This window comes from Halomicroarcula saliterrae, assembly GCF_031624395.1.
Lineage (GTDB): Archaea > Halobacteriota > Halobacteria > Halobacteriales > Haloarculaceae > Haloarcula > Haloarcula saliterrae.
This window is the reverse complement of sequence record NZ_JAMQON010000004.1, coordinates 1-57,671: the sequence shown is the minus strand read 5'-3', so window position 1 is coordinate 57,671 and position 57,671 is coordinate 1. Positions and strand designations below refer to the sequence as shown.

Annotated in this window: 52 protein-coding genes and 1 pseudogene (1 of these 53 running past the window's edge); 40 read left to right on the top strand and 13 right to left on the bottom strand. The window is 68.1% G+C overall.

What is annotated here, in order from left to right; all coding sequences use genetic code 11:
• Window positions 1–271 carry the 5' end (the start) of a DUF7958 family protein gene (locus NDI56_RS14085; RefSeq protein ID WP_310920222.1) on the bottom strand. It extends 773 nt beyond the left edge of the window, so 271 of the gene's 1,044 nt are visible here — the first part of the coding sequence; it begins with the start codon at window positions 269–271; the stop codon falls past the left edge of the window.
• A 142-nt stretch (window positions 272–413) separates the two neighbouring features.
• Between NDI56_RS14085 and NDI56_RS14080 the strand changes: the two genes are divergently transcribed.
• The 7 genes from NDI56_RS14080 (at window position 414) to NDI56_RS14050 (ending at window position 5,410) form a co-directional block, all read left to right on the top strand.
• Window positions 414–1,655: a kinetochore Spc7 family protein gene (locus NDI56_RS14080; protein ID WP_310920219.1), complete on the top strand. Its 1,242-nt coding sequence runs from the start codon at window positions 414–416 to the stop codon at window positions 1,653–1,655.
• A 128-nt stretch (window positions 1,656–1,783) separates the two neighbouring features.
• Window positions 1,784–3,499: a phage tail sheath family protein gene (locus tag NDI56_RS14075; RefSeq protein ID WP_310920217.1), complete on the top strand. Its 1,716-nt coding sequence runs from the start codon at window positions 1,784–1,786 to the stop codon at window positions 3,497–3,499.
• Between the two features lie 31 nt (window positions 3,500–3,530).
• Window positions 3,531–3,983, top strand: a complete 453-nt coding sequence (locus NDI56_RS14070; protein WP_310920215.1) for a phage tail protein — start codon at window positions 3,531–3,533, stop codon at window positions 3,981–3,983.
• Entirely contained in the window at window positions 3,983–4,138 is a 156-nt protein-coding gene (locus NDI56_RS14065; protein ID WP_310920213.1) for a hypothetical protein, read from the top strand. Before NDI56_RS14070 ends, NDI56_RS14065 begins: the two co-directional genes overlap by 1 nt.
• Window positions 4,135–4,665 (top strand): hypothetical protein, encoded by a 531-nt coding sequence (locus NDI56_RS14060; protein ID WP_310920211.1) that lies wholly within the window; start codon window positions 4,135–4,137, stop codon window positions 4,663–4,665. The genes NDI56_RS14065 and NDI56_RS14060 overlap by 4 nt, the downstream gene beginning before the upstream one ends.
• A complete protein-coding gene (locus NDI56_RS14055) occupies window positions 4,662–4,922 on the top strand; it encodes a DUF6760 family protein (protein WP_310920209.1) in 261 nt (86 codons plus the stop codon). The genes NDI56_RS14060 and NDI56_RS14055 overlap by 4 nt, the downstream gene beginning before the upstream one ends.
• A 23-nt stretch (window positions 4,923–4,945) precedes the next feature.
• Window positions 4,946–5,410: a phage tail protein gene (locus tag NDI56_RS14050; RefSeq protein ID WP_310920207.1), complete on the top strand. Its 465-nt coding sequence runs from the start codon at window positions 4,946–4,948 to the stop codon at window positions 5,408–5,410.
• Here the strand turns inward: NDI56_RS14050 and NDI56_RS14045 are convergent, their stop codons facing one another.
• On the bottom strand, window positions 5,411–5,998 hold the full coding sequence (locus NDI56_RS14045; RefSeq protein ID WP_310920205.1) for a Pvc16 family protein: 588 nt from the start codon (window positions 5,996–5,998) through the stop codon (window positions 5,411–5,413).
• Window positions 5,999–6,073: 75 nt separating this feature from the next.
• Window positions 6,074–8,239 carry an ATP-binding protein gene (locus tag NDI56_RS14040; protein ID WP_310920203.1) on the bottom strand — a complete coding sequence of 722 codons (2,166 nt, stop codon included), beginning with the start codon at window positions 8,237–8,239 and terminating at the stop codon, window positions 6,074–6,076.
• A 100-nt stretch (window positions 8,240–8,339) separates the two neighbouring features.
• On the opposite strand from NDI56_RS14040, the gene NDI56_RS14035 reads away from it, so the two are divergent.
• The 16 genes and pseudogenes from NDI56_RS14035 to trpB all read left to right on the top strand — a co-directional run bounded on the left by NDI56_RS14035 (window position 8,340) and on the right by trpB (window position 31,723).
• Window positions 8,340–9,620 carry an eCIS core domain-containing protein gene (locus tag NDI56_RS14035; RefSeq protein ID WP_310920201.1) on the top strand — a complete coding sequence of 427 codons (1,281 nt, stop codon included), beginning with the start codon at window positions 8,340–8,342 and terminating at the stop codon, window positions 9,618–9,620.
• On the top strand, window positions 9,620–10,570 hold the full coding sequence (locus tag NDI56_RS14030) for a DUF7958 family protein (RefSeq protein ID WP_310920199.1): 951 nt from the start codon (window positions 9,620–9,622) through the stop codon (window positions 10,568–10,570). Before NDI56_RS14035 ends, NDI56_RS14030 begins: the two co-directional genes overlap by 1 nt.
• Window positions 10,571–10,628: 58 nt before the next feature.
• Window positions 10,629–10,748, top strand: a pseudogene (locus NDI56_RS14025) (eCIS core domain-containing protein); the annotation flags it as partial.
• 261 nt (window positions 10,749–11,009) lie between these two features.
• The gene (locus tag NDI56_RS14020; protein ID WP_310920195.1) at window positions 11,010–12,170 is read left to right on the top strand and encodes a hypothetical protein; all 1,161 of its coding nucleotides are present in this window, start codon (window positions 11,010–11,012) and stop codon (window positions 12,168–12,170) included.
• 60 nt (window positions 12,171–12,230) lie between these two features.
• Entirely contained in the window at window positions 12,231–17,570 is a 5,340-nt protein-coding gene (locus NDI56_RS14015) for a hypothetical protein (RefSeq protein WP_310920193.1), read from the top strand.
• Window positions 17,571–18,239 (top strand): CIS tube protein, encoded by a 669-nt coding sequence (locus tag NDI56_RS14010; protein ID WP_310920191.1) that lies wholly within the window; start codon window positions 17,571–17,573, stop codon window positions 18,237–18,239.
• Between the two features lie 2 nt (window positions 18,240–18,241).
• On the top strand, window positions 18,242–19,270 hold the full coding sequence (locus NDI56_RS14005; RefSeq protein ID WP_310920189.1) for a phage late control D family protein: 1,029 nt from the start codon (window positions 18,242–18,244) through the stop codon (window positions 19,268–19,270).
• Window positions 19,267–20,010 (top strand): phage baseplate assembly protein V, encoded by a 744-nt coding sequence (locus tag NDI56_RS14000; RefSeq protein ID WP_310920188.1) that lies wholly within the window; start codon window positions 19,267–19,269, stop codon window positions 20,008–20,010. The genes NDI56_RS14005 and NDI56_RS14000 overlap by 4 nt, the downstream gene beginning before the upstream one ends.
• Window positions 20,011–20,013: 3 nt before the next feature.
• Window positions 20,014–20,307 (top strand): PAAR domain-containing protein, encoded by a 294-nt coding sequence (locus NDI56_RS13995; RefSeq protein ID WP_310920187.1) that lies wholly within the window; start codon window positions 20,014–20,016, stop codon window positions 20,305–20,307.
• Window positions 20,308–20,310: 3 nt separating this feature from the next.
• Window positions 20,311–20,709 (top strand): GPW/gp25 family protein, encoded by a 399-nt coding sequence (locus NDI56_RS13990; RefSeq protein ID WP_310920186.1) that lies wholly within the window; start codon window positions 20,311–20,313, stop codon window positions 20,707–20,709.
• Window positions 20,706–23,876: a putative baseplate assembly protein gene (locus NDI56_RS13985; RefSeq protein ID WP_310920185.1), complete on the top strand. Its 3,171-nt coding sequence runs from the start codon at window positions 20,706–20,708 to the stop codon at window positions 23,874–23,876. Before NDI56_RS13990 ends, NDI56_RS13985 begins: the two co-directional genes overlap by 4 nt.
• A gap of 3 nt (window positions 23,877–23,879) precedes the next feature.
• Window positions 23,880–25,805, top strand: a complete 1,926-nt coding sequence (locus NDI56_RS13980; protein WP_310920184.1) for a putative baseplate assembly protein — start codon at window positions 23,880–23,882, stop codon at window positions 25,803–25,805.
• 2 nt (window positions 25,806–25,807) lie between these two features.
• Window positions 25,808–27,934, top strand: coding sequence for a phage tail protein (locus tag NDI56_RS13975; protein WP_310920182.1), 2,127 nt, complete (start codon window positions 25,808–25,810; stop codon window positions 27,932–27,934).
• Between the two features lie 71 nt (window positions 27,935–28,005).
• Entirely contained in the window at window positions 28,006–29,508 is a 1,503-nt protein-coding gene (locus NDI56_RS13970) for an eCIS core domain-containing protein (RefSeq protein WP_310920179.1), read from the top strand.
• 2 nt (window positions 29,509–29,510) lie between these two features.
• On the top strand, window positions 29,511–30,410 hold the full coding sequence (locus NDI56_RS13965; RefSeq protein WP_470303413.1) for a DUF7958 family protein: 900 nt from the start codon (window positions 29,511–29,513) through the stop codon (window positions 30,408–30,410).
• A gap of 143 nt (window positions 30,411–30,553) precedes the next feature.
• A complete protein-coding gene (gene trpB / locus NDI56_RS13960; RefSeq protein WP_310920176.1) occupies window positions 30,554–31,723 on the top strand; it encodes a tryptophan synthase subunit beta in 1,170 nt (389 codons plus the stop codon).
• 92 nt (window positions 31,724–31,815) lie between these two features.
• On the opposite strand, the gene NDI56_RS13955 is transcribed toward trpB, so the two are convergent.
• The 6 genes from NDI56_RS13955 to NDI56_RS13930 all read right to left on the bottom strand — a co-directional run bounded on the left by NDI56_RS13955 (window position 31,816) and on the right by NDI56_RS13930 (window position 37,426).
• Entirely contained in the window at window positions 31,816–32,391 is a 576-nt protein-coding gene (locus tag NDI56_RS13955; RefSeq protein WP_310920175.1) for a phosphatase PAP2 family protein, read from the bottom strand.
• A gap of 56 nt (window positions 32,392–32,447) precedes the next feature.
• Window positions 32,448–32,924 carry a metal-dependent hydrolase gene (locus tag NDI56_RS13950; protein WP_310920172.1) on the bottom strand — a complete coding sequence of 159 codons (477 nt, stop codon included), beginning with the start codon at window positions 32,922–32,924 and terminating at the stop codon, window positions 32,448–32,450.
• A 73-nt stretch (window positions 32,925–32,997) separates the two neighbouring features.
• On the bottom strand, window positions 32,998–33,843 hold the full coding sequence (locus NDI56_RS13945) for a hypothetical protein (protein WP_310920171.1): 846 nt from the start codon (window positions 33,841–33,843) through the stop codon (window positions 32,998–33,000).
• Window positions 33,844–34,103: 260 nt separating this feature from the next.
• Window positions 34,104–34,874, bottom strand: coding sequence for a CDP-alcohol phosphatidyltransferase family protein (locus NDI56_RS13940; protein WP_310920170.1), 771 nt, complete (start codon window positions 34,872–34,874; stop codon window positions 34,104–34,106).
• Between the two features lie 149 nt (window positions 34,875–35,023).
• Window positions 35,024–35,410, bottom strand: coding sequence for a DUF7475 family protein (locus NDI56_RS13935; RefSeq protein ID WP_310920169.1), 387 nt, complete (start codon window positions 35,408–35,410; stop codon window positions 35,024–35,026).
• A 45-nt stretch (window positions 35,411–35,455) separates the two neighbouring features.
• Window positions 35,456–37,426, bottom strand: coding sequence for an aldo/keto reductase (locus tag NDI56_RS13930; RefSeq protein ID WP_310920167.1), 1,971 nt, complete (start codon window positions 37,424–37,426; stop codon window positions 35,456–35,458).
• Window positions 37,427–37,514: 88 nt separating this feature from the next.
• Here NDI56_RS13930 and NDI56_RS13925 point away from each other — a divergent pair, with 88 nt between their 5' ends.
• The 7 genes from NDI56_RS13925 (at window position 37,515) to NDI56_RS13895 (ending at window position 43,714) form a co-directional block, all read left to right on the top strand.
• Complete coding sequence (locus NDI56_RS13925) at window positions 37,515–38,384, top strand: alkaline phosphatase family protein (protein WP_417936026.1); 870 nt, start codon at window positions 37,515–37,517, stop codon at window positions 38,382–38,384.
• Between the two features lie 202 nt (window positions 38,385–38,586).
• Window positions 38,587–39,573 (top strand): zinc-dependent alcohol dehydrogenase, encoded by a 987-nt coding sequence (locus NDI56_RS13920; protein ID WP_310920165.1) that lies wholly within the window; start codon window positions 38,587–38,589, stop codon window positions 39,571–39,573.
• Between the two features lie 45 nt (window positions 39,574–39,618).
• Complete coding sequence (locus NDI56_RS13915) at window positions 39,619–39,996, top strand: 6-pyruvoyl trahydropterin synthase family protein (RefSeq protein ID WP_310920164.1); 378 nt, start codon at window positions 39,619–39,621, stop codon at window positions 39,994–39,996.
• A complete protein-coding gene (locus tag NDI56_RS13910; RefSeq protein WP_310920162.1) occupies window positions 39,993–41,057 on the top strand; it encodes a glycosyltransferase family 4 protein in 1,065 nt (354 codons plus the stop codon). Before NDI56_RS13915 ends, NDI56_RS13910 begins: the two co-directional genes overlap by 4 nt.
• Window positions 41,054–41,953: a hypothetical protein gene (locus tag NDI56_RS13905; protein WP_310920160.1), complete on the top strand. Its 900-nt coding sequence runs from the start codon at window positions 41,054–41,056 to the stop codon at window positions 41,951–41,953. The genes NDI56_RS13910 and NDI56_RS13905 overlap by 4 nt, the downstream gene beginning before the upstream one ends.
• Window positions 41,954–42,017: 64 nt before the next feature.
• Window positions 42,018–42,779, top strand: coding sequence for a GTP cyclohydrolase III (locus NDI56_RS13900; RefSeq protein ID WP_310920159.1), 762 nt, complete (start codon window positions 42,018–42,020; stop codon window positions 42,777–42,779).
• Window positions 42,780–42,835: 56 nt separating this feature from the next.
• Window positions 42,836–43,714, top strand: coding sequence for a hypothetical protein (locus NDI56_RS13895; RefSeq protein WP_310920157.1), 879 nt, complete (start codon window positions 42,836–42,838; stop codon window positions 43,712–43,714).
• Between the two features lie 24 nt (window positions 43,715–43,738).
• Here NDI56_RS13895 and NDI56_RS13890 read toward each other — a convergent pair whose 3' ends face one another.
• A complete protein-coding gene (locus NDI56_RS13890) occupies window positions 43,739–44,758 on the bottom strand; it encodes an NADP-dependent oxidoreductase (protein ID WP_310920156.1) in 1,020 nt (339 codons plus the stop codon).
• Between the two features lie 192 nt (window positions 44,759–44,950).
• Here NDI56_RS13890 and NDI56_RS13885 point away from each other — a divergent pair, with 192 nt between their 5' ends.
• Window positions 44,951–46,060, top strand: a complete 1,110-nt coding sequence (locus tag NDI56_RS13885) for an outer membrane protein assembly factor BamB family protein (protein WP_310920155.1) — start codon at window positions 44,951–44,953, stop codon at window positions 46,058–46,060.
• A gap of 71 nt (window positions 46,061–46,131) precedes the next feature.
• Here the strand turns inward: NDI56_RS13885 and NDI56_RS13880 are convergent, their stop codons facing one another.
• Window positions 46,132–46,539 (bottom strand): DUF2267 domain-containing protein, encoded by a 408-nt coding sequence (locus tag NDI56_RS13880; RefSeq protein WP_310920154.1) that lies wholly within the window; start codon window positions 46,537–46,539, stop codon window positions 46,132–46,134.
• Window positions 46,540–46,746: 207 nt separating this feature from the next.
• Between NDI56_RS13880 and NDI56_RS13875 the strand changes: the two genes are divergently transcribed.
• A complete protein-coding gene (locus tag NDI56_RS13875) occupies window positions 46,747–47,169 on the top strand; it encodes a universal stress protein (RefSeq protein ID WP_310920152.1) in 423 nt (140 codons plus the stop codon).
• Window positions 47,170–47,175: 6 nt separating this feature from the next.
• Here NDI56_RS13875 and NDI56_RS13870 read toward each other — a convergent pair whose 3' ends face one another.
• Complete coding sequence (locus NDI56_RS13870) at window positions 47,176–48,411, bottom strand: outer membrane protein assembly factor BamB family protein (RefSeq protein WP_310920151.1); 1,236 nt, start codon at window positions 48,409–48,411, stop codon at window positions 47,176–47,178.
• 184 nt (window positions 48,412–48,595) lie between these two features.
• Between NDI56_RS13870 and NDI56_RS13865 the strand changes: the two genes are divergently transcribed.
• Both NDI56_RS13865 and NDI56_RS13860 read left to right on the top strand, forming a co-directional pair.
• Window positions 48,596–49,762: an AI-2E family transporter gene (locus NDI56_RS13865; RefSeq protein ID WP_310920150.1), complete on the top strand. Its 1,167-nt coding sequence runs from the start codon at window positions 48,596–48,598 to the stop codon at window positions 49,760–49,762.
• A 58-nt stretch (window positions 49,763–49,820) separates the two neighbouring features.
• Window positions 49,821–50,369, top strand: coding sequence for a PAS domain-containing protein (locus NDI56_RS13860; protein WP_310920149.1), 549 nt, complete (start codon window positions 49,821–49,823; stop codon window positions 50,367–50,369).
• 3 nt (window positions 50,370–50,372) lie between these two features.
• Here NDI56_RS13860 and NDI56_RS13855 read toward each other — a convergent pair whose 3' ends face one another.
• The gene (locus tag NDI56_RS13855) at window positions 50,373–51,395 is read right to left on the bottom strand and encodes an AI-2E family transporter (RefSeq protein WP_310920148.1); all 1,023 of its coding nucleotides are present in this window, start codon (window positions 51,393–51,395) and stop codon (window positions 50,373–50,375) included.
• A 231-nt stretch (window positions 51,396–51,626) separates the two neighbouring features.
• On the opposite strand from NDI56_RS13855, the gene NDI56_RS13850 reads away from it, so the two are divergent.
• The 6 genes from NDI56_RS13850 to NDI56_RS13825 all read left to right on the top strand — a co-directional run bounded on the left by NDI56_RS13850 (window position 51,627) and on the right by NDI56_RS13825 (window position 57,516).
• On the top strand, window positions 51,627–51,956 hold the full coding sequence (locus NDI56_RS13850) for a hypothetical protein (RefSeq protein WP_310920147.1): 330 nt from the start codon (window positions 51,627–51,629) through the stop codon (window positions 51,954–51,956).
• A 36-nt stretch (window positions 51,957–51,992) separates the two neighbouring features.
• Window positions 51,993–52,469, top strand: coding sequence for a ribonuclease H family protein (locus NDI56_RS13845; protein ID WP_310920145.1), 477 nt, complete (start codon window positions 51,993–51,995; stop codon window positions 52,467–52,469).
• 39 nt (window positions 52,470–52,508) lie between these two features.
• Window positions 52,509–53,414, top strand: a complete 906-nt coding sequence (locus NDI56_RS13840; protein ID WP_310920144.1) for a diacylglycerol/lipid kinase family protein — start codon at window positions 52,509–52,511, stop codon at window positions 53,412–53,414.
• A gap of 212 nt (window positions 53,415–53,626) precedes the next feature.
• Complete coding sequence (locus NDI56_RS13835; RefSeq protein ID WP_310920143.1) at window positions 53,627–55,042, top strand: sulfatase family protein; 1,416 nt, start codon at window positions 53,627–53,629, stop codon at window positions 55,040–55,042.
• Between the two features lie 6 nt (window positions 55,043–55,048).
• Window positions 55,049–55,501, top strand: coding sequence for a GtrA family protein (locus tag NDI56_RS13830; RefSeq protein ID WP_310920142.1), 453 nt, complete (start codon window positions 55,049–55,051; stop codon window positions 55,499–55,501).
• Window positions 55,502–55,533: 32 nt separating this feature from the next.
• Window positions 55,534–57,516 (top strand): hydantoinase/oxoprolinase family protein, encoded by a 1,983-nt coding sequence (locus NDI56_RS13825; RefSeq protein WP_310920141.1) that lies wholly within the window; start codon window positions 55,534–55,536, stop codon window positions 57,514–57,516.
• The last annotated feature ends 155 nt before the right edge of the window (window positions 57,517–57,671 follow it).

Sequence of the window (57,671 nt, the reverse complement as noted above, 5' to 3'; positions counted from 1 at the left end):
CGGACCGCCGTTTGAGGTAGTACCTGGCGAACCGCTCAGCCCGGGCAAGCCGTTCGCGTTCGAGCGGCGTCGGGTCGTCGTCGCTGGGGTACTGATCGCACCAGTGGTCGGTTACTGTCCCCGTCCGCGTGAGTGTCAGACGGTGGTCGGCGTCGGTGTGGTCGGTGATACGCAGCGTAATTTCCCGGCCGTGTTCGGTGTGGTCGGTGACGTTCATGATGCTGAATAGCGTGTGGTTGTCCGGTGTCCCGTGCAGGTCGGTTGCTATCACAAGGCTACCGGCGAAATAAATACTGTGCGGTCTCGCCGCTACACAGTCCAGTTCGCGACGACGGGCCGGAACGGCTTTCATCCGACGACTGACCGAATATTTTATCAGTAAACGACCTTACAATCAATATACTTACATTCGTATGCCTCGCGACGATAACTACTCGGACTCGGACACACCGGAGCTCTCGCAGTTCCAGAAGAACCGATATTTCAAGGGGAAGCTGATGACGCCCCGCGACATGGAGGCCGAACAGACGTACCACGCCGAGCGCTTACACACGCTCAACCGACTATTGAACGGGAAAGGCGTCGTTCGGGGTATCGACGTCCAGTCGGTCACCGAGAGCGGGGACGGGCTCGATGTCACCCTCACGCCGGGGCTGGCACTGGACGGGCACGGGCGACCGGTGGTCGTCGAACAGGTGACGACGAAATCTGTCCCTATACCCGCCGAAGACGAGATATACCTGTACATCGAGTTCACCGAGGCGGCGATGGAGACGATTCCGGTCCCCGACACCGAGGGTGCCGTCGACGACGACACCGCTCCGAACCGCGCCGTAGAGTCGTTCGCGCTGACCTACAGGGAGACGCCGCCGGACCCGGAACGGACCGACGGGGATATCGAGATATCGGGGCTCCAGTCCGACAGTCTCGACCCGCAGGCGCTCCGCGAACGACTTTTGGAGCGATATCGTCAGTACCGGCCAGCCCGTGCGGACACCGGTGGCGCGGTCTATATCGGCGCGTTCGAGAGCACACCCGACGGGAGCTGGGTTCCCATGGAGGGGGCCCCGCCGCGGCCCGTCGTCTTCGACAGCGAGTTCCTGTTCGACGTGCTGGTCGAGCACCTCGCCGACGCGGACAACCCACATCAGACGCCGGTGACCAAAGAGCCGATGGACGTCCCCGAGGACGTCGACGAGATTCTGAACGCCATCGAGGGGCTCGAAGCGAAGGTGGAGACGCTCCAGGCGGACCGCCAGTCGCTCTCGCGGTACGTCATGCGCAAGACGGTCAAGGACCGAATCAGATTCTTCGACGGTCTGGCTGACGAGCTGGAGGCCCGGAGCGGCGAGGCGAGCCGTCTCGCGCGCGAAATCGTCGAGAAGTCGGAGGGAGAACTCGACGGCATCCGAACCGAACGGGCGGTCTACGAGCCGGAACTGGACGGCCTCCTCGACCAGCTCGTCGAACTGGGCGACCACCTCGAACCGATAACCACCGAGGAGAGTCTGGAGAACTACCTGCGGTCCGTCTCGAACCTGCAGGCGGCCGTCGAGGAGGACCGATCACTGCTCGACCAGGTCGACGCGCACGACGAGGTGTGTGAGGCCGCGGACTCCCTCGACTTCCTCCTCGAGGTCGTCCCCGACGAGTGAACAGCCGGCGGTCTCGACGGGTTGATATTTAATGCTATCCTGAGTATAGGGAGTTAAATCAATAGAATAGAGAGCAAGATTTATATCGTTCACAAAAATAAATTGACACCGTTGTAGTCCCGATAAAAATGAGCGAATACCAGTCTCCAGGCGTCTACGTCGAAGAGGTGCAGAGCGGAAGCAAAGCTGTCGAGGGAGTCAGTACGAGCACTGCTGGCTTTCTCGGTCAGACAGAACGCGGTCCCGTCGAGCCACGTCTCGTCACGAACTACGCCGACTTCGAGCGGCTGTACGGCGCGAGTCCGAAGTCGTCGAACCTCGATGCGGCCGTCGACGGCTTCTTCAAGAACGGCGGGAGCCGCTGTTTCGTCGGTCGGGTCACCGGTGCCGACGTCGAGGACGTCGCAACGGCGACGCTGACCGACGGCGAGAGCACCGAAGTCGCCGAGGTCGAGGCCACCGGTCCCGGTCAGTGGGGTGAGTCCGTCGCCGTCATCGTCGAAGAGAGCCAGTATCCCGACCAGTTCGACATCACCGTCCGATACTGGTCCGGCGATCTTGAGTCGGTCAACAAGCCCCGCAGCGACCGTCCCGATCCGGCACCGGACGTGGAAGAAGTCTACGACGGTCTGTCGGCCGACCCGGAGGCCAGCAACTTCTACGAGAAGCGCGTCGAGAGCTCCGTGCTGATCGACATCGAATACGAGGCCGACGGCACCCCTGCCACGGGGCTAACGTGGCTCCACCGCGACAGCCTCCCGACGGCGTACTCCGACGGGGGGCTCGTTCAGGAGGACGGCGACGAGACGGTCGTCCACATCCCGGAGGACCTCGAATCGATGGACGAACAGAGCCTCGAGGGTATCGCGGACCCCCTCGAACTCGATACCGACGACAAGGAGGAACTCGTCGTCGAACTCGGCGATATCCGCGAGGGCGAGACGGAGGTCGACGTCGAAGTCGTCCCCGAGAAGCCAGAGGCCGACGGCGAGGTCTCGCTGAGCGACTACGAGGGCGTCGACAAGCCCGGCTTCCGCACCGGGCTGGCCGGGTTCAAGGCCATCGACGAGATATCCCTCGTCGTCGCCCCCGACGAGAACGACGTCCAGGGGCTGACGGACTCGCTGGTCGCTCACTGTGAGAACATGGGTGACCGGTTCGCCATCCTCCAGTCTCCCCAGACCCCGGGCCCGGTCTCCGAGATGGAGACGCCCGTCGACTCCTCGTACGCGGCGTACTACTACCCGTGGATCGAAGTGCTCGACCCGGTGACCAACCGCGAGAAGCTCGTTCCGCCGGGCGGACACATCGCCGGCATCTACTCTCGGACCGACCAGGAACACGGCGTCCACAAGGCTCCGGCCAACGAGACCATCCGCGGTATCGTCGGCCTGCAGCACAACATCACCAAAGGCGAACAGGACGTCCTCAACCCGAAGGGTGTCAACTGCATCCGGAGCTTCCAGGGTCGGGGCATCCGACTGTGGGGCGCTCGAACCACCTCCTCGGACCCCGAGTGGAAGTACCTCAACGTCCGACGCCTCTTCCTGTTCATCGAGCAGTCCATCCAGGAGGGCACCCAGTGGGCCGTCTTCGAGCCCAACGAGCAGGACACGTGGGGCCGCATCCGTCAGTCGGTGAACAACTTCCTCCGGACCGTCTGGCGTAACGGCGGTCTCCAGGGCCAGAGCGAAGACGAGGCCTTCTACGTGAAATGTGGCGAGGAGACGATGAGCGAAGACGACATCGACAACGGTCGTCTCATCGTCGAAATCGGTGTCGCACCCGTCAAGCCCGCCGAGTTCGTCATCTTCCGTATCAGTCAGGACACCGAGGAAGCGTAACCGCAGACGACCGCAATAACCATACAGACAAATGTCATCATCACAATCCAAGCCGATCGCCAACACCGAATTCGACGTCGAACTCGACGGGACCAACATCCCCGGTGTCATCGAAGTCAAACTGCCCGAGAAGAACGTCGAGACCCACAACTACCGCGAGGGGACCGACATGGCCTCGGGGAGCAAACACCTCGGTGAGGTCACTTACACGAACCTCCAGTTCGCACGCGCGGCCGACTCCCAGAACTCGTCGCTGGACGACTGGCTCACCGCTGCCGAAGAGGGCCGTGAATCCGACGCGAAAAAGCAGATCGCGGTCATGCTGAAAGACCGGACGGGCAAGACCGTCGCCCGATACAACATGGAGGGCGCGATGGTCATCCAGTACAGCCCGCCCGAGCTCAACGCGACGCCCGGCGGTGACCAGATCGCCGTCGAGACGTTCGTCGTCGACTTCGACACGATGAAGATCGACCGTTCGTGATGAGCACGCCCACCGACCCGACGGACGCGTTCGCCGTCGACCGGCTCCGTGAGGAGTGCCATCTCGACAGCGAGGGGTATCTCCACACGGGGTCGACCCCGGCGAATGTCGACAGAGTAATAATCCGGACCGCCGACAGCGCCGCTAACCGATGACTGACCAGACGCTCCAGACAGAGTTCGAGTTCAGCCTCCCGCAGGGGTACGTCGACGACGAGGGGACCCTCCACAAAGAGGGCCGAATGCGGCTCGCGACGGCCGCGGACGAGATTACACCTCTGAAAGAGCCGCGGGTTCAGTCGAACTCGTCGTATCTGACTATCGTGTTGCTCGCACGGACGGTCACCGAACTGGGTTCGCTCGACACCGTCGACGAGGCGGTCATCCAGAACCTCTTCGTCTCGGACCTCGAGTACCTGCAAGCGATGTACGAACGCGTCAACAACGGTGGTCTCAACGCCGTCGATACCGCCTGTCCCGACTGTGGTGAGCCGTTCACCGTCGAGGTCGAAACGGGCGCCCACATCGACGAGTCCGCCGGACCCGGTCAGTCGGGCGAGAGCGAGCAGGTGCTCCCGATAGACGACGCCGGCGCGACTGACGCGGACACGCAGTTCCGCGACATCTCGCAGGTCTCCGACGGCGAAACGGAGCACGCCGACGCGGGAAATCCGGCGGAATGATTCCACTTCAGGACCCCGACACGCTGTTCGAGGAGGTCGCCTTCGTCGCGTATCACTTCGGGTGGTCACGGCAGGAGGTCCTGGAGATGGCCCACTGGGAGCGCCAGCGGTGGTGCGAGGAGATCAGCGACATCAACGAGCAGATGAACGAGGGAACCACCCCGACGCGACAACAGGACCAGCAGGGCGGGACGTTCCTCGACGCCGATGACGGCGGCAAGGTCCTCTCGAAGTCGATCGACGACCTCGGGGAGTGACCGCCCGATAGACGCATCCGATAATGTCAAACAGTTCAAACTCATCCGACGCCAGCCCGTACGGCCAGTACAACTTCGAGGTCGTCATCGACGGTGAATCCGTCGCCGGCTTCTCGGAAGTCTCCGGCATCGCGATGCAACTGGAGACCGTCTCCTATCAGGAGGGCGGCGTCGACGAGTACGTCCACCAGCTCCCCGACCAGTTCGCCCACGCGAATCTGGTACTCCAGCGGGGGTTGACCGACGACGTCACCTTCTGGGAGTGGATTCAGGACGTCATGAGCGGGAACGTGACGCGGAAGAACGTCACGGTGAAAGTACAGGAGAACTACATGGGGCCCAACACGTGGGGCTGGCAGTTCCTCGGGGCCTACCCCACGACGTGGCGCGGCCCGGACCTCGTCGGCGGCCGACAGGGCGGCGTCGCCATCGAGACTATCGAACTCGCCTACAAGCAGTTCAACAAGCTCTCGGGAGCCCCCGGGTAGTCACTCGGGGTCCTGCTCGACGTCCACGTCCCGCTCGGCGATGCGGGTAAACTCCGTCTCGTTGAGCGACGCGATCATCACCGGCGCTGCCTCGACGACGACAGACGGCTGGAACGTGGCGTCGAAACGGGCCCACAGCGACATCAGTTCCTCGTGTGGCGTCTCCGAAAGCGAGAGGGTCAGTCGCGTCCCCTGGTCAAGTCGGTCCATCTCCTCGGGTTCGATGACGCCTCTGTCGCTGACGGTCTGCAGGGCGAGGCCGAGCGCCTGTTGCTGGCCGATGGTCCCGCTGTCGTTGTCCTCGTCCTCTCTGGGGTAGGCCGTCACGAGGTAGTCGATGGCGACGCTCAGGGGCGGGTCACGGCGGGTGGAGTCACCGACCTGTGTGGTGTTCATCGACCCGACGGAGCCGTCCTTGCGCACGCGGTAGGGGTAGATACCGATACGCGTGATGTCGTTCGGGCCGACGTCGCCCGGCGACGCCAGCTGGACCTCGTCGGGCGCGACGGGCAGTTCCGGGTGGTCGGCCGTCTCCGAGAGCAGGTCGCGGAACGTCTCTGTCACGTGCCGAATCGCCTCGTACGTCATCGCGGTCTCACCCGGGACGGAGCAGTCGCTGGCATACGAGTCCTGTCCTGTGACTGATGCAAAAGCGTTCCGAGGTCAGCGTCGGGCTCGCCGGTCGCCCGACTCCTGTGGTGGTTCGGCGAGCGCGTCACAGTAGGGCTCGAACTCCGAGCGGCGGACGACGCGGCCGGCCTCCCGGTAGTTCCGTTCGAGCACGCGGACGACGTGGCTCATCCGGATGGCGTCGGCGTCGCAACTGGCGGCCTCGACCGCGACGCGCTTGGCCAACGAGGCGATTTCGCCGCCGCTGAACTCGAACTGCGAGAGCCACTCCGCGTCGATTCCCTCGGTCGGGGTCTCCCCGGGGAACGCCCCCGCCCAGATGGCCTCACGGGTCGCCTCCTGTGGGCGCTCGAAGCGGATGGTGTGGTTGATGCGGCGGGTGAACGCGTCGTCGATGTTGGAGGCGAAGTTGGTCGTCAGGAGGATGACTCCGTCGTAGGTCTCGATACGCTGCAGGAGGTAGTTCACCTCGGCGTTGGCGTAGCGGTCCGTCGCGTCCGACACTTCCGCGCGGTCGCCGAACACGGAGTCGGCCTCGTCGAACAGCAGGATGGCGTTTGCCTGCTCGGCGGCCTGGAAGATCTGTTCTAAGTTCTCCTCGGTCTCGCCGATGTACTTGCTCACCACACTGGAGAGGTCGATCTTGTAGATGTGCATCCCGACGGCGTTGGCCAGCGCCTCGGCGGCCATCGTCTTCCCGGTGCCGGGCTTGCCCTTGAACAGCGCCACCACGCCCGCGTTGTCCTCCTTCGCTCGGAACCCCCAGTCGTCGTAGATGCGCCCGCGGTTGGCGATGTGGGCCTGTAGCTGGTCGAGTTTCCGGTCGGTCCCGTCCCGGAGGATGACGTCCCCGCGTTCGACCGAGGGCGTAATCTGCTGGGCGAGGTCCGCCAGATCGCTAGACGACTGGGCCCGACAGGCCTCCCGCACGTGTTCGACGGTCAGGTCGTCCTCACCAGCCAGCGTGCGGGCGGCCGCCAGCGCGCTCTCCATCTGTCCGAGCGTGAGGTCGAAGGTGCTCGCCATGCGCTCGGGGTCGAGGTCGTCGGGCAGTTCGTCGGCATGGTCCCGCCAGAACGTCCGCCGGAGCGGGATGGTCGGGCGCTCGAAGCCGACGATGGCGTCGACGGGCTGGCGGCTCGTTCCCGCGGGGGTCCACGCGGACTCGCCGACGAAAAAGAGGTCCGCGATCACGGGCGAAAAGCGGTCGATAACGGCCGACAGTGAGCGGTCGCTGTCGGGGCCCGTTACCGCGTCCGCGCCGGTGACGACCACCGGGCAGGCCTGCAGCGCGGCCTCGCGGACGACGGCGTCGAGGGCGTCGGCGGCCAGCACTCTCGGGAGGTCGACCCGGACGTAGCGGTCGGTCCCACAGAGAGCCTCGGCGGCCCGTCGCGGACCGCTGCCCCGGGGTCCGTGGAAGTACAGACGGCGGCCGGCAGTGCTCACCTCGCGCAGGCTCGCCAGCCGTTCGCACCGTCGGTCGGGCACGAGCAGTCCGTCCAGCGTGGCCTCGGCCCGCACCTCGGCGAGGTATCCGTCGACGGCGTCGGTGGTTTCGGCGCCGGGGGGCGGCCGAAGCGCCGGGTCGACGCCGCCCTGATTCAGCAGGTAGGTGACGATGCGGTCATCCACGCGCAGGGCGTAGTCGAGATTCGACCCCGCCCGACCGTCGCTCTCGGGCGGGTCCAGCACGAGCAGTCCGTACTCCCGCAGCGGCGAGCCCTGGCCGAACAGCGCCGTCGCGGTCAGGAACTGCTCGGGCGTCGTCGAACAGAGGTCCGCGACCAATCCGACGGTCGGGCGCTGCTTGCTCGCGTCGTTGTGGAGCGCGTCGAACACCGCGGCGGCCGAAGGGTCCACGTCCGGGAGCAGGGCCAGGAGCAGGATATCCAGATGCTGTCTGTCGAGACCGAACGCCTCGGCGAGCGTGTCGAGCCGGAGGGTCACGCCGGCCTCGATAGCCGCCGCTCGTTCGTCGTCGATGCGCTCGCGATGGCGCCGGAGTTCCTCGGCTATCCCGTCAGGGACGACCAGTCCTCTCTCCGACGCAGTCGCCGACGCCGGCTCGTCGAGGCGCCCGGCGAGGTCGAACTCCCCGGAGAGCACCCCCTGGCGCCCGTCGTGGAGCTCGCGCACCAGCAAGTCGAGACAGCCCAGTTCGTCCAGTAGATGGTCTATCGTGTTCTCGTATGCCATGGTGGTCGGTCCCCAATCGGGCGCTCCCGGCCGCCCCTCGATTGCGTGTTCTGCAATACAACGAACAATTATGTGCGAAGGATATGAAATTAACTCAACGATGAGCTTCCGGTCAGTGAGCGAGGCCCGAGAGAAGGCCGGGTCGGCGGCGATGGACCCCCGCGAGGACGACGGGGACCAGCGCCGGTCGGCTGGCCGAGACCCGGGCGAGGGTCACCAGTTCGGGGTCGAGACGTATCGGGACGGACAGGCGACGAAACTGCAGCGGCTCGCCCAGCAACACGGCGCCGACCAGGTCCGCCAGTGGGCCGCCGAGGGGATGGCCGTCGAGACGATGGGCAAGACGCGGGACATGGAGCAGTTCCGCGAACGGCAGGCCGAGCGGCCGCCGGAGGTGCCAAGAGAGATCGAACGGCAGAACGCCAGGTCCGTCCAGCGGAGCCGGGGCGCACATCACGAGTCCAGCCGTGCCGGTGACACAGAGGTACCTGAGTCGGTCCGAAGCGTGATTTCGTCGTCCGGCCAGCAGTTGGACGCGAGCGTCCAGCGCGCGATGGAAGACCGGATGGGCGACAGCCTCGGCGACGTTCGCATCCATACCGGGCCCTCCGCAGCGCAAGCCTGTGACGACATCAACGCCCGCGCCTTTACTGTGGGTAATCACATCGCGTTCAACCGGGGCGAATACGACCCCGAATCTGCTGAGGGCCAGCACGTCCTGGCCCACGAGTTAGCGCACGTGCGACAACAGACCGGTGGAGCCGTGTCGATGCTGCCCCAAGAGGGCGAGTTAGCTATCGACCCAGATGAACGGTTGGAGCGCGAAGCCGAGGAGACCGCCGAGCGGGTGATGCGCGGGGGAACGCTGGGTATCCAGCGGATGCGGCGGTCTGGCGTTCATATTCAGCGAGCAGCAAAACAGACCGGTTTCGGAGAAGACGGAACTGTTGCCGTCGAGAACGTCAACGAGGAGGCGCTGAACGGATCGGAGACAGAGGATATCGACTTCGAGGGCAGCGACGGGACGATGCCCGAGATGGCGAAATGGCTGATCGGTGGCGTCGGTACCGCCAGCACGTTCGCCGCCTCGCAGATGGTTCCGGGCGTGAATCTGCTTTCACTGGGACTCATGTTCGGAATCGGGGCCGCCACCGAAGAGTATCAGAGCATCGCTGAAACGTTCAAGAGCGACCAGAGCGTGCCCGCCGAAGTCGTCGACAAACTCGAAGCTCGCGTTACCCAGAGCGAGGAATTCGCGGAGCGAGTCGCAGCGGACTCCACTCTCGCCGACCAGCTCGCGAGCGACGACCAGTTCATCGAGAACATCTCCGCACAGGTCAACGAGATGACTGGGGACCAGAGCCAAGAGGTCGATTACTGATGGAGGGTGAAATCGAGAAAGAGACGGACAAAGGATATGGCGTCACAATATACGATAACAACGATGCCAAACATAAGATTGGTGTGCTCTACAATGGGGAAATAAATGGTCATCTGCAGGAAAGATACTCGGACAACCCGAGCGAACGGTCGCCAGCAGGGGTCCGCAATGTCACCCAGGCCCGCCATTTCGCCAAGTATTACGTCGCAAAGGAACGCGGGTATCCGACGATTCGCGAGAGCGAATATCCCCACAGGGTCGCCTTGGCAACGCTGGTAATCGCCGCGCTGGATACCGAGAGCTTCGAGCGGCAGTTCGGCGACATTTACCAGCAACTTAAACATCATTACGACGACCGAGACCCTGTTATAGAGATTCCCGATAAACTCTACACGGAGGACGTGTTCTACCAGTATGCGAAGGACCTCTATCTCGGTCTCGGTAATGCCGAAGTCGGGGAACTCCCTGACGAATCCATGGAGGCGTATCTCACAGAGGCCGAACAGCGTATCAGCGACGGGGACACGGCTGATATCACCCGTGAGTTGACCGAGCTGGCAAGCGAGCACGGGATCACCAGTGGACAGATTCAGACTGTCGCGCCGAGTCAGTGGATTGTGGCCACGTCTGGGCTGCACGTTCAATGGCAAATCGGCGACGACCTCTACGGCGAACACAACGACGAGCCGGACATCGACCGCGGTCCAGACGTGCAGCTGGAAGTGATTCCACACGACCCCGACTCGCTCACCGACCTCCAACAATATCTCGTTCGTCACCTCCGATGCCAGGTCCGCGATATCCACGTCCAGATGGGTGTCACGCCACCGGAACCGTTCCAGGTGACCGGGCCGGGCCTGAACCGTCTGACTGACTGGTACCAGCGCTACGAGGACGCGTGGCAGCCGTACTACCAACTAGAGGCTACCATCGACTGGGAGAGCGTCTAACGAGAGTGGTTGAACGACGTACAGACGCGCTCTAAGCTCAAATGGTCTGCAAGAAGACATGTGCGGGAGAGTAGTCAGCGCCCGCAGAAATCTCGGCGCAAGAATACTTACTGTCGGGAACCACATCGCGTTCAACCGGGGCGAATACGGCCCCGAATCTGCTGAGGGCCAGCAGCTCTAACACGAACTCGCGTACGTCCGTCAGCAACCGGACGGGGCCGTATCGATACTCCCTCCGGAGAGCGACTAGCTATCGACCCGGTCACGCTGGACTAGTTATGTAGCCAACACCACCATCTTTATATTTTATCGAGCACCTAATCTAACAAACGCAGAGTGGCTGGAAAAAACAGCACTGTCTCTCGCGGTCGGAGTCAGGCGAACCACCGACGAACGGGTCCCTCGGTGTCTCCGGTCGCTCGGATCTCCACATCCCACAATGCTCAATCTATTCCCAAAACTCCGGAGCAAAATCAAGGGCGTTCGCAAGAAACTCGGGCCGGTCCTGCCGGTCATCCTGACAGCGCTACTTGGCGCCCTTCTCCTGTGGGGGACCGGCTACCTGTTCGATCTGTTCTGGCTCGCGCCCGCAGCCGATATCAACGGCGTGTTCTCGGGGACGACGTATCTGACTATCTCGCCGTCCGGGGTTACAGCTCTCGTCGGCTTTCTGCTGGGTGCGCTGGCCGGGACGTGGTACTTCGCGTATCGGCCCAACCGGGAGACGGTCATGGAGTACTGGGCGCAGGTCCCGACGTGGACACAGGCTACTCTCATCGGGCTGGCGGGCGCACTGGCAGTGACAGCTGGGCTGTTCGCGGTACAGGTCTACTGGGGGCTCTCTGACCTGACCGTCGTCTCGGGCTTCCTGCTCGTGTGGCCGGCCTCGACCGGGATGGTGATTCTCCGCCGGCGGTGCATCGGCGACGACTGTCCCCCAAAGACGTCGATGCGCATCGGCTACACCCACGCGAAGGGGCTTGAGAGCCGGACGATGGCGATAATTCTCGGCTCACTCGTCGGCGTCTTCGGCGGCCTCCTGACGTGGTATCTCTCGATTCGCATCGGCAACTGGGGGACGGCTCTGCCTGCAGTCGTCGTCGCCGTGCTGCTCTGGGCCGGCGTTACCCTCGTCATATACAACCGATACGACGAGCAGACGGCCGAGCGGACTAATCTGGCGATAGCCGGCGTCAACCGCCCGAAGACGCGGGACACGTGGGAGCTTCACATCAAAAACGAGTCCAGCGACTCCATCGACCTGTCGCTGGCGAAGATTCGCGACACGGAGTTCGACCTCTACAAGTTCGGCGTCGACACCACTCTCGGTCCCGGCGAGACCTGCACGTTCAACGCGCCGGAGGGGTTCAGGCTCGCGCCCAACGACGACTCCTGGGAGCTCCCGCTGGGGTACACGCTGAAGCAGGGGTCGGAGACACCAGCGATTCTCACGCGGACGGGTGAGATGTATGGCCTGCAACGGGACCAGCTGGACGGTCCCGACGGCGGACCGACGGGTGCCCGGGCGGATGTCACCGCTACCGGCCAGAGCAACCCTTCGGGTGAGGCCCCCGAGACGCCGGCCTCGACACAGGACTGACGGGTCGATGTTCGGACTAACAACCGGGCTGGCCGGCGGTGTGAGCGAAGGCCCCGACCTATGACCGGAGACAATCTGACTCTCGAACCCACCTGTCGGAACATCGGACAGCTTACTGACCGGCGTCTGGGTGACGGTCCCGGCATCAGCGGGCTCGGGAGCCGTCTCGAATCAATCGCGACCCTCGACACAGACCGACTGGGCGGCCGTCTCGGCCGGCGTGTCGTGCACAAACACGGCCTGAGCGACCTCGTCGTCCGGTTGCTGGGGCGGCGTGGCGCCGAACCTGCGGCCGGCGGGGACGATGACGAGGCGGAGTCCTACGAACTCACCTACCCGCCGCTGGATGAGACGCGTTCGGACCCGACGTCGGCGCCACTCGACGGCGTCTCGGTTCCGGACTCCCCGCTCGCGGGGACGACACCGTCGCCAATCGCCCACCGGCCGGCGCCGAGCGGTTCTGGGCCCACCGACCGGCGACTGACGCCGACACGGGCCGGCACACCGGGCTCCGAGCCGTCGGGGGAAACGACGCGCGCCGACGCTACGGCGTCCCACCGTCAGGACGCATATCCCGACTCCTTCGCCGGCCATCGCGCGTCTCCAGCCACCGAGGAGGTGTCGCCAGCTACCGGAGTCGACGCCACCAGCCAGCCTCGGTCGGAGACGGGTGTAACAGGGGCCGCCGAAAGACCGGGCAACGCGGCTCGCCAGTCTCCAAGCGGGCACATCTCGCGTCGGCAGTTCGACCGACTCACCCGGCGAGCGAGCGCGACCCGGACGGTGCTGGTCGACGAGTCCCGCTCCACAGACCGGTCTCCCGCGGCGACACAGCCGATATCCGGACGTCCCGAGGCCGACCAGTCACCGGCCCGTAGCGGCGATTCCGGTACCCGATCCGATGGTACCGATGCCCGTCCCGCTCCGGCGACAGGGGACACCCGACGCGGCCGGCTCCCGACGGTCGAGACTCCCTCGTCGGCAGTCAGTGGCGCTTCGTCGCCACCGGCCGACACCCCCCCGTCGAGGGTCGGTCCCTCGCAGTCCCTGCCTCGTCACGAGTCGACCTCTGCTCGGACGGCTGCCACGTCGGCCACCGACTCGGCGGCTTCACCGCCGGAAACGGCCTCGGCGGCCGCTGACAGGGCCGTCGACGTTGCAACGACCCGCGTCGATGCGCCGGTACCGACGGCCACTGCACCAGTAGAAACACGAGCACCGCCCGCCGCTGATAGCCAGACGACAGTCGCGTCCGACCACGCCACACGGGTGGCCTCCCTGGCTGCCCGTTCCTCGGCGGTCCACGCACACACGCGATTCGACCGCACGTATCCGGAGGCCGACAGCCCGACCCGCTCGGTCACTGACCGGGAAGCCGGACACGCCGACGTCCCCGGAGTGGCCGCCACCACGGCGCGACCCGAGACGACTGTGTCGCCCGCCGCGGGCGAGACGCAGTCCCGCGGTGTGGCTGCTCCCCGGTCGAGGTCTCGCGAGGATAGGACACCCGCTGGCACTCGGACACTGGTCCGAACCGGGGACGACACGCGGCAGTCAGCCACTGACGGGGTCGAGTCGTCACCGCTCCACCGGTCACTGGCGACGAGCGCGGCCGTACTCGACACCGGTGCCGGACAGCGGACAGACAGCGACCCCGAGGGGACGCCCGTGGCGACGGTGACCGCTGTGAGTAGGCTCACGGCCGATGCCACGGCACGGCTCGACCGATCGCGAAGCGCGACGGCGACCGGACCGTCGTCGACCATGACGCGCTCGCGCGCGTCCGAAGGGGACGTGTCACCGGTATCGACGCCCAGCGCGTCGGACGTTTCGACACCGCAACAGTTGGCTCCGGCGTCTCGCTCGCCCAGTATCGACACCGACGGGACGGCGGAGTCGGGCGCGATACGTACCGCGAAAACGACCGACTCTGACGCGGCGATTCCGGAACCGGCGAGCAGTGATGCTGGCATGCGTCGGCGGCCGACCGTTCACTCGGGGTCGGAGACGGCCGAGCCTGAATCGACCGCGCGGTCCCGGCCGGCCGGCGTCCACGTCCCGCCGACGACGCTCGTGACGCCCTCCCCACCCCAGTCCCGTTCCTCACCCGAGGCAGTCTCGGGGGAGCGCCCGCGAACTCCGACCGAACCCCGGCGCCGCGGGAGTACGCCGCTCCACTCGCACGGTCGGGTCGTCACTGACCCGGACGCGACACTCGCTGTCGGACCGGCGACGGCGTCGCCTGGCCGTTCCCCCGATGCACACTCCCGTGGACGGCCATCGAGCGAGGGCGACACAGCCGAGGGTGCAGTCGGTGAGGTCGACCAGTCTGTCAGCGAGGCGGTCGCGCGGACCGCCGTCGTGTCGGGTGTCCAGCCGACTCCTTCCGAGCGCTCGGGGGAAAAATCGGAGACGCCTGCGCAGTCGCCCCCGTCAGCTGGCCGCCCGCTGTCGACGACCGACCAGTACCGCGAGCGCCCCGTCACTGCCGACGACGAGTGGTCGTCGGCGAGCGTCGACACCGGTGGAACCGGCCAGTCGTCAACCCGCGCGACCACCCGGCCACACACCGGCGGCGAGTTCGCCACGCCCGATCTGGAACACCGAACGCGGTCGGTCCACGACGTCACGACTGCGGCGCCGGGCCGACGCGCTGTCGGGTCCCACTCGCGGGCCACAGCGGTGCAGCGACTGCCGGATTCGACGCGTCGTCGCGTGACCCGCCAGCAGCCCTCGTCGGACGCCGGGGATACACAGCGGCCGTCGGCTCCGCGCCGAGTTGCTGCGTCCCGCGCGACGACGCCGGGCAACACTGTTGGGGGCGATTCCTCGGTGGCACGGCAGGAGACCGGCGTCTCCACCGCTGGCTCCCGAGTCGCGTCGTCGGGGCACGATGTCGACGACCCGGTGTCGGAAGTGGCGGTAGCTGAACCCGGAGACGTCGACCCGGTGTCGGGGGCGGCGGGACGTGACGGGTCGAAAGTCGATGCGATGTCGGGTGCCGACGCTGACAGCCGGAACCGCCCCGATACGGCGCCGCTTCGACGGTCCTCGGCCGCTGCCCACTTCGGCGTATCCGACACCAACGGGCGGTCTCCCGCTGGGGACCCGTCGGCGGGCTGGGCGGGGTCCCCGCTGGATGGTGCGACCGGCCTGACTCGCACCGACGCTGCGGTCTCCGGCGTCAGTCCCGGTGTCGTCGAGCGGACGAGCCGGGCCCAGTCGATGCTCGGGACGCCACACCGACGCGAGTACGCGCCCGTCAGCGGCGACGCCGACGGGTCCGCTCCCTCACCGGCGAGGGTATCGACCCTGCCCCAGTCCAGCAGTGAGACGCCGGCCACCTCACTAGGGGGGGCAGTCGATACGCCCAGAGGGAACGGCCACATCTCCCGGTTGCAGGCGCCGCGGACGTCCGTCGGTGGCCCGGCGAGGTCACAGGCCGCTTCCGAAGCTACCGAGCGTCCGACGACTCACGACCCGGCGACGGGGACGCCGGCCGGCCGGTCGACCACTCCAGACACCGGCCGCACCGACCCGTCTCCGGTCGACGCCGAGGACCGGTCCAACCGCCGAGAGGGTGTCCCGACTAGCGTCGAGCAGTCCAGCCCACCATCCGAGTCAGACCCATTGGCGGGGACCGTCGCCGAGTCGCCGGTCGGGGACCCACGGTCTACCAACGCCGTCCAGCGGGCCGAGGCCGGCAGTCGGTCCTCTGCCAGTCCGCTGGCCACCGCTGTCGAGTCTGGACAGTCCGCGGACGAGACGCCGGCCCGGCGATGGCGGCTGGGTTCGCTGCCGCCGGATGCGTCGAACGGCCACCGGTCTGCGACGATTGGGGTCGACACCGCCAACCGACGGCAACCCGCGATGACGGGCGTCGACGCTGTCGACCCACAGCGTTCCGCGACGACCGCCGACACCGCCAACCGGGAGCGTTCCGCACCAACCGTCAACGCTGCCGACCAACGTTCCGCGCCGACCGCCGACACCGCCAACCGGGAGCGTTTCGCGCCGGGCGTCGACACCGTCACCCGAGAGCGTTTCGCGCCAACCGTCAACGCTCCCGACCAGCGTTCCGCGACGAGCGTCGACACCGTCACCCGACAGCGTTCCGCGCCAACCGCCAACGCTGCCGACCAGCGTTCCGCGCCAACCGCCAACGCTGCCGACCAGCGTTCCGCGCCAACCGCCAACGCTGCCGACCAGCGTTCCGCTCCGAGCGTCGACACCGCCACCCGAGAGCGTTCCGCGCCAACCGTCAACGCTGCCGACCAGCGTTCCGCGCCGAGCGTCGACACCGACAACCAACAGCGCTCTGTGACGACCGTCGACGGTGCCGACCGGCTCGCCGCGACGAGCATCGACACCGTTACCCGACAACTTTCTCCGACGAGCGTCGACACTGTCGACCGACAGCGCTCCGCGAAGACGACTCCCGACCCCACTGCTGGCGGGCCACGCGTGGATGGGGCCACCGGCCGAAACGGCGTCGAAGGGTCGGACGACGCTGGCACCGAGACCGGTGGCAGTGCCCGAACTGACGTGCGCCGGACGCCGCCCGGCGAGTCGGCAGCGACCGACGGAACGGTCGACGGGAATGCCGTTGCCGGTACTCCTTCACAACCCGGCCGCCGCGAGCCCGTGGCAGGTTCGGAACCGGACCGTCAGACGCCGGTCGGCGACCGAGCGTCTGTCGGGACACTGACGACTGCTCGGGACCGCTCGGCGACAGCGGACGCGACCGCTACCGTGTCACGGCGTCGCCCGTCGACGGAGGTCGGCGTGCTGTCGACCGGCGAAAAGTCATTTGCCGAAACTATTAAATATAATAGAGAAGTGTCTGAATACAACGTATCGGACGACGGAGCGCACGCGAGTAGTACCGAGCGGACGACCACACCGGAGCCACAGACCGACACCTCTCTCGTGTACCAACAGGGACAGTCCACCGATACGGCCGAAGCGTCCGCCCGGAGCGGTAGCACCGCCGAGACGCTGGAGGACAGCGAGAAATCGCAGTCGTACACGGCGGAGTTCCCCAGCGAGCGGGCTGGCGCCGCCGGCGGGGCGGTTGCCGGGGGATCCGACAGACGCGGCCCGGCCTCCCCGACGGACCCCGGTACCGGGAGAAACGGGCCCTCGGATGACGTCTTCGGCGAGTCGTCGTTCGACAGCCGCGGGCGACCGGACGGTGACGTCGGGTCCGCGCTGTCGGACCGGCCGGCCGACCGGTCGGCCGACACCACTGAACGGGCCGACAGCCGGCTCCGCGGCATCGACGTCCAGTTGAGCGAGCAGTCGATGCAGCTCAACGCCGACGTCGACCGGCTGGTGGATATCCTGTATCGGAAGCTCGAACGGAAACGGCGGATCGAACGCCAACGGAGGGGATTTTAGATGGGTAGCTCAGGTCAACTCGAGAAAGCGCAGATCATCATCCTGAACGGAAACCACGAGAACACGACGATAGACTGTAAGTTCAACCCCAACTCCTACACGCTGGAAAAGAGCGTCAACTACGGCGAGTTGAAGGCGACCGGGTCGGGGGCGTCAGTCCAGCAGTTCGTCGACGGCAACGCCGAGCGGCTGTCGATGGAGCTGTTTTTCGACACCACTGACAAGGTCGGCGACTCGCAGTCGGTCGAGGCGGTCGACGTACGCGAGCAGTACACGAAGTACATCGACCTTTTGCTGTCCGTCGACGGGGAGTTGCACGCCCCGCCGGTCTGCCGGTTCGTCTGGGGGAAAGGCATCGACTTCACGGCACTGGTCCACAGCGCGAACAAGCAGTTCACCAAGTTTCTGCCGAGCGGTGTCCCGGTTCGCGCCCGGGTGTCCATCGTCTTTCAGGAGTTCAAAACGGCGGACTATCACAAGTCCGAGGTCTCCCCAGAGTCGACGGACAAGACCAAAGTCTGGACTGTCAGCGAGGGCGACACGCTATGGCTCATCGCGTCCGAGGAGTACAGCGACCCGGCCCACTGGCGCACCATCGCGGAGCACAACGGGCTGGCCAATCCCCGTGACATCGAGGCCGGTCAGAAACTGGAACTGCCGCCGCTGTAGCCATGTCTTCGAGCATCAACAACCATCCGGCGTACTCGCCGCGGTTCAACGTTACCGTCGGCAGCGAGAAGTTTCAGGAGCCCGGCGGCCGAATCGCCGACCTGGTCGTCGAGACGACTTTCGACGGCGCCGACCGGTTCTCCTTCACCCTGAACTACCCGTTCGACGAGGAGCGCGACCAGTTCGCCGGGCTGGACTGGGACCGCTTCAGCATCGGGACGGACGTCGAGATAGCGATGGGGTACGGCGACGACGGACAGTTGACCGACCTGTTGACCGGGAAGATACAGTCTATCAACACCGAGTTCACCACCGACCGCGGCCCGTCGGTGCAGGTGTCGGGGTACGGCCTGTTGTGGGAGATGATGCAGGGGTCGAACTCCACGTCCTGGACGGACACGACCATCGGCGATGCCATCGACGACGTGCTGTCGTCGTACTCTTTCTCGTCGGTGACCGTCGAGAGCGCCGACATCAAGCGGGAGAAGCTCATCCAGGACGACCGCAGCGACTACCAGTTCGTCGACCAGCTTGCCACTGCCTACGGGTTCGAGTTTTACGCCGAGCGGGACTCTGCGAAGGTGGTTCCGCGCTCCTCACGGGCTAACGACTCGGACCCGATCGCGGAGCTGTGGTACGGGGAGGACCTCCACGACTTCTTCGGCGAGATAACGGACCGACGACAGAATTACCAGGTCGAGGTCCGGTCGTGGGACGTCAAAAAGAAAGAGGAGCTGACGGTGACCGCGGGCAGCAGCACTGCGACACACAAGGAGGTTTTCAGAATACCAGCCATGTCACGCGACGAAGCGGAACAGATAGCCGAAACGAAGCTGAATCAGCTGTCCGGCGGAACCGTACAGGCACACGGTGAGACCGACGGGATTCCCGAGCTCCGGGCGGGGGTAACGGTCGACCTGGCGGAGCTCGGGTCGCGGTTCTCCGGGACCTACCACGTCACCAACGCGACCCACCGGATGGGTGCCAGCGGCTACCGAACGACCTTCGAGGCAACCGAGGTGTCCGGATGAACCACCGCGACTTCTTTGGCGGTGAACAGGCCTCCGAGGGCGGTATCAACGGCGTCGCGGTCGGCATCGTCACCGACAACGAGGACCCACAGGACCTCGGACGGGTGAAGCTCAGTTTCCCGTGGCGTGACGCCGACGACGAGAGCTACTGGGCCCGAATCGCGACGGAGATGGCGGGCAAGCAGTACGGGACCTACTTCCTCCCCGAAGTCGAGGACGAGGTGCTCGTGGCCTTCGAGAACGGTGACATCCACAGACCGTTCGTCATCGGGTCGCTGTGGAACGGGAAGCAGAAACCGCCACAGAAGAACAGCGACGGGAACAACGACATCCGAGAGGTGCGGTCCCGTAGCGACCACAAGATCGCCTTCGACGACGCCGACGAGGGGAGCATCACCGTCCAGACCAGCGCGGGCAACGAGATCGTAATCGACGATTCGGGCGGATCGGAGACGATCCGCATCCGCGACGAGAACAACGACAACAGCATCACGCTCGACTCCGGGAGCGGCTCCGTGGAGGTCGACGCCAACAGCGAAATCGCTCTCTCCGCCGACGATATCGCCATCGACGGGTCGAATTCCGTCGAAATAAACAGTAACGGCGGAATCTACCTGAACAGTAACGGGCAGATGACCTTCTCGAGCAGCGGGAAGTTCGACCTCAACAGCAGCGGCCTCATGAACGTGAACGCGACCGGCCCGCTCCAGATCAAGGGCGCGATAATCCAGCTCAACTGACCCATGAAACCAGCAGCCAGACTCGGCGACTCGACCGCTCACGGGAAGCCGTTGAGCGGCGGCACAGGCAGCCCGAACGTCCTCATCGGCGGCAAGCCCGCCTGGCGTGCCGGGATGGACATGCACGTCTGTCCGCTCACCTCCGGGCTGGCCCCCCACGTCGGCGGCGTGGTCGGCAAGGGGTCGACCAGCGTGCTGATAAACGGGATGCCCGCCGCACGGATGGGCGATAAGATAATCGAGAGTGGACCACCGAACACCATCCTCAGCGGTGACACCACCGTCCTCATCGGCTGAGCCATGTCGGAGGACTTTCTGGGAAAGGGGTGGTCATACCCCGTCAAGCCCGACCATCGAGGGGACATCCAGCTCTCGGCGGCCGACGACGACATCACCGAATCCATCCGCATCATCCTCGGGACGGCGAAAGGCGAGCGGGTGATGCGCCCGGACTTTGGCTGTGATATCCACGACCACGTCTACTCCGCGGCGACGCCGGCGACGCTGAACGTCATCGAGACCTCGGTTCGCGAAGCACTGGTCCGCTGGGAGCCCCGTATCGATATCGAGGGCGTCGACGCCTACACCGACGAGGACGAGCCGAACAAGATACTCATCGATATCGACTACCGGGTCCGCTCGACGAACGCCCTGGCGAATATGGTGTACCCGTTCTACATAACGGAGGGTGATGGGTGACGCCCCCGACCGTCGACGACAGCGACCAGGAGGCGCTGTTCGAGGCTCTCCTGGAGCGGGCCGACGTCTACACGGACGAGTGGGACCCGACCACGGCCGACACCGGCCGGACGCTCCTCCGAATCTTCTCGACGTTCGAGGCCGACGTTCGCAACCGGCTCAACAGCGTCCCGGAGAAACACCGGATCGCGTTTCTGGACGTGCTGGGCTTCGAGCGACGGCCGCCGAAGGCCGCTCGGGTCCCGCTGACCGTCCACGTGCCCGACGACCTCGACCGGAACGTGGTCATCCCCGGCGGGACACAGGCCGTCTCGGAGTCGGGTGACGACACACAGCTGTTCGAGCTCCCGCGCGACCGCGGGTTCGAGGCGACCGGGGCGACGCTGACCGACGCCGTCGCCGTCGACCCGGCGGCCGACAGTATCGTCGACCACTCGGCGGTCGTCGACGGCGACGCAGTCGAACTGTTCGAGGGGACGGACGACCAGCAACACCACCTCTACGTCGCCAGCGGGCAGACGCTGACTCTCAACCCCGGCTCGTCGTTCGCCGTCACCGCCGAACTCGACGTGGACAACGACGCCTTCGCCGAGGCCGTCGTCTGGGAGTACTACGGGGAGGACGCCACCGGCGAGGAGGGGTGGCACCGGCTCCGCCCGCCCCGGCCCGGTCGGGACCGCGCCGCCGAGAGCAGCATCGAAGCGTACAAACAGCGACTCCGAGACCGGGTCGAGGCCGGTGACGACGGGGCGGGGTCGCAGGCGGCGAGCGCGCACACGGCGAGCGACGGGTCGGCCTACGAGGCCACCTTCGAGCTCCCCGGCGAGGTCGTCGAACACACGATAAACGGCGTCGAGAGCCGCTGGCTTCGCTGTCGGCTCGTCGACGACGACGCGGACCTCCTCTCGGTGTCGATGCGTGACCTGTCGCTGCACGCGGGCCAGACGGACGACGCCTCGGGGCTCGATCCCGACTTCATGCTGTCGAACGACGTGCCGCTGTCGGCCGAGAAGGGGCCGCTCAAGCCGCTTGGCGAGCTGCCCCAGCCGCCGACCGCGTTCTACGTGGCCTGCGAGGAAGCGTTCACCAAACCCGGCGGCACCGCCACGCTGGAGTTCGCCCCGCCGGGCGGTCCGGTTACCGTCGCGGACGGCGAGGGGGGTACGACAACCGACGGTGAGGCGTCCGGACGACGGGGGACGGACGTCGGCGTCCTCGGCGGCGCGCCGCGGCTCTCCTGGGAGTACTGGAACGGCGAGGGGTGGGTGCAACTGGGCGACATCGAGGACGGCACGGACACGTTCCACGAGGCCGGCACCGTCACGTTCAGTGTCCCCGACGACATCGAGGCGACGACCGTCTCGGGTCACGAGAACGTCTGGGTTCGGGCACGGCTGGTCAGTGGCAACTACGGTCAGCCGGGACTGAACGTCCCGGAGGTCGAGGGGTTCGACGGCACCGACGGTGACCTCGACCCGCCGGTCTTTGGCGACGTGACGGTCCACTACGAACACAGCGGCCAGCCGTTCGACGCCGTCTTCCGGCACAACAACGCCGCGTACAGCGAGGACCTCACCGACCACGCCGAGGCGTACGTCCCGTTCCGTGACCTCCCCGACACGAGCCAGACACTGTATCTCGGGTTCGACGACGCGCTCCGCGACGGTCCGTTGACCCTGTTCGCTCCCGTCGAGGACACGACCTACCCCCAGTCGTTCGACCCGGGGATGGAGTGGGAGTACTGTACGGCACCCTCGGAGTTCTCGTGGTCGGAACTGGACGTCCGCGACCGAACCGGGGGGTTCACGGAGCGCGGCATCGTCTCGCTGACCGTCCCGTCGGAGACGACGGCGTTCGAGCTGTTCGGGCGGCGCCGTCACTGGATCCGGGTGCGGACGACACAGGACGAGTTCGACCGTCCGGACGATGCCGAGGGCTCGCGTGACTCGGCGACGGCCGAGACCGCCGCCGACCGAACGAGCCGAACCACGGCCCCGCCGGTGCTCGAAGGGCTCCATCTCAACACGCGCTGGGCCTACAACAAGCGGACCGTCGAGGACGAGGTGCTCGGCTCCTCGGACGGCTCGCACGACCAGTCGTTTCGATGTGCCCACGCTCCCATGATGAGCATCGACGTCTGGGTCGACGAGTCCGAGACGCTGTCGGCCGGCGAGCGACGCGACCTGCTGGCGGACCGGCCCGACGCGGTCGACCGGGTGTCCGACGAACGCGGCGACCTCGCGGCGTTCTGGGTGCGCTGGCAGCGCGTCGACGACTTCCTCGATTCGGGGCCGACGGACCGACACTACGTCGTCAACAAGACGCTCGGCACCGTCGACTTCGGTGACGGTGACGCCGGGGCGATACCCCCCAGCGGACAGGACAACGTGCGTGCGACGTACACCACGGGGGGCGGCAGCGACGGCAACGTCGACGCCCGGACGATTACCGACCTGAAAAGCCCCATCTCGCTCGTCGACGACGTCTCGAACCCGGAGTCGGCCGACGGCGGCGCCGACACGGAGTCTATCGAGGCACTGGTCTCGCGGTCCGCTAACCGGCTGAAACACCGCCGCCGAGCGGTGACGCCCGCCGACTACGAGCAGGTCGCCCTCTCCGAGTTCCGCGAGCTCTCGACCGTGAAGTGCGAGACGACAGCGGCGGGCGGGGAGACGAGGGTGACCGTCATCATCGTCCCGGAGACCGAACGGGATAAACCCGTCCCGTCGATGGCGCTGAAACACCAGGTCCGGGACACCCTCACCGACCACGCGCCGGCGACGGTCGTCGAGTCCGACGAGATGGATATCGTCGTCCGAGGGCCGGGATACGCGGAGATATCGGTCGAGGCGACCGTCCGCGCACCGACGGTAAAGAGCGTCTCGCTGCTGAAACAGCGTATCCGCCGGGAACTCGACGACTATCTGCACCCGCTGACGGGGCGCGACGGCGGTGGCTGGGAGTTCGGGACGCTCCCCGACCCCGAGACGCTGGTCGAGAGAATCGACGGTATCGCCGAAGTCGCGGCTTCGCTCGACGTGACTACGTACGTCGAAACCAGCGGGGAACGCCGGGCGTTGACAGGCCGGCAGGCCGAGGAGGCGCTCCCCCAGAACACGCTGGTCTGTAGCGGTACACATCGCCTGCGAGTGACCATGGGGGACTGACGGATGGGTATCGACGTACCGAACCTCGACGACAGGGATTACGAGGCGTATCTCGAACAGGCCAAGAAGCTGATTCCGGCCTACTCCGAGGAGTGGACGGACTTCAATCCACACGACCCGGGTATCACGATTCTCGAAGTCCTCGCGTGGGTGACCGAGACACACACCTACCAGCTCGACCAGATAACCGACGCCCACCGCGAGAAGTACCTCCAGTTGATGGGGTACCACCGGCGGTTACAGGAGCCAGCGACGGCCCCCGTCGTGCTCTCGCCGCCGTCGTCTGCCGCCGGCGAACGGCTCCCGGCCGGGAGCCGCCTGCTGGTCACCGACGGCACCGACGAACGCTACCGCTTCGAGACGGACCACGACCTGGTGTTGACAGACGCCTCGCTGGCGAGGCTCGTCACCGCCGACCGGAACGGCGTGACGGACAACAGTCAGGAGAACAACACCGACGGCATGTTCTACCGCCCCTTCGGCAACCCCGTCGAACGCGGTGACGAGCTGTATCTCGGCTTCGACGGGGACCCGTTCGCCGCGGGCCGCTCGCTCACGCTGGTCGCGAACTACCACGACGAGAACCTCCCGGCGCCGACGCCAGCCGACCCGGGCGATCCCGACTTCGAGCCGACCGTCTCCCTCCAGTGGGCGTACCGGCCGCCCGGGGCCGACGGATGGCGGCCCCTGACTGTCGCCGAGGACCGAACTACGACGCTCTACGAGGGGGGCGCTATCGAACTGTTCGCGCCCGACGACGCGCCCCGGATGGACGACGGGGCTCCGTTCGACGTGACCGACTCGGCGCACGTCTGGATTCGCTGTCGCGTCGAGCGGGCCGGCTACGAGATACCCCCCCAGCTGGACGCCATCGAACCGAACACGGTCGCTGCGAGCCACCGCGTGCACGTCGGCGACGAGACGCTCTCGCAAGTGTCGGGACTGGGCGAGCCGACCGCGCTGAACGGCCAGACCTACGAACTGGAACACACGCCGGTGTTCTCGGCTGAGATACGGGTCGACGGTGCGCCCTTCGTCGAAGTGGCCGACTTCGACGCGTCCGGCCCGACAGACCCCCACTACCGGCTGGACCGCGAGACCGGTCGGGTCACCTTCGGCGACGGCGAACAGGGGCGGGTGCCGCCGGCCGACGCGACGGTCACCGCCGACTACGTCTACGGCGGCGGCGAGGACGGCTGTGTCTCGCCCGACGCCGTCTGGCAGTTCGAGTCGCCCGGAACGACGCTCGATGGGGGGACGCTGCTCGGTGACCTCGATGTGGCGGCCGCCGGTGCTGCGACGGGCGGCCGCGACCGGGAGACGATCACGGGGGCGGTAGAGCGTCTCCGACGCGATCTCCGGTCCCCCGACCGAGGCGTGACGATAACGGACTACGAGACGCTGGCCGCCCGAACGCCGGGGGTCCGCGTCGGCCAGACCAACGTCGTCGTCGACGGCGAGACCGTCACTGTCGTCGTGGTCCCGTACGCACCACCGGACGTTCCCCGACCGACCCCCAGCGAGGGCTTTCTCGGCACGGTCGAGCAGTACGTCACCGAGCGCGCCACGCTGGGGGACCGCGTGACGGTGACGGGGCCGACCTACGTCGGGCTGGACGTGACCGTCTCCGGGCAGGCCCACCCTCGGTACACCGACGACGGTTACGAGGCCGACGTGCGGGCGACCCTCGACTCGCTGGTCCACCCGCTCGTAGCCGGGGGCTGGCCGTTCGGTCGCTCGCTGTCGACCGCCGACATCGCGGAGCGAGTGGCCGACCTCGACGGTATCGACTACGTCTCCGACGTGGATATCACGGCCCACGGCGGGACGACGAGAGACGACACAATCGCCATCGGACCGCGGGAGCTGTTCGCCGTCGTCGACGTGACGACGGAGCTGTCGATGGCGGCCGGCGACGGGGGGCGGTAGCGATGGAGTTCTCGTACGCGACGACCACGAGTGAGACGGACTGGGCGGACGGCGTGATGGACAACGTCGAGGTGGCCGGCGGCGGAGTCGTTCTCAGGACGCAGACGACGACCCGCCGGTTCGACGTCAGAGACGGCGTCCACGACCTGGTCGTCGCACCGGACGACACGCTCTACACCGTCAGCACCGAGGGCGGCGTCTACCAGTACGACCCGACGACGGAGACTCGCGAGCGCCTGCTCAAGCGCACCGATCGGACGCTCGCGGAGCCGACCGCTATCTGTGCCAGCGGCAACCGCGTGTTCGTCTGTGACGCCGCCGACGGGAGTATCACGGCGCTCTCGACGGACCTCCACCGCGTCGTCGGCACGCTCGGACCCGACCTCACGGACCCGACGGCGATGGCGTACGCCGACGGGACGATCTACGTCCTCGACGACGGCGACCTCGTCGCCGTCGACCGGGCCGGCACCGCCTCGCCGGTGGCGACCGACGACCTCGTCGCGCCGCTCGACATCGCGGTCCGTGACGGCGAGCCCTACGTGCTGGACGACGACGAGGGTGGCCCTTCGATTCGGCGTCCCGAGGCAGGCCCGGACGCAGACGGCCCCACGCGGGCCACCGGGTTCGAGGCCGACGGTGAGGCGTTCACCCCGTCGTGTCTGACCATCCTGGGCGACCAGCCCGTGGTCTCCGGCCGGTACGACGACGGGTCGGGCCACGGCATCTTCGTCTACGACGCTGCGACCGGCGCGTTCGACAGACGAGTGGCTCTGGAGGGGGCGGCCACGGAGATGGTCGCCAAGGCCGGCGACCCCGACGCACAGACGCTCTACGTCGTCGCCGGCGAGTCACGCCACTGCCGCGGGTTCGAGGAGGTCCACGAGTACGCGGCCCACCCGGAGGACGACCGCCACGTCGGCACCGCTTTCCTCCGGTACGATTCGGGGACGACGGCTATCGACTGGCACCGCGTCACCCTCGACATCGTCCGCTCGTCGGCCAGCACGCAGGTCCGACTCCGGTATCTGGCGACCGACGAACCGGTGTTGTCGTCGCTCGACGCCGACAGCTTCGACGGGATGACCGACCGGAACGCGGCGATGCTGCGCAACGCCGGCGTCGAAACGGTGTGGGAGCTGGCCTCGGCCGACCCGGAGTCGCTGACGTTCATGGCTCCGGGGTGGACGCCGGCGAGTGTCGCGTCACTTCAGGACCGGGCCACGACGGAACTGGCGACGCAGGCGGCCGACGAGTGGACCACCAGCGAGGTGATAGACCCACAGGACGTCCTCCTCGACGACGCCAGCGGTCGGTACCTCTACGTCGCCGTCGAGTTGCTCGGCACGCCCGACGCCTCGCCGCTGGTCGACGCCGTCCGGGCGTACTGTCCGCGGACCTCCTACCTCCGGCACATGCCGGAGCTGTATCAGGAGGACCAGCAGTCGGCGGCCTTCCTCGAACAGTTCCTCTCCGTGATGGAGACCTCCTTCGTCGACGTCGAGCGGACCATCGAGTCCGTCGGCGAGTACTTCGACCCCCACGGCGCTCCAAGCGAGTCGCTGTCGTGGCTGGAGGGGTGGCTGGCCGCGGACATCGGCCGCGAGTGGCCCGAGAGCGCCCGGCGGGAGCTGCTGGCCCGCGCGCCGGAACTGTACCGCAAGCGCGGGACGAGAGCGGGCCTGCTCGAACTGATTCGCCTCTACCTCCGCCACGCGAACCCGTCGGCGACCGACGGCACCGGCGAGACCGGCCCCGTCGCGGCCGACGATGGCTCCGACTATCGCCTCTTTTTCATCGAGCGGACCGACCTCGACAGTATCGACGACGCCGTCGTGGACCGCCAGTACGGCGACTTCCTCTCGGCTGGCCGCTCCTTTGCCGTCTTCTGTGACGCGCTCGAAACCGACGAACAGACCCGGATGGTTCAGGATATCGTCGATACCGAGCGGCCGGCCCACGTCGAGGGCACCGTCGTCTCTATCGAGGGGGAGTTCGCGCTCGGAGAGAACTCCTTTCTCGGTATCAACACCGGCCTCACCTCCCGGACCTTCGCCATGGGCGAGGCGTCGCTGGGCGAGGACACCGTCCTCACGCCCCGGCCCGGAGAGCAGGCCTCGGACTCCTGACCACCACTGCTCTTTCTACGACTGGAGATTGAATAATAATTATATGCGGCCGGTGTGAAAAACGGCCAACGATGGGATTCCGGACCGAGCGGGAGAGTGCGTCCCGAAGCGACCAGTCGGCGTCCTCGCGCGGTGACACCCGCTACGAGGCGGCGTCCTCGTTCGACTACGACAGGTATCCGGACTGGCGGGACGACGACGGCGGGTCGTCGACGCGCCGGGGGCCGACGCTCTCCCGCCAAGAGGCGGCGGACCTCTGTGGGTTCGAGCCGTACCGGGACGGTCAGGAAGTCCAGGTCCAGCGGCTGGTCGACAGCCACGGCGCCGGGAAGGTCCGCCGCTGGGCCGACGAGGGGATGACCGTCGAGACGATGGGCAAACCCCGGGACATGGAGCAGTTCCGCGAGCGCCAGCGCGAGCGCCCGCCCCAAGTGCCATGGAACGTCGAGCGGCAGAACGCCCGCTCTGTCCAGCGCTCGCGGGACGCCCATCTGGACTCGCCGAAAGCCGGCGACGCCGGTGTGCCCGACAGCGTTCGGGACGTAATCGGGTCACCGGGCCGGCAGCTGGACGATTCGATTCAGGAGGCCATCGAGGAGCGAATGGGCGACAGTCTGGGCGACGTGCGCATCCACACCGGACCGCAAGCGGCCAAAGCGTGCAATGATATCAACGCACGGGCCTTTACCGTCGGGAATCACGTCGCGTTCAACACCGGTGAGTACGACCCCGAAACTCCGGAGGGACAGCACGTGCTGGCCCACGAGTTAGCGCACGTGAGACAGCAAACGGGGGGTGCCGTCTCGATGCTACCCCAATCCGGGACACTGGAAATCGACCCCGACGAGCGGTTAGAACGGCAGGCCGAACAAACGGCCGAGCGGGTGATGCGGGGTGGTGTAATCGGTGTGCCGGGGATGCGCGGTTCGGACGTGCACGTGCAGCGGTTGGCAGAAGACAAGGTGTTCCATGCGCTTGCGCTGTTCGAGGCCGAGAACGAATCCGGCGAGGTGGGCGAATTCCGGGAGTCACAGAACGCCAACCGAATCAGTTTCCTCCACAATGTCGCGCAGGACATCATCGAGAGAGGTAACAAAGAAAGCGAACTCACTGAGGCAGAAGTCGACGCGGCCATCGCCCGTGGCGAGATGGATCAATCTCGGTCTACCGACACTGATTCGCATCCGGGAATGGAGACCGAGACATCGCTCGGAACGCTGGCAGACAAACCGAAGGACCTCGGAGCAGAGATTCGTTCGCTTTCCTCGGCAATCAGCGAAGACCTCGACCAAATCGCGCTGACAGATGACCAGCGGGAAGCCTTAAAAGGGAATATCGACCCGAGCTACTGGGAAGAACTCTCTTGGAACGTCATCAAGGGTATCTTGGGCCTCAAACTCGGACCAGCGATTATCGGCGTCGAAGTTGCCGAAGTCACGCTCCGCGAGCTGTGGGACCGGACCAGTGGCTCGCTCGATGACCGTGCCGAGCAGATTCGACGGCAGGTTGAACAAGGCGAATGGCAGACTGAAACCTCTGACTCGCAGGGTGTCGGTAAAAGCAGGAGAGACTGAAAATGGATGGACACATTACAGGCGAGAATGACGAGCGTGTCGGTTTGAGTGTAATCGACAATAACGATATTGAACACGTCTTTGAGATAGAGTTCGACGGCGAAATCAAGTACCACGATCAGGACGGATACGCTGACAAGCCGGAAGGTCGTACCATAGAGGAAACCGAATACGGAAGTCAGGCTCGCCGTTACGCGAAGTGGTACGCCTATCGCGAGCGGGGGCATGATACAGTGCCGCCGACGAGCAACCCGGACCGAATTGCAGCGACCCTCGCGGCCGTCGTCTCCTTGTCCGAATCAGAGTTCACCGAGTTGTTCGGGGACCTACAGGCTCAAATCGAGAGTCACGGCGACGGACAGACAGTCGAGCTACCGTTCGACGATGTCGATCCTGATGACCCGCTGGTCTACTCCAAGGATATCTATCTCCGTCAAGACCCGACCGAATTCGACCCGCCGGTGCTGGACCAGTTCCTCGGTCGGTTCGAGGGGGACTCGGATTCGCCGGCGATTCCGGACAAGGAGACACTCGCCACCGACACGTTCGACGCGCTCGACTTTGATATCGAAGCCGTCTCTGGGCTACACTACATCCACAACGACGGGTTAGGAAGCGACCGGACGGTGCGCGGTGAGGACCCACTGGAACGCGACCCCGATGCCACGATTGAACTGATGGCGTTCGACCCGGCGGAAATCGAGTCGTTCCATCACTACGTGGTCTCGCATCTTGCCTACCAGATTCGGGACTGCTTCCTGCTGATGGGTCTCAAGCCACCGGTCGGCTTCCGCGCGCAGGGGTGGGGCAAATACGACGGGTTCACCAACCAGAAGTTCTGTCCGCAGTACCAGAACTACTGGTCGTCGGAAGCCACTATCACCTCGTGGCAACCGGAGTAACGTTCGGCGGCGCCGCTTCGGGGTTTCCCCGAACAGGTATACTGGAACTCGACCCCGGCGAGCGGTTAGAACGGCAGGCGGAGCGTGTAATACCGGACTCACTCGGCAGTAGCTTTTAGCCCACAGCCCAATCAGTAGCTGACATGCCTTCACCCGGCGAATTCGAAGAGTTCGGTGGCCGACACGTCCCGGAACCGCTCGAAGAACCGCTCGCTCAGTTGGCCGAGGCGTTCGACGACCTCAAAGACGACCCGGAGTTCCGCGAGGAGTTCGAGTACTTGCTGGAACACTTTGCCGGCCGGCCGACACCGGTGTTTTACGCCGAGACGCTCAGCGAACGCTACGGTGCGGACATCTACTTCAAGCACGAGGACCTGCTCCACGGCGGCGCGCACAAGCTCAACAACACGCTCGGGCAGGCGTTGCTGGCGAAACGGGCCGGCAAGGAGCGCCTCATCGCGGAGACGGGGGCCGGCCAGCACGGCACGGCGACGGCGATGGTCGGCGCGCTGCTGGACATGGACACGACGGTGTACATGGGCCGGAAGGACATCGGTCGACAGCGGATGAACGTCTTCAGGATGCGACTGATGGGCGCGGACGTCGAGCCGGTCGCGCGGGGCAACGAGGGGCTGGCCGAGGCCGTCGACGCCGCGATGGAGGACCTCGTCGAGAACACCGAGGAGACCCACTACCTGGTCGGGAGCGCCGTCGGCCCGGACCCGTTCCCGCGGATGGTCCGTGAGTTCCAGTCGGTCATCGGCCGTGAGGCCCGCGAGCAGATACAGGACATGCACGGTGACCTGCCGGACGCGTGTGTCGCCGCCGTGGGTGGCGGGTCGAACTCCATCGGGCTGTTCCACGCGTTCAAAGAGGACGATGTGGCGTTTTATGGAGCCGAACCGGCCGGGAAGGGGCTCGATTCGGGCCAGCACTCGGCGGCGCTCACAGCGACGGAACAGGACGACCCGCAGGTCTTCCAGGGGATGAAGACGAAGATGATAGACGAGGAGACGGAGAACCACTCCGTCAGCGCCGGGCTCGACTACCCGGCGGTCGGTCCGGAACACGCCGCGCTCCAGTCGCTTGGCCGCGCCGAGTACCACGGCGTCACCGACGAGGAGGCGCTCGCCGCGTTCCGCGAACTGAGCGAGACGGAGGGTATCATCCCGGCGCTCGAACCGAGCCACGCCATCGCGCTCGCCATCAAACTCGCCGAGGAAGACCGTCACGACACCCTTCTGGTGAACCTCTGTGGCCGGGGCGATAAGGACATGGAGACCGCCGCAGAGAAATTCGACCTCGCGCCGTAGACGGCGCACAGAACTGCGCTCTTTTGTGGTTCCCTTTCCCAGACGCCGCGGCGGCGAATACGCCCAGCGCCGGCTCGGTGCCCCACGGGTGGTCACTCCCGCCCGACGGCCTCGCTGGCACGCCGCTCCAGTGCCGTCACGTCGACTCGCGCCAGCAGCTGCTCGGCCAGCAGGAACGCCGCGATACCGATGGCGACGCCGACGACGGTGTCGGTCAGGTAGTGGGTGCCGAGATAGATTCGGGAGAACGCGACGGCGCCCGCAAGTGCCGTGACGACGCCGGCTGGCAGCGTCTCCGAGCGCCGGGCGGTCATGGCGTACACCGTGACGGCGGCGGCGTGGCCCGAGGGGAACGACGTGGCAACTGTCTCGCTCCCACCGGTCAGACAGACCGGCTGCGGGGGAAACGGGCGCGCGATTGTCAGCATGAGCGTGCCGACGACGACGCCCGAGAGCGCCAGCCCGACCAGCGCGTGGCGGTACTCCTCGTCCCAGCCGGCGAGATAGCAGACCCCGACGAAGACGAGCGCCGCCGTCGCGGAGCCGAGCCCTGTCGCCGAGGTCAGCAGTTTGGTCGCGAGCGGGCTCCGCCACGCGACGATGCGTTCCATGGTGACCGCGTCGAGCCGTACCAGGGCGTCGAGCAGGTCGGCGAGGAAGTGGTCCATCGAGGGATATCCCCTCGTAACCGCCGTGGCCGCATAGCTTTCGCGGGCCGACTGGCCTAGCCGGACCGTTCGCCGAGCGGTGTCCCCCCGCTGTACCACTCGACGAGGGCGGCGCCGACCACCACGAGCCAGAACACGGCTTCGAGGTAGAACGACGGCGAACCGAGGTAGTACAGGAAGAACGACCCCGGCGGGAGCGCGAGCGGGTCGGCCGGCACGGCGACCGGCCAGAGCAGAAAGACGGCGTCCCCGGGTCGGCCGTTCACGACGACGTGCACCGCGTCGAGCAGGAGGTGCAGTCCCCAGCCGACCGCCAGCGCGAGCCCGGTCCGCCCGGTCAGCGCGACCGGGACGGCCACCGCGAGCAGGAGCGCCGAGTGGCCGACGGAGTGGTACAGGTCGACGACGCCCACCGTCGCCAGCGGCTTGTCGACCGCGTCGGGCAGCGCCGTCCCGACGACGAGCCACAGCGGCGACAGCCGCGAGACGCGGCCCAGCACTGCGGCCGCGAGCAGGTGCGTCGGGAAGAGCATGGGGTCCGTAGGAGGGCGAGCTACATCAGCGCTGGCCGCGGCGGGAGTCGTTTGTGCGCTGTCCCGCCGGCGGTCAGTCGGCCCGCTCGGGAGCGTCCGAGGGCCACGACGCCTCGACCGACGAACCCGGGTCGAGGTCGGCGACGAACCGCATCGTCGCGATGTTCGCCCCGAGGCCGAGATAGCCGCCGGCGAGGACGCCGACGAGAACGCCGACGAACGGGACGTTGACCACGACCAGCGTCGCAAACGGCGAGACGGCGAAGACGAACAGGGCAAAGCCGATGGCGTAGGAGGCGTACGGGCCGCCCTGCACTGCGAGCGCGTAGGACTGTCGGGCCGCGGCGACCAGCCCGGTGTCTCGGAGCACGACCAGATACGGTGTCGCGTAGAACAGGTATCCCGCGACGAGGAAAACGAGGAGCGCCGGCAGGACGAACAGCACGGCCGTACCACCGAGGGTTCCGGTCGCGCTCGCCGTTCCGAGGACGGCGGGGACCGCCGCGAGATACGGAAGGGCTGTCAGGGCGAGAAACGGCAGGAAGTAGCGGCGGCTGTTCTCGACGAACTGCGACGGGTCGCCGTTGAGGACGTTCCGGACGCTCCCGAAGTAGCCGGCAGTGAGCGCGGTCTGCACCGCCAGCAAGGCCGGGACTGTCACGAGAGCGAACGGGAGAAACCGGATCGGAACCCCCGTGTTCACCGAGACGCCGGTGCTGGGGACGCTCACGAACTGCCAGACGGTGACGACCGACAGCGGCAATCCCAACCGGAGACCGAAGTGGGTGCCCTCGAAGGCGAGAGTCGACTGTATCTTGCTCACGTCCAGGAGTGCAAACAGCATCGGAACGAGCGCGAGCCTCAGCCGGTCGCCGGTCCGGGCCATCCCGTCGGCTATTCGATGGCGGAAATCGGGCATCAACGCCCTCGGGCGGTCCGCTGGTAACTCGTGGCCCGGGAGGAGGGTCCCTGAACTAGACACGCTGTCGGATTCGACCGGCTTCGTTCGTGGCTTCCGGTCCGAACTGCGGAGCTATGGAGGGCCATGTCTCTGGGGCTGCATTGACCGTTCTCCGGAATAAAGTCTCGCACGCCACGTCCCGTCGTGTCCGCGTTTCTCGCGGTGATAGCGGGACGGAGAGCAGTCGGCTCTCGACAGCAGGCCTGTCGGGACGAGTGCTAGCGCTCGCGTGACAGCCGGCCGCTGACGTAGAGGAAGTCCCGGACGAACACGGCGAGCGACGGCGCGAGGACGGCGGGCGCGACGGCGAAGACGACCCCGGTCGGCACGCTCGGGACGAGCGCGACGGTGATAAACACCATCTGGACGCCAGCGAGGTACTTCCCGAGGTCGCTGTCGGGTCGCTCGTGGACCCGGCGGCCACGGAGGCGGCGCCAGTGGACGCCGGCGAGATAGACGTATCGGGCGGCCGAGATGGCGAGATACCAGACGGGCAGTCGGCCCCACAGCACCGCGACCAGCGGGGCGACGACGAAGCCGAAGGTGTCGGCGGCCATGTCCAGGCGCGTGCCCAGCGCTGTCTCCTCCCCGACGCTCCGGGCGACGACGCCGTCGAGCCTGTCGAGCACGACGCCCGCGCCGTAACACAGCGCCGGGACCCACGCCAGCGTGGTCGTCGCCGGGACGACGACGAAGCCGGCGACGACGGCGTAGAGGCCCCCCCGGAACAGCGTGAGGGCGTTCGCGAGGCCGAACACGTGCCGGTACGGTGAGCCGGCTATTCGGCTCACGTCCAGGGTTCGACCGGCGAACCAGAGCTGTCCCGCCCAGCAGACGCCGGCGACGGCCGCCGGGTGCAGCGCCCAGCGGGTCATCGCTTCGGCGGGGAAGACGGCGCCGACCGCCGCGGTCAGACAGAGCGCGCCCACGACCGGGAGGCCGACCCGGAGCCCCAGGAGGGCGGACCGGTCACCCTGTCGGCCAGCCATCCACACCCCCCGAATCGCGTTGCCTCCGTTGGCGTCCCCCAGCCACCGGTGTCCCCCGCCGTTCGGTCGTAGTGCTCGTCGCGCTCATGCAGGCGTTCTGGCCGACGTTGCGGCCGAGAACGCTTAAGGGCACACCCAAATCAGTCGGGTCAGTTGCGCAACAGCGCGACGAGGACGGCGAGCAAGACGACCTGTGCGACCTTGTCGACGGCCCCGAGCGTGCCGACTTCGGCCGGGAACGACTTCCCGAGGGCGACGAAGTTGGCGTAGTACCACAGCGGTATCTGGACGAAGGTAAAGGGGATGCCGACGGCGTAGACTGCCCGCCGGCGGTAGTCGACCAGAACGAGGGCGATACCGCCGAGAAAGCCCAGCCCAGCGAGGACGAAGCTGATGCCGATGCCCGACGGCAACATCCTGATGCCGAGCAGGAGATGGACGGCAGCCGTCACGAGCGCGGCGACCACGCCGAGCCAGTGGACTCCGGTCAGAGACGTTACGTCGAGCGACAGGTCCCGCGTTTCGGCCGTTTCCATACCCCACAATCGTTGCTCTCGATTATAATGGTGCGGTCGCTCGCCTCACCGCTCGAAGCTCGGGTCCCGGAGCGCGTCGATGCGGGCACAGGCCGCCTCGGACAGTCGCTCGCCGACCGCCGCCAGGTTCGCGACGACGTGTCCGGGCGTCGTGCTCGACGGGATGGGGACCACGCCACGGGTCGCGTTCCACGCGAGGACGACTCCGGCCGGCGAGAGCCCGAGCGTGTCGGCGATATCGGCAAGCACGGGCTCGTCGAGCAGTCCCGGGGCCGACAGGGGAGAGTGGGCGACGACGCGGATGCCCCGCTCGTGACAGAACGCCACGAGGTCGCGCCGTGGCTGGTACGGGTGGCGCTCTATCTGGACGAGCGCCGGCCGGACGGTTCCCGTTTCCAGAACCGTCTCCAGTTGCGCCAGCGAGACGTTACAGACGCCGAGCGTGCGCGCCAGCCCGCGCTCGCGGACCGCCTCCAGGTTCGCCCACGCTCGCGCCAGTGGTATCTCGGCCGTCTCGATGTCGCCGTCCTCGCCCTCGGGGAACGTCAGCGCCTCCTGTCGCTCGACGGGCTTCTCCGACAGCCGGTCCAGCGGGCCCCGGTGTGCCCACGCCTCCGGCCAGTGGAGCGCGTAGCAGTCGAAGGCCTCGATACCGAGCTCGGCGAGGCTCCCCCGACACGCCCGTAGCATCCGGTCGCGGCGGTGGTTCGTGCGCCAGGGTTTCCCGAGGACGAACAGGTGGTCGCGGTCGGCGGTCCCCGGGGCGGAAAGCAGCTCCCCGATGCGGTGTTCGTTGCCGTACAGCTCGGCGCTGTCGAGCAGGCGGTAGCCCGCATCGAGCGCCGTCGCGACGGAGTCGACCCGGTCGACGTACTCCCCGTCGCGGTAGCGCGAGCAGCCGAAGCCGACGGGCGGCAGGCGCAGCGAGTTCGCCGCCGGCGTCGGCACCCGCGACGGCGGCGTCGCGGCAGGGGCGGGAACCGGGTCGGCCTGCGCCCCGAAGTCAGCGACGGCGACCGGACCGCCGGAGTCGGCGGCTGTCTCGACGGCGTTACAGACCGCGACGACGTGGGCGCCGCGCTTCCCGGTCGCCCGCGAGGGGCGCCCGTCGTCGACGCTCGCGGCGAGGCGGGAGACGGCGTCGACGTAGGCGTAGGGCCGCGTCGGCGTCTGGGCGGGCACGTCGGTGTACTCCCGGCCGACCCGACCGAAGCGGAGCGCGTCGGGACTGTCGTCCATCGCGCCGGTGCCGGACAGATACAGCGAACCGTCGTCGCCGTGCAGTTCCAGCCCGTAGAACTCCCGGCTGCGGTGGGGAGCGTAGAAGCTCGCGGTCAGCCGGACGACCGGCCCCGAGGCGAATTCGAGCGTCGCCTCGACGTGGCTCGGTACCGACGGCCGTCGCGTCTCCCGGTCGGGCCAGGGGTCGAGCGCGTCGGCGACGCGGACCCGGTCGACCGGGCCGAACCACGCGACCAGCAGGGCGAGCGGGTAGACGCCGCCGTCGTACAGCGGCCCGATAGAGAGGAACGAGTCGGGCCGGTCGTGCCAGTCGGTGACGCGGCCGACGTGGGCGTGGGCGTAGCCGAGCCGAACCGGGCCGAGTCGACCGTCGGCGAGCAGCCGCCCCGCTCGTCGCTGGGCGGGGGCCCGCGGCGTGCCGGGCGCACAGCCGAGCGCGAGACTCCGCTCACGGGCGAGCGCCAGCAGGTCCCCGGCAGTCCCGGCGTCGAGCGCCAGCGGCTTCTGGGAGTAGACGTGACGGCCCGCTTCGAGCGCGGTCCGGGTCACCGGTGCGTGGGCGGCGTGGCTCGTCAGGTTCACGACGAGGGGCGCGTCGACGGCGTCGAGCGCGGCGTCGAGGTCGGTAAAGGCCGGACAGCCGTGGCGCCGGGCGAGCCGGGCCGCCCGGTCGCCGTCGAGGTCACAGACGCCGGCAAGCGAGAGCGGACTCCCCGCGAGGCCGGCCGCGTACTCGTCCGCTATCGCGCCGGCTCCGACGAACAGACAGTGCACACCGAGACGGGGGGCGCGAGCTACATAGCTTCCCCGCCGGAGGCGTTTTGTCGGTCCGAACCCAACTCGGGCCGTGACGGAACCGGGAATGAGCCGGCTCGGAACGGCCTATCTGCGCGCCCTGCAGGCCGTCGGCCGCCGGCTCGACTACGGCACCAGCGTCTTCGAGCGCGAGTGGGACGTGCTCGTGGTGCTGGACGCCTGTCGGGCCGACGTCCTGCGGGCGGTCGCTCCCGACGTGGCGTTCCTCGACGGCGTCGAGGCGGTCCGCTCGGTCGGCAGTTCGTCCTCCGAGTGGCTCGAAAACACGTTTCTGGACCACCCCGAAACCGGTCGGACGGTGATGGTCACCGGGAACACGTGGACCGACCGGTATCTCGACGCCGACGCCTTCGCCGCGCTCGACGAGGTCTGGAAGTACGCCTGGGACGACGACCGCGGGACGGTGCCGGCGGCGGCGGTCACGGACCGCGCTATCGCCGCGGCGCGCGAGCGCGACCCCGACCGGCTGGTCGTCCACTACATGCAACCCCACCACCCCTTCGTCCCCGACCCGATAGCGGGAGACGACGGCATCGCCCGCACCGGCAGCCACAGCAACACCGCGAACCCATGGGTCTTGCTTCGCCGGGGCGAGGTGCGGACAGAGCGGGTGTGGGCCGCCTACGAGGCGAATCTCCGGTACGTCCTCGACGAGGTGGCGGCCCTGCTCGACAACGTCGACGGCCGCGCCGTGGTCACGGCCGACCACGGCAACCTCTTCGGGGAGTGGGGGCTCTACGGCCACCCGATGTACACGCCCGTCCCGGCGCTGCTTACGGTCCCGTGGGCGGAGGCGACGGGCGTCGACCGCGCCGGCCGGACGCCGTCGCTCGACCCCCCGGAGCCACTGCCGATTTCGCGGGTGTACGGCGCCGACTCCGACCGCGACCGCCTCGACGCGCTGGGGTATCTGTGAGCCCCGCTCGGTGTGGCCGGCGGAGCGGCGTTCCGGAGCGCCGACGGTCGAACCGACCGGCGGCCGGGCGGACGGAGCGTACCTTTTTACCGAACAAGCCCTCCATCTCGGACGTGCATTCCCAGCGAGGACGAAACGGCGATCGCGCCGGGTGTAGAGTGGCGGGCGCTACGGCGACAGCGGTACGACCGCACACTGACCGATGACCGGCCGGGCGCTGTACTTCACCGGTGGGAAGTCGGTGGCGGTCCGCGAGGAACCGATAGGCGACCCCGGTCCGGCGCAGGTCCGCGTCCGGACCGAGCGGTCCGGTATCAGTCCCGGGACCGAACTGCTGGTGTACCGCGAGGAGGTCCCCGGGGAGCTACCCACCGACGAGACCATCGAGGCGCTCGATGGCACCTTCTCCTACCCACTCAAATACGGCTACGCGGCCGTCGGCCGCGTCACCGCCGTCGGCAGCGACGTCGACGACGACTGGCTCGACCGCCGCGTGTTCGCGTTCAACCCACACGAGAGCCACTTCCTCGCCGACCCCGAGACGCTCGTCCCGACGACCCTCGCCCCCGAACGGGCGCTGTTCATCCCGAACGTCGAGGCGGCGGTCAACTTCGTCATGGACGCCCGTCCGCGAATCGGCGCGCGAGTGGCGGTGTTCGGCCAGGGGCCGGTCGGCCTGTTGACGACCGCGCTGCTGTCGGAGTTCCCCCTCGCGACACTCGTCACGGTAGACCCCTGTGGCGCCCGACGCGAACTCTCGGAGGCACTCGGTGCGGACCGCTCCGTCGCGCCCGACGGGCTCGACGCGGCTATCGAGGACCCCGACATCGCGTTCGAGCTCTCGGGGAACCCGACCGCCCTCGACGACGCTATCGACGCTACCGGCTACGCGGGCCGGGTCATCGTCGGCTCGTGGTACGGCACCAAGGACGTCCAGCTCGACCTCGGGGCCGCCTACCACCGGAGCCACATCCGCGTCCGGAGCAGTCAGGTCAGCCGCATCGACCCGGACCACGCCGACCGCTGGGACAAGGACCGGCGCCTCGACGTGGTCCGGTCCTGGCTGTCCGACACCGACCTCTCGGCGCTTTGCACCCACGAGTTCGGCATCGAGCGCGCTCCGGAGGCGTACCGCCTGCTCGACGAACGGCCGGACGACGCCGTCCAGGTCGCGCTCACCTACGAGTAGCGGGGACCCTTCGGATTTAGGTAGCGCCCGGCCCTGGTTTCGGCCGTGTATTCGACGACAGTGCTGACCGACTTCGTGGCACAGCACTACCTCACCGTCCCGGACCCGGGTCCCGAGGGTGAGCCCCACTCCCATCACTACGAGGTAGAACTGCGCTTTCGCGGGCCGGAGCTAAACGAGTACGACTATCTGGTCGACATCGACGACGCCGAGGCGGCGCTGTCCTCGCTGTCGTCGCGCTACCGGGATTCCCTGCTCAACGACCTCCCGGAGTTCGAGACGTACAACCCCAGCGTCGAGCGGTTCGCCCGCGTCATCTTCGAGCGCGTGACCGAGGCCGTCACCGACGACACCGTCACAGAGCTCGCCGTGACCGTCTGGGAGGACGACGAGGCCGCAGCGAGCTACGACGCAGCTGTATGACGGTCGGGCTGACGCTGTACGGAAGCCTCGACGAGCGCTCCGGGGGCTTTCGCTACGACCGGCGCCTCGTCGAGGAGCTGCGCCGGGCCGGCGAGACGGTCGAGGTCGTCGAGCTCCCCTGGCGCGACTACGCCCGCGGGCTGCTCGACAACGGCTCCCGCCGGCTCCGGCGGCGCCTCGACGTCGACGTGGACGTGATGCTTCAGGACGAGCTGGCCCACCCGTCGCTCGTCCGGACGAACCGCCACCTCCCCTACCCCGTCGTCAGCGTCGTCCACCACCTGCGGGCGAGCGAACCGCGGCGGCTGCGCCCGGTGTACCGCGCCGTCGAGCGGCGCTATCTGGCCACCGTCGACGCCGTCGTCTGCAACAGCACGGCGACCCGACGCGTCGTCACCGACCTCGGCGTCGAGCGCGACTCGACCGTCCTCGCGCCGCCGGCCGGCGACCGGTTCGACCCCGAGGTCGACCCCGACCGCATCGAGTCCCGGGCCCACGAGGGGCCGCTCCGGCTCGTCTTCGTCGGCAACATCGAGCGCCGGAAGGGGCTGGACACGCTCGTCGACGGGCTCGCGGCCGCCGACGCGGCCGCCGAACTGACTGTCGTCGGCCGGGCTGTCGACGACGGCTACGTCGACTCCGTCCGCGAGCGCGTCTGTGAGCACGGCCTCGGCGACCGCGTCCGGTTCGCCGGCCGGCTGGCCGACGACGACCTGGCCGCGACGCTCGCAACGAGTCACGTTCTCGCGGTCCCCTCGCGCTACGAGGGCTTTGGCATCGTTTACCTGGAGGGGATGAGCTTCGGCCTGCCCGCGATCGCCTCGCGAGCCGGCGGCGCGAACGACGTCGTCACCGACGGCGAGACGGGCGTGCTCGTCGACCCCGACGACCCCGTCGCCGTCGCCGAGGCGGTGGGGGCGCTGGCCCGCGACCGCGACCGGCTGGCCGCGATGGGGCGGGCGGCCAGAGCGCGCTACGAACGCCACCCCGACTGGGCGGAGACGACCGACCGCGTTCGCGGCTTGCTCGCCGACGTCGCCCCGGAGGCGGTGGTCGCGTGACGGGCTCGTTCCAGCGGTATCTGCGCGCGAAACGGACGGTCGACGACCGCGCGCTCGACCGCCGGCTCGTCGGGGCGCTCCGCGAGGCGCTGGCGGCCCGCGCCGCCGAGCGCGACGGGGCGCTGCGTGTCCTCGAAATCGGGGCCGGCATCGGGACGATGCTGACCCGCTTTCTCGCGTGGGACGTGCTCCCGGCGGGCGATACCCGGTACGTCGCACTGGACGTACAGGCCGACAACGTGAGCGCGCTGCGCGAGTACCTGTCCGCGTGGGCCGCCGACCACGACGTGTCGATAGCCGGCGAGGAGCGGCTCACGCTGGACGACGGGACTCGGCGGGTCACGGTCGAACCGGTCGTCGCCGAAGCTATCGACTACGCCGACGCGGCCGCCCCCGAGTACGACCTCCTCGTCGGGGCGGCCCTGCTCGACGTCGTCGACCGGGACGCGCTGGGGACGCTCTTGGGGGCGGTGGCCCCCGGCGGGCTGTACTACTTCCCCATCACCTTCGACGGGGCGACGCGGTTCCGACCGGGCCACCCGGCCGACCGGGACGTGGAACGGCGCTACCACGAGCACATGGACGCCAAGCCGGGCGGGGACAGCCGCGCGGGCGGGGACGTGCTCGACCGGCTCCACCGGCTCGACGGGACGACGCTGCTCGACGTCGCCGGCTCGGACTGGGTCGTCAGACCGGTCGACGGCGCCTATCCCGGCGACGAGGCGTACTTCCTCCGGCACATCCTCGACACCGTCGAGGGGGCCGTCGGCGAGGTGGCCGACGGCGACGCCGAGTGGCTCGACGACTGGCTGGCCCGGCGCCGCGAGCAGGTCGCGGCCGGCGAACTGCTCTACCTGACCCACCAGCTCGACTTCCTGGGGCGGGTCGAGGGGTGAGACGCAAGCGGTGGCGCTGGCCGTTTCCCAAACACCGATAGGAGCCGACTCCTGAGCAGACTACGTGACGAACACGCAGGTCTCTCTGATACAGCTGGACAACTACGGGCCGTGGACGACGACGCCCGAACCCCGCCGCGAGGTCGACCTCCAGACCCTCCAGTCGCGGCTGTTCGCCGATATCGCACAGCTGGTCGGTGCCCGCGACGGGTACGCCTTCTTCGGGCGGTTCGACAACATCGTGGCCGTGACCAACGGGCTCGACCGGGGGGAACACGAGCGCATCCAGGGGTCGCTGGGGAACCGCTACCCGGTCACGGCGAGCGTGAGTATCGCGAGCGGGGACACGCCCGCTGGGGCGCTCGGCATCGCCTCGCGCCGACTGCAGGACGCCGGAAGCGCACAGGACAGCGGCCGGCGCGAGATACTCAGCGGGGACCCGCTCCCCGACGCCGACCGGGGGCCCGACGACGTCCAGATAGCCCACTTCGACGTCGACGACGCGACCGGGAAGTACACCGACCAGTTGAACGAGTTCGACACGTTCATTCAGATAGAACAGGGGTACGCGGCGCTGATGAAGCACATGCGCGAGGCCCACGACTCGCTGTCCTTTTTCGTCGGCGGCGACAACGTCATCGCCGTCTGCTCGGCGATGGACGAAGCGGCCTACCGCGACGCTATCGACCACGTCCGCGAGCGCGTCGGCGTCGAGCTGAAAGTCGGCGTCGGGCGAGCGCGGACGGCCCAGTCGGCCGGGATGACCGCAAAACACGAACTGGAGCGCTGTCGGGAGGACGGGACGGCCGTCGAACTCGGCTGGTGACGCTCCGACCGACAGCTCAGCGACAGGTTTACTGAGCCGCCAGCGGATATCTCGCTATGTCCGCCACCACGCCGCCCGACACCTCGAAGCAGGCGCTCGTCGCAGCGCTGCAGTGGGGTCTGGTCCAGACGTTCGTCCTCGACACGCTCGGTCGATTCCTCCGGAACTACTACCGGGCGACGACGACGGCGTTCTGGCCGCCGGGCTGGGTGACCTCACTGCAGTTCGCCGCGCCGCTGGGCCTGCTGGTCGGCGGCATTGGCGGCTATCGCTGGGTGACGAGCGGGCGCGCCGCGACCACCGAAACAGCCCACCGTACCCGCGTCGTCTTCGTCGGGGCACTGCTCGTCGGGTGGGGACTCGCGATCGTCCCGACGCTCGCGTTCCAGTCGCTGCTGGGCGAACAGTTCTTCACCGTCCCGTACTTCGTCCTCCCGACGGCGTTCGCGCTGCTGGCCGGCAGCGGCGCGGTCGTCCTCGCCTACCGCGTCGATCCGGCGGTGCTCCGACAGCGGCGAACGCGGCTGCTGGGTGCGGTGCAGGGCGCCTTCGTCGGCCTCGCGGTGGGGCTGGTCGGGTTCATCGGGTACACCAACTACCTCCTCGCGACGCGCGACAACGTCTCGGTCAACGGCGGGCTACTCATCGCTGTCACGGCGGCTCTGGGCGGTCTCGCGGGCTTCACACTGGCACACCGGCTGCGGAGTGGCGACCGAGCCCCCGAGTTCCTCGTCGTCTTCGTCCCCTCGCTGCTCGTTCTCGGTCTGGGGCTCTCGCTCGGTCAAACGGCTCTCGCTGCGGTCGGCGTGCCGGTCGGATTCGGCTGGTCGGGGACGCTGTTGCTCCTGTCGACGGTCGCCTCGCTTCTGTTGGCCGGCTATCTGACCTACGGCGCACAGACCACTGTGTATCGGCGGTTCGTGGGGGGCGACTAGGGTGTCACTGCCGGCGAGACCGCTTCACTCGCGCTCGCCGACTCGGACGAGCTGTTTGCCGACGTTCTCGCCCTCGAACAGGCCGAGGAAGGCGTCGGGGGCGTTCTCAAGTCCGTCGACGACGCTCTCCTCGTAGCGCAGGTCGCCGGCCTGGATGAACCCCGCGAGCCGCTCCAGCGCGTGGCCCCAGCGGTCCTGGTAGTCGCCGACGAGGAACCCCTCGACGGTGGCGCGGGTCTGGATGAGCTGGCCGAGTTTGCGCGGCCCGGTCGGCTGTTCGGTCGCGTTGTAGAGGGAGATCTGGCCACAGACGGCGACCCGGGCGTTGCGGTTCAACTGGCCCCAGACGGCGTCGGTGATGGGGCCGCCGACGTTGTCGAAGTAGGCGTCGACGCCGTCGGGACAGGTCTCCGCGAAGGCCGCTTGCAGGTCGTCGGTCGTGTCGTAGTTCACCGCGGCGTCGAAGCCGAGGTCGTCGGTGAGCCAGTCGCACTTCTCGTCGCTGCCGGCGACGCCGACGACGCGGGCGCCCGCTATGGCGGCGACCTGCCCGGCGACGGAGCCGACGGCGCCGGCGGCCGCCGAGACGACGACGGTGTCGCCGGGGTCGGGGTCGGCCACGTCGGTCATCCCGAAGAAGCCGGTGATGCCGGGCATCCCCAGCACGCCGAGCGCGGTCGAGACGGGCGCGAGGTCGGGGTCGACGCGGCGGAGCTCGTCCCCGTCGGCGACCGCGTGGTCGGCCCACAGCAGGTTCCCGGTCGCCACGTCGCCGGGCTCGAAGCCGTCGTGGTTCGATTCGACGACCTCGCCGACGACGCCGGCCTCCATCGGCTCGCCCACGCCCCACGGTTCGGCGTAGGACTCGGCGTCGCGCATCCGTCCGCGCATGTAGGGGTCGACCGAGAGATACAGCGTCCGGACCAGCACCTCGCCGGGACCGGGCTCGGGGCGGGGAACGGTCGCCAGCTCGAAGTTCTCGTCGGTCGGTTCGCCGGTCGGTCGGCTCGCGAGTCGCCACTGTCTGGTCTCGTTGTCGCTCACATCTGGATGTCGGGCTCGCGAGGGGTCAACGTTGGGACTCGCGGGCTACCACGTGCCCGCGTCGGCGGCTGTGGACTGTTCTGCCTTCGCTACACCGGCACAGCGATTGTTCGCTGTTCCCGCCACGTTCAAATTAATAAGTTGACACATAAGGATTATTACTCCGCTGGTCGATTCGATGGTCGACAACCGATGTCCGAGTTCGACGGAACCGCACAGGACAGCGAGCGTGCCGTCGACCGGCGTGGCGTGCTGAAGCTACTGGCGCTCCCGGTGGCCGCCGCGCCGCTCTGGTTCCTCTGGGTCGCCGGTGGCGCCGACGACGAAGCGGTCCCCAACTGGCTGGAGTACGCTGTTTCGCCGCGGGTCAGGTGGGTCACCGAGGACCGCTACGAGATGTCGCCGGGCGTGGGCGACGGGGCGCTCTACGTCGGCGACCGCGAGGGGGTCCTCCGCGCGCTTTCCACGGCCGGCGGGCGCGAGCAGTGGAGCTTCGACACGGGCATCGGGCTCGACGGGGACTTCGTCGCCCAGCCGACCGCGGCCGGCGACACCGTCTACGTCGCGGCGCTGAACGGGTCCCTGTACGCCGTCGACACGTCTGACGGGACCGAGCGCTGGCGCGTCGCGACTGCCGGCCAGAACGTGACTGCGCCCGTCGTCACCGACGACGCCGTCTACGTCGCGAGCGGGCGGACCGTCCACGCCTTCGAGCGTTCCGACGGGGCCGAGCGCTGGCGTCTCGATACGGGGCACCATATCGACGGCGCCCCGACCGTCGCCGACGGGACCGTTTACGTCGGGAGTGACGAGACGGTGTACGCGCTGTCGACGGCCGACGGGGCCGAGCGCTGGACACAGACCACGTTCGACGGCGTCACCTCGGGACCGACAGTGGCCGACGGGACCGTCTACGTCGGCCGGCGGGACGGCGTCCACGCGCTGTCGGCGGCCGACGGGAGCGAGCGCTGGGTCGCCGAGGACGTCGCCGCCACCTATCGGCCGGCGGCGGGCGACGGGCGCGTCTACGCCGCGTCCCTCGCCGGCCCGCTGGTCGCGCTGGACGCCGCCGACGGCCGCGTCGCGTGGCGGTTCGAGGGCGCCGAGGCGATGCAGACGCCGCCGGTGGCCGTCGACGGGACCGTCTACGCGGGGGCCGGCGACACGAGCCGCATCCACGCAGTCGACGGAGCCGACGGCACTGAGCGGTGGTCGTTCCCGGCCGTCGGCACGCCCGTCGTCGCCGACGGGTCGGTGTACGTCAACGCGAAGACCGCGCTCTTCGCCCTCGAAGCGGACTGAGCAGCCCCAGCTCTGTGAGGCTGGAGCGCGTCTCGGCGTTTCGTCCGGCACCCGAGTCGGTGGGCTTTCGACTAGTCGTGCTCGTGCCACCCGCCGGCGTCGACGACCTCGAAGAGGTTCTCCCAGCTCTCGGGGAGCTCGTCCCGGAGCTGCTGGAAGTCGGAGTCGGGGACCACCTCGGAGACGAGGTCGACGATGACCCGAGCGTGGTAGGCCGCGTCGGCACGGTCGGCGCCCTCGATGTCGGCGACCCGCGTGAGATACTCCGGCCAGTCGAACCGCTGCCCGTGCTCGTGGACGCCGCCCGTCAGATACCACTTTATCTCCATGGGCAAGGAGGCGGCCAGGTCCTCGGCGTGGCCCGCCCGGAGTCGCTGGCCCAGCGGCACCAGCGCCGCTCTGATGGCGCGGAGCGTCTCCCCGGTCCCCGGGAGTTCCAGTCGGTGTTGCACCGCACCGGTGAACTCGTCGAAGTCCATACCGGAAATGGTTGGGGAATTGTTATATAGCTTCGGTCAGCGTCTGCCCGTCGGGCGGAACCACTGGGTCCCACAGCCGGTGTCTCCGCGTACGGCCTGTCGGTGCGAACTCTCGGCCCGGACTACCGGCCAACACGGACCCGTAACGGGCGCCTACAGCGGTGAACTGGGAGCGTACTTTTGTCGGCCCGATACCATCTCTGGCGCATGTACGACAACATCCTCGTGCCGACGGACGGGAGCGACCACGCGGCCCGTGGCGTCGACCACGGGCTCGACCTCGCGGCGGCCCACGACGCCCGACTCCACGTGCTCTTCGTCGTCGACGAGTCGGTCTACGGCACGACGCCGGCGTTCAGTAGCTACGAGGCCTTCCTCGAAGACATCGAGGAGCGAGCGGAAGAGCTGACCGAGGCAGTCGTCGAGGAGGCCACCGAACGCGGCATCGACGCCACCATGTCGGTGTTGCGAGGGGTCCCCCACGACACCATCTGTGACTACGCCGAGGAGGCGGACATCGACGTCATCGTGATGGGGAAACGCGGGGCTGCGGGCGTCGAAGCGCCACACTTCGGGTCGGTCACCAACCGGGTGCTGCGGGGAGCGCCGGTCCCCGTCGTTCCGGTGTGACCCGGATCAGCCGGCGATGGCGTACAGCTTCTCGGCGGGGAAGTACGCCACGCTGTCGGCGATGACCGGCGCAGCGCCGTTCGGACTGACCTGTTGCTGGGTCCCGTAGGTCCACTCGGTGGCGCCGTCCGCCGCCGAGCGACAGGAGAGCTGGCCCCGGCCGAACATGTAGAGGAACCCGTCGGCGACGACGGGCGTCCCGTTGATGCCGGTCTCGACCGTGAACCGGTGCTGGCCCCCCGTGAGGCTGAACGCCGACAGCCCCCTGTCCGCGACGGCGTAGACGGTGTCGTCGGTCACTGCCGGCGGGTCGGTGACGGCCGGCGAGGCGAGGTTGCCGTACGTCTCGACGTCGTTGCTCCACAGTTCGGTGCCGTCCGCCGGGTCGAACACGCGGACGACCGTCCCGGAGCCCACGATTACCCGGTCGCCGGCGACTGTCGTCGGTGCCGTGGCGCTGTAGTCGGCACTCCAGCGCTCTGCCCCGGTGTTCGCGTCGAACGCCTGGACCGTGTTCCCGCCAGTGTAGACGGTGTCGCCGCCGACGGCCGGCGTCACCGGGTCCGACCCGGCGTCGACGTCGGTCGCCCAGCGCACCGAGCCGTCGCTCGCCGACAGCGCGTACAGGCCGGCCGTCTCGCCTCGGGTGCCGACGAGGTAGACGGTGTCGCCGTCGACGGTGATTCCCGAGGCGAGTAGGCGGTCGAACGACCACTGCTCGACGCCGGTCGTCGGGTCGAGTCCGACGACGCTACTGCCGACAGTGGCGAGGACCGCCTCATCGGTCACGGCGGTCGGGCCGGCGTCGTTCGTGCCGCCGTACATCGTCGTCCACTGGCTGGTCCCGTCGACGGGGTCCACCGCGTAGACGAACGTCCGTGCGTCGCCGTTCGCGTCGAGGCTCCCTTCGGTCAGGTAGAGCCGCCCGTCGTGCAGCGACGGCGACCCTATCCGGTGGCCGGGCGTGAACCTGTTCTGCCCGAACTCGAACAGCGACGTGATGGCCCCTGTCGGCCCGGCCACGTCGGGGACGGTCCCGGTGTTCGCGGCGTCGTACTGGTACTGCGGATACGAGCTCTCGACCGCGGTCGGGACCTCGACGCCGGCGTCCACCACCCTTCGTCCGGTGACGTTCCGCCCGTTCTCCCCCTCCCCGGATCCGAGAAACCCCGGACAGCCGGCGAACAGCCCCGTAACGACGCTACCGGCGGCCGCGAGAAACGAGCGTCGGCGACTGTCCATGTTCCGAAGGCTACGTCTGCAAATAAAAGAACTTCGTCCTGTTCACGACCCGACAGGCACCGCGGTAGGCCCGTGCTACCACTCTCACGCTTGGACTCACCGCAGAATCCGACAGGAAGCAGCCGAGACGCACCGCCGGCAAGAAGTGACACAATATTAACTACTATGGGCGCCTATCTCCCGCATGGACGACAGCGACAGCGGCTCCGGGCCTGTGCGACTCGGCGAGCCGGGGCTCGCGTGGTGGTTCGTCGGCCTCGCCGTCTTCGTGACGCTCGCGTGGGTCGGACTCAGCTACCTCGGCTGGCTCGTCTTCGGCCTCTTTACGTATTATGTCGCCCGCCCCATAGCCCGCCGGCTCGAACCCCGCGCAGGCTCCGCGTCGCTGGCCGCCGGCCTCACGCTCGCCTTCATCATCGTCCCTATCGTCCTGTTTCTGGCCGCGTTCCTCTCCATTGCGGTCGGACAGGCGCTCGAACTGCTCTCCGGCACCAGCGGCCGGGCGATTCTCGCTCGGCTCCCGCTCCCGACACAGACTCTCCCGTCGGACCCGGCCGAGGTCATCGTCGTCGTCTTGCAGGACCCGACGTTCACGACGGCGCTTTCCGAGTTCGGCGTCGTCGTCGGCGCGGCCGGGGCGACGCTTTTCAACGCCTTCCTGGCGCTCATCTTCGCATTTTTCCTGTTGACCAGCGGCGACGCGCTGGCGGGCTGGTTCCGGACGAACGTCTTCGGCGCCGACTCGCTCGCCGCCGACTACCTCCGTCGGGTCGACCGCGGCCTCACCTCTGTTTACTTCGGCTACACGCTGACCATCTTCGCCGTCATCGTCCTCGCGGCGGTCATCTACACCGTGTTCAACCTCGTCGCACCCGGGGACCTCACGATTCCACAGGCGGTGTTGCTCGCCGTCGTCACCGGTATCTTCACGCTTATCCCGCTGCTGGGGCGCTCCATCGTCTACGCGTTCATCGTCGCGCTACTGGCGGTTCAGGCGCTGGCCGTCGACCCGACGCTGCTGTGGGTCCCGGCGGCCTTCTTCGCGCTGATGGTGCTCGTTTTCGACAACGTCATCCGGACCTACGTCCGCCCGTCCCTCTCCGGGCGGGCCTATCACGTGGGCCTCGTGATGTTCGCGTATCTGCTCGGCCCCGCGCTGTTTGGCTGGTACGGCATCTTTCTGGGGCCGCTGGTGATGGTCGTGAGCGTCGAGTTCATCACCGACGTGCTCCCGCGGATGGCACAGGTCGGTACGGACTCGCCGGGTGAGACAGCACCGGACGACGACAGCGACCCATCGGTCGACGACACCGAACGCCCCGAGCGCGGCGGCGAGAGCCCGTCCGGCTGACCCCGCCGTCTCGCGAAGTCGACAGCGGTTTTTTCCGGTGCTCCGTACCGCCCCGTAGATGTCCACCAGAGAGACGCTCCGGGAACTGCTGACGTGCGCGGAGTCGGCGTTCCCGTCGGCCGCCCGGTCGTTTCTCGCGGCCCACGAACTGGCCCCCGACCGGGTCGACCGGGTCGACGACGACCTCGACGCACTGCTCGAAGCGTTCTCGGCGGCCGACGCGGCTTCCCTGTCGGCCCACGAACGCGACCTCTGTCGCCGGGTCTGGGTGCTCGACAGGGCGCCCCTCGGTATCACTGTCGCCGGCCCGGTGTATCAGGACAACCCCATCGTCTACGCGAACCGTACCTTCCGCGAGCTGTCGGGCTACCCGCTGTCGGCGGTCCGCGGCGAGAACCTCCGACTGCTTCAGGGGCCCGACACCGAGCCCGGCCCCGTCGACGCCCTGCGGGAAGCGCTGGAAATCTGGGAGCCCGTGACCGTCGAGCTGTGGAACTACCGCGCCGACGGCCGGCGCTTCCGGAACCGCGTCTCGCTCGTGCCGCTCCGGGACGACGACGGGATGCTCTCGAACTGGGCGGGGCTGCAGGAACGCGTCGACGGCTGACGGTTACTGCCCCCGCCGCTCGCGCTGCGTGACCAGTTCCGCCACGAGCGCCTTTCCCAGTCCCAGGACCACGGGCCCGACGAAGAGCCCGACGAACCCGAAGACGGCCAGGCCGCCGAAGATGCCCACGACGAGCACGCCGGAGTTGAGGTCGGCTCCCCGCTGCATCGCGAGCGGTCGGACGACGTTGTCCGACCCGCTGATGATGACTGTGCCGTACACGAAGAGCCCGACGGCCGCCGGCAGGTCGCCCACGACGAGGAGATACGCCACGGCCGGAAGCCAGACGATAGAGGCGCCGATTATCGGGAGCAAGGAGAGGGCGAACGTGGCCACGGCCCAGAACGCGATGTTGTCGAAGCCGACGGCGACGAAGCCGGCCACCGTCAGCACCGCCTGCACCCCGGCGACGGCGACGTTGCCGACCACGGCCGCCCACAGGAGCTCGTCGGTCCGGCGGACCAGTCTGTCCGCCGTCGCCGCGTCGAGCGGTGCGGCCCGCCGGAGCCAGTTCACGAACCGGTCGCCGTCCCGAAGGAGGTAAAACAGGGTAAACACGAAGACGACGGCGCCGACGGCGACCGCCGAGATACCGCCGACCACCCCGGCGAAACTCCCGAACAGCCCGCGCAGGCCCGTCCGGAGCGCACTGGAGAGCGGGCCGGTGAGCATCGACCGGTCCACCGCCGGGCCGAGCCATCGCTGGAGTCGGGCGCCCACGGTCGCGGCGTCGGGGAGCTGGGCCGTCCGCGCGACCGAGAGGGCCTGCTCCGCGGCCAGGCTGACGAGGACGACCAGCGGGACGACCACGACGACAACCGTGAGGAGTATCGTCACGACGGTCCCGGACGTCGACCCCAGCCGACGACCGAGCCGGTCGTTCACCGGTGCGACGAGATAGGCCACCAGCCCGGCCGAGAGAAGCGCCTGGAGAAACGGAGCGACGATGAGCAGCGAGAGCGCCCCGACCACGAGGAGGAGGAACTGGAGGAAGGCGGTCGAACGCTCCCCCTCCGCGGCGGTCATCGGCGGCCCTCGCCCGGGCGGCGTGCTCGGTCGGCCATCTGCCTGTCTCCCTCTCCGGAGACGTTTTGTTATCGACCGCTAGCTCGGCGTTGGCCGAGCGTATCGGGCGGAAACCACTGGCTACGGCCGTCGCGGCACCGACTCAGCTCGGGAGCTTCCGACGGCCACTGACTTTCCACACCGGTCACGCAGAGACAACCATTATGGGTTCGTGTGCGGTGCTGTGTGGCAATGAGGGACGGAATCGACGACAGTGGCGACGAGGTGACAGTTTCGATGGAGCTCTCGGGGCCGTACGACGACGTGCTCGGGAAGCTACGGCCGGCCGAATCGGGCGCCGGGTCGCTCCGACCGCTGGTCGCCGACCTGGAGACGCTGCTCGACACCGTCCGCCGAACCGACGGGGGGACCCGCAGCGTCATCGCCGAACAGCTGCCCGCCGAGACGGCCGCCGACTTCGACCCGGAAGCGGTCGTCGACGCCTTGCAGGTGCTCGAACGGTACGACCTCGTCGTCCTCGACGGTAACACGTGGCGCCCGGGGCCGCGCCTCGAGGAGTAGCGACGGGATTTTGCCCCACCGAGCCCACCGTCGGGTATGGTGGCGCCCGACGACGCACCGGTCGACCGGCGGCGGTCGGACACCGACTTCGCCCCCTCGCTCTTGCTGTACTTCGACGCGAGCGTCCACTACGGGGCCGACAACGCGACGCCGACCTCGGCGGCCGTCGGCTTCCTCGTCGAGAGCGGTGTGACGACGCATATCGAGCGCTCTCTGGCTGTCGACGCCTTCGTCGCTACGGCCCACCTTGAGTACCGGGCGCTGCTGGAGGCGGTGCGGGCGGTGACTGCCACCGGCGACCGGGTCGCCTCGCTGCACGTCCACGGGGACGCCGACGCGGTGATTCGCGCGGTCGACCCCGACCACCCGGCGGAGCCGGGCGACCGAATCTGCCGGGACCGGGTCGACGCCATCCGTGCGGCCGTGGCCGATATCCCGGTCGTCACCTACCGGGCGGTCCGGCGGGGCGAGAACGAGCGCGCCCACGACCTCGCGCGTGCGGGCCACCGCTGAGTCACACCCACTAAGTACGGGTGCCTGCTGGGTATCGGTATGCAAGTGGGCTCGCGCCGGGCGATTCTCAACCCCGCGAGCGGCGACGGGGACCACGCCGACTCCGTCGAGCGACTGCTCTCCGCTCGGGGCTTTGCCGTCTCCCGTACCGAGGGGCCCGGCGACGCGCGGGAACTCGGCCGGGCGGCCGGCGAGGCGCGGGCCTCCGAGGTCGCCGTCGCGGGCGGTGACGGCACGGTAAACGAGGTCCTCCGGGGGCTGGCCGGCGCCGACCACCTCGACGCGGTGACGCTCTCCGTGGTGCCGGTCGGGACCGCGAACCTGCTGGCGGGCACCGTCGGCGTCACCGACCGACGGCAGGGTATCGAGGTGGCAGACACCGGTGCGGTGCGGACGATAGACGTGGGCTTTGCCGGCGACGAACCGTTCCTCGTCTCCTGTATCGCCGGCCTCCCCGCGGACGCCAGTCTCGCCGCCTCCGGCGAGCTGAAAGCCCGTTTTGGGACGCTCGCGTTCCTCCTGACCGGCGCACAGGAGGCCATCGAGTTCGACGGGCTGGACATCACCGTCGAGGCCATGGGCGAGGACGGACCGTTCACCTGGTCCGGCTCGGCCACGTGTCTGCTGGTCGGTAACGCTCGGAAGTTCGTCAACCGGGGCGGCCAGGCGGACATGGAAGACGGGTTGCTCGACGTCGCCATCGTCGAGCGGATGCCGACCGGGAACCTCGTCGCCGAGGCCATCGGGCACCGACTACTGGCGGCCGACACCGACGGAGTCACGCACGTCCGCGCGACGGAGCTCTCCGTCGACGGCCACGGCGAGCCGGTGACGTTCAGCCGCGACGGGGAGTTCGCCGAGCACGAACGGCTGGACATCGCCGTCAGGGAGCGGACGCTCGACCTCCGCGTCGGGCCGAGCTACGAACCCGACCCGGAGTACTGACGCTGTCACGGGAGCATCGCTACGACCGCGCTATCAGCCGGTATCCGCCCCGAGCCCCTTTCTTTCAGCCCGACAGTTCAGGCGCAACCAGAACCTTCAGTATCGCGTATCCAATGTAGGGGCGTATGAACGATTCCTGTCGTGGTGCGTGGCGGCAGCCGGGACTCCGCTGCGCCATCGGCCCGTCGCGTCCGACCTCGGAGGTGAGATAGATGCCGGCCGACGTGACAAACGTCGTCCTCGTCACCATCGATTCGCTGCGACGGGACGCGCTGGGCGGCGACGACAGCGTCTCGCCGGTGCTCGACGAGCTGGCCGCCGAGGGCGTCACCTTCGAGTCGGCGATGGCCCAGGGCAACTGGACGCCCTTCTCCTTTCCGAGCGTCCACGGTTCCCGCCCGGTGTTCGACGAGGGCCCCGACATCGGGGTCGCCTCGACGCCGACGCTCGCCGAACAGCTCTCCGAGGCGGGGCTGCGGACGGGTGGATTCAACGCCGCCAACGGCTTCCTGACCGACCACTGGGGGTACGACCGCGGCTTCGACGAGTTCGACCCGTTCGTCGAGGGCAGCGGCTTCCTCGCGGCCCACCCGACAATTCAGGCGTGGGTCCAGCTCGGCACGTCGCCGTTCCGCCGGGCCGCCAGCGTGCTGGGCGGGGGCGACGACGAACGGCCCTTCGCCGACGTCTCGCGGATGGGCGAACTGGAGGACCACGCGACCGAGTTCCTGGAGACGGCCGACGACGGATTCTTCCTGTGGGTCCACTACATGGACACCCACACCCCCTACGTTCCGGCGCCCCGGCACCTCCGTGAGGTCTCGGACACCCACTTCGGCCTGTTCCGGATGCTGGGCTCGCACTTCCGGACGGGGATGGGGTGGGACGTCGACGAGCGCACGCTGGGGACGCTCCGGACGCTGTACGACGGCACCGTTAGACAGGTCGACGAGAGCGTCGGCCGGCTGTGTGACACGCTCGACTCCGAGGGCGTCGCCGACGAGACGGCCATCGTCGTCGCCGGCGACCACGGCGAGGAGTTTCTGGACCACGGCCACCTCTCACACTACCCCAAGCTCTACCGCGAACTCATCGACGTCCCCCTCTTTCTCACCCACCCCGACGGCGAGTCGGGGACGGTCCACCAGCCCGTCGGGCTCGACACAATCCCGCCGACGGTGTGTGACCTGCTCGGGGTCGAGCCCGCCGACGCGTGGGAGGGCCAGAGCGTGGCTCCGGCCCTCGACGGCGAGGCGATCGAAGACCGCGGGCCCGTGGTCTCCGTCGCGGTGCGTGGCGACAGCGTGACGACCCAGCCGATTCCCCGCCACCGCGAGGACGGCGAGTTGCTCGTCAGCGCCCGCGACGCCCGCTGGACGTACATCGAACACACCGACACCGGCCACCGCGAACTGTACGACCGGCGGACCGACCCGGAGGAACGGCGCGATCTCTGTGCGGACGGCACCGACGACGCGGCGCCACCGCCCGTCCTCGACCGGCTGTCGGCGGCCGTCGCGGACCACGTCGAGCGCCTCGATACGGCCTCGGAGGGCGCCGAAGAGCGCCAGACGGGCGGCGAATCTGACGAGATAACGGCACGTTTAAAAGCCCTCGGCTACAAATAGCGTCTCATGTCGTTCGCCGTCGCCACGTCGCCGCGACGAGAACGTCTCGTTCGGTTTTTCCTCGTCGGGTTGACGGCGGCAAGCGTCCAGCTGGCGCTGCTGTGGCTGTTCGTCGACCTCGGCGGTGTCAACTATCTCGTCGGCGCGTTCGTCGCCATCGAGATCACGATACTGTTCCAGTACGTGCTCAACAACGCCTGGACGTTCCACCGCTCGCGTCACACCTCGATGCGCGGGTACCTGGTCGGGCTGGGCAAGACGAACATCGTCCGGGGGACGGCTATCCCGCTGCAGCTGGGCATCCTCTACGTCCTCGTGACGCTCGGGACCGCCGAGTCGCTCCTCGACAACGTCGCGGTCATCGACAGCAGCGCCGAGGTTCTCGTCGGTAACGCCGTCGCTATCGGCGTGACGGGGCTGTACCGGTACGCGCTCGACTCGGCCTGGACCTGGAACTAGGCGTTTTTGTCACCGGCGGTCGGAGACGGGCCATGGACGATTCGGTTCGCGTGGGCGTCGACGTCGGGGGCACCTTCACTGACGTCGTGCTGGTCGGTCCCGACGGCCTGACGACGGCGAAAGTCCCCTCGACGACGCCACAACACGAGGGCGTCGTCGAGGGTGTTCGGGTGGCCTGTGAGACTGCCGGCGTCGACCCGGCCGGAGTTTCCCGGTTCAGACACGCCATGACCGTCGCGACGAACGCGCTGCTGGAGACCGAGGGGGCCCAGACGGCGCTGGTGACGACCGCCGGCTTCGGGGACGTGCTCGCTATCGGCCGGCAGGACAGACCCGAACTGTACGACCAGTCGGTCGCCCGACCGGCCCCGCTGGTGCCCGACGAGCGGCGCTACGAACTCGACGAGCGAGCCACGCCCGAGGGTGTCGAACGGCCCGTCGACCCCGAGGCGGTCCGGGAGCTGGCCGCCGATATCGACGCCGAGGCGGTCGCGGTGTCGCTGTTGCACGCCTACGCCCACCCCGGGAACGAGCGCCGCGTCGCTGCGGTTCTGCGCGAGGAACTCGACGCCCCGGTGTCGGCCAGTCACGAGGTGCTGGGCGCCTTCCGCGAGTACGAGCGCACCGCGACGACGGTGGCCGACGCCTTCGTGACGCCGGTGCTCGACCGCTATCTCGGACAGCTAGCGACCGAAGCGCGGGCACTCGGGCTGCCCGAACCGCGCGTGATGCAGTCCAACGGCGGCATCGCCGCTATCGACACGGTCCGGAACAACGCCGTGACGACGGCGCTGTCGGGTCCCGCGGCGGGCGTCGTCGGCGCCAGCGCGTTCCAGCCCGACGACGCCGCGGGGCTCGTCACCTTCGACATGGGCGGGACCTCCAGCGACGTGTCGCTCGTCCGCGAGGGCGGCGTCCAGCGGACCACCGACGCCGACGTGGGCGATCGGCCGGTCCGCGTGCCGATGGTCGACGTGGAGACGGTCGGCGCGGGCGGGGGCTCTATCGCGTGGGTCGACGCCGGCGGCGCGCTCAGAGTCGGCCCGCAGTCGGCCGGGGCGGAGCCGGGCCCGGCCTGTTACGGCCGCGGCGGGAGCGAGCCGACGGTGACCGACGCCGCGCTCGCGCTGGGGTATCTCGGCCCCGAGACGACGCTCGGCGGCGCCGTCGAACTGGACGCCGACGCCGCCCGTGAGGCCCTCGGCGCCCTCGCTGTCGAGGCCGACCTCGACGGCCCGCTCGCGGCCGCCCGCGGCGTCTACCGGGTCGCCAACGCGACGATGACGCGGACCATCCGCTCGGTCACCGCCGAGCGAGGCCACGACCCCCGCGACTTTGCCATCTGTGCTTTCGGCGGCGCCGGACCGATGCACGCCGCCGCGCTGGCCGACCGGCTCGGGGTCGAAACCGTCGTCGTCCCGCGAGCGAGCGGCGTCCTCTCGGCCCTGGGGCTGCTGGCCGCGGACGAGCGCCACGACGCCGTCCGCACGTACCGGACGCGTCTCGACGAGGCCGACCCGGAGGCAGTCCGGGGCGTGCTCGACGATCTGGAGTCGAGAGTGCTCGACGAAACGGCCCGGCCGGACGCGGCCACCGTCGCCTTCGAGGCGGACTGCCGGTACGCCGGCCAGAGTCACGAACTCGGCGTCACCGTCGGGGGATTCGACCGCGACGCCCTCGCGGCCCGCTTCCACGCCGCACACGAGCGGGCCCACGGCTACCGGCTGGACGCCGCGATCGAACTCGTCACGCTCCGGGCGACGGCGACCGTGGCCCACGAGATGCCGCCGATAGCTCACCACAGACGGGCCGAGACCGACCGACAGCACCGTGACGTTTCCTTCGACGGCGAGTTCAGGGAGACGCCGGTGCTGTCCTGGGGTTCGCTGGCATCGGGTGCGACCAGAGACGGCCCGGCTATCGTCGCCGGCGGGGAGAGCACTGTCGTCGTGCCGCCGGAGTGGTCGCTGGCGGTGGACGAACGGGGGACGCTTCGACTGGAGGCCCAGCAATGAGCGACGACACTCAGACCACCAGCGACATCGACGCCATCGAACCATCTTTTTCGTCGTCGGGTGTCCTCGTTCGCGTCGCTCACTGCGGGCACCCATCTCTGCTCACGGCGACGCGGTCGCCGTTCGCAAGGTTCGCGGGACCTTCGGTCCCGCTC

Coding starts and splice junctions, on each gene's coding strand:
- NDI56_RS14080 (WP_310920219.1), top strand. CDS start 414: ATGCCTCGCGACGATAACTACTCGGACTCGGACACACCGGAGCTCTCG.
- NDI56_RS14075 (WP_310920217.1), top strand. CDS start 1,784: ATGAGCGAATACCAGTCTCCAGGCGTCTACGTCGAAGAGGTGCAGAGC.
- NDI56_RS14070 (WP_310920215.1), top strand. CDS start 3,531: ATGTCATCATCACAATCCAAGCCGATCGCCAACACCGAATTCGACGTC.
- NDI56_RS14065 (WP_310920213.1), top strand. CDS start 3,983: ATGAGCACGCCCACCGACCCGACGGACGCGTTCGCCGTCGACCGGCTC.
- NDI56_RS14060 (WP_310920211.1), top strand. CDS start 4,135: ATGACTGACCAGACGCTCCAGACAGAGTTCGAGTTCAGCCTCCCGCAG.
- NDI56_RS14055 (WP_310920209.1), top strand. CDS start 4,662: ATGATTCCACTTCAGGACCCCGACACGCTGTTCGAGGAGGTCGCCTTC.
- NDI56_RS14050 (WP_310920207.1), top strand. CDS start 4,946: ATGTCAAACAGTTCAAACTCATCCGACGCCAGCCCGTACGGCCAGTAC.
- NDI56_RS14045 (WP_310920205.1), bottom strand. CDS start 5,998: ATGACGTACGAGGCGATTCGGCACGTGACAGAGACGTTCCGCGACCTG.
- NDI56_RS14040 (WP_310920203.1), bottom strand. CDS start 8,239: ATGGCATACGAGAACACGATAGACCATCTACTGGACGAACTGGGCTGT.
- NDI56_RS14035 (WP_310920201.1), top strand. CDS start 8,340: ATGAGCTTCCGGTCAGTGAGCGAGGCCCGAGAGAAGGCCGGGTCGGCG.
- NDI56_RS14030 (WP_310920199.1), top strand. CDS start 9,620: ATGGAGGGTGAAATCGAGAAAGAGACGGACAAAGGATATGGCGTCACA.
- NDI56_RS14020 (WP_310920195.1), top strand. CDS start 11,010: ATGCTCAATCTATTCCCAAAACTCCGGAGCAAAATCAAGGGCGTTCGC.
- NDI56_RS14015 (WP_310920193.1), top strand. CDS start 12,231: ATGACCGGAGACAATCTGACTCTCGAACCCACCTGTCGGAACATCGGA.
- NDI56_RS14010 (WP_310920191.1), top strand. CDS start 17,571: ATGGGTAGCTCAGGTCAACTCGAGAAAGCGCAGATCATCATCCTGAAC.
- NDI56_RS14005 (WP_310920189.1), top strand. CDS start 18,242: ATGTCTTCGAGCATCAACAACCATCCGGCGTACTCGCCGCGGTTCAAC.
- NDI56_RS14000 (WP_310920188.1), top strand. CDS start 19,267: ATGAACCACCGCGACTTCTTTGGCGGTGAACAGGCCTCCGAGGGCGGT.
- NDI56_RS13995 (WP_310920187.1), top strand. CDS start 20,014: ATGAAACCAGCAGCCAGACTCGGCGACTCGACCGCTCACGGGAAGCCG.
- NDI56_RS13990 (WP_310920186.1), top strand. CDS start 20,311: ATGTCGGAGGACTTTCTGGGAAAGGGGTGGTCATACCCCGTCAAGCCC.
- NDI56_RS13980 (WP_310920184.1), top strand. CDS start 23,880: ATGGGTATCGACGTACCGAACCTCGACGACAGGGATTACGAGGCGTAT.
- NDI56_RS13975 (WP_310920182.1), top strand. CDS start 25,808: ATGGAGTTCTCGTACGCGACGACCACGAGTGAGACGGACTGGGCGGAC.
- NDI56_RS13970 (WP_310920179.1), top strand. CDS start 28,006: ATGGGATTCCGGACCGAGCGGGAGAGTGCGTCCCGAAGCGACCAGTCG.
- NDI56_RS13965 (WP_470303413.1), top strand. CDS start 29,511: ATGGATGGACACATTACAGGCGAGAATGACGAGCGTGTCGGTTTGAGT.
- trpB (WP_310920176.1), top strand. CDS start 30,554: ATGCCTTCACCCGGCGAATTCGAAGAGTTCGGTGGCCGACACGTCCCG.
- NDI56_RS13955 (WP_310920175.1), bottom strand. CDS start 32,391: ATGGACCACTTCCTCGCCGACCTGCTCGACGCCCTGGTACGGCTCGAC.
- NDI56_RS13950 (WP_310920172.1), bottom strand. CDS start 32,924: ATGCTCTTCCCGACGCACCTGCTCGCGGCCGCAGTGCTGGGCCGCGTC.
- NDI56_RS13945 (WP_310920171.1), bottom strand. CDS start 33,843: ATGCCCGATTTCCGCCATCGAATAGCCGACGGGATGGCCCGGACCGGC.
- NDI56_RS13940 (WP_310920170.1), bottom strand. CDS start 34,874: ATGGCTGGCCGACAGGGTGACCGGTCCGCCCTCCTGGGGCTCCGGGTC.
- NDI56_RS13935 (WP_310920169.1), bottom strand. CDS start 35,410: ATGGAAACGGCCGAAACGCGGGACCTGTCGCTCGACGTAACGTCTCTG.
- NDI56_RS13925 (WP_417936026.1), top strand. CDS start 37,515: ATGAGCCGGCTCGGAACGGCCTATCTGCGCGCCCTGCAGGCCGTCGGC.
- NDI56_RS13920 (WP_310920165.1), top strand. CDS start 38,587: ATGACCGGCCGGGCGCTGTACTTCACCGGTGGGAAGTCGGTGGCGGTC.
- NDI56_RS13910 (WP_310920162.1), top strand. CDS start 39,993: ATGACGGTCGGGCTGACGCTGTACGGAAGCCTCGACGAGCGCTCCGGG.
- NDI56_RS13895 (WP_310920157.1), top strand. CDS start 42,836: ATGTCCGCCACCACGCCGCCCGACACCTCGAAGCAGGCGCTCGTCGCA.
- NDI56_RS13885 (WP_310920155.1), top strand. CDS start 44,951: ATGTCCGAGTTCGACGGAACCGCACAGGACAGCGAGCGTGCCGTCGAC.
- NDI56_RS13880 (WP_310920154.1), bottom strand. CDS start 46,539: ATGGACTTCGACGAGTTCACCGGTGCGGTGCAACACCGACTGGAACTC.
- NDI56_RS13875 (WP_310920152.1), top strand. CDS start 46,747: ATGTACGACAACATCCTCGTGCCGACGGACGGGAGCGACCACGCGGCC.
- NDI56_RS13870 (WP_310920151.1), bottom strand. CDS start 48,411: ATGGACAGTCGCCGACGCTCGTTTCTCGCGGCCGCCGGTAGCGTCGTT.
- NDI56_RS13865 (WP_310920150.1), top strand. CDS start 48,596: ATGGACGACAGCGACAGCGGCTCCGGGCCTGTGCGACTCGGCGAGCCG.
- NDI56_RS13860 (WP_310920149.1), top strand. CDS start 49,821: ATGTCCACCAGAGAGACGCTCCGGGAACTGCTGACGTGCGCGGAGTCG.
- NDI56_RS13855 (WP_310920148.1), bottom strand. CDS start 51,395: ATGACCGCCGCGGAGGGGGAGCGTTCGACCGCCTTCCTCCAGTTCCTC.
- NDI56_RS13850 (WP_310920147.1), top strand. CDS start 51,627: ATGAGGGACGGAATCGACGACAGTGGCGACGAGGTGACAGTTTCGATG.
- NDI56_RS13845 (WP_310920145.1), top strand. CDS start 51,993: ATGGTGGCGCCCGACGACGCACCGGTCGACCGGCGGCGGTCGGACACC.
- NDI56_RS13840 (WP_310920144.1), top strand. CDS start 52,509: ATGCAAGTGGGCTCGCGCCGGGCGATTCTCAACCCCGCGAGCGGCGAC.
- NDI56_RS13835 (WP_310920143.1), top strand. CDS start 53,627: ATGCCGGCCGACGTGACAAACGTCGTCCTCGTCACCATCGATTCGCTG.
- NDI56_RS13830 (WP_310920142.1), top strand. CDS start 55,049: ATGTCGTTCGCCGTCGCCACGTCGCCGCGACGAGAACGTCTCGTTCGG.
- NDI56_RS13825 (WP_310920141.1), top strand. CDS start 55,534: ATGGACGATTCGGTTCGCGTGGGCGTCGACGTCGGGGGCACCTTCACT.